Source organism: Embleya sp. NPDC059213, assembly GCF_042754445.1.
GTDB lineage: Bacteria > Actinomycetota > Actinomycetes > Streptomycetales > Streptomycetaceae > Embleya.
In genome coordinates this window covers 1-57,201 of sequence record NZ_JBHZAV010000021.1, presented here as the reverse complement: position 1 = coordinate 57,201, position 57,201 = coordinate 1, and the positions used below count along the sequence as shown (strand labels likewise).

Sequence of the window (57,201 nt, the reverse complement as noted above, 5' to 3'; positions counted from 1 at the left end):
GCCGGTACACCTGAACGGGCAACTGGCCCCGATGGCCGCGTTGCGGGCGCTGACGCAGGCGCGCGGGGTGTTCCTGGTCGAGGACGCCGCGCAGTGCCAGGGGGCGACCCAGGACGGCGTCTCGCCCGGCGGGTGGGGGCCGGACTCGATCGCGGCGACCAGCTTCTACCCGGGCAAGAACCTGGGCGCGTACGGTGACGGCGGCGCGGTGGTGACGAGCAACGAGACCTACGCGAGGGTGCTGCGCGAGATGCGCGACCACGGCTCGTCGCGCAAGTACGTGCACGCGCGCCTGGGCTTCAACTCGCGCCTGGACACCATCCAGGCCGTGGTGTTGCGCGCCAAGCTGCGTCGACTGGCCGACTGGAACGTGCGCCGGCGGGCGGCGGCGGCCCGCTACGACGCGCTGCTCGCGGGTGTCGAGGGCGTGCGGGTGCCGCGCACCGCGCCGGGCAACGAGCACGTCTGGCATCTGTACGCGGTTCGGGTGCCCGAGCGGGACAAGGTGCTCGCGCTGTTGAACGAGGCCGGTGTCGGAGCCGGTGTGCACTATCCGGTGCCGGTGCACCTGCAACCCGCGTTCGCCGAACTGGGCTATGCCCGCGGCGACTTCCCGGTGGCCGAGCGGGCCGCCGAGCAGATCCTGACGCTGCCGCTGTACCCGCAGCTCACCGCGTCGCAGCAGGAGCGCGTCGTGGAGGTGCTCGCGGGAGCGCTGAGCCGGCTGTGAGCACCGAGTCCGCCCTCGGGCCCGCCGTGAGCGTCGGGCCCGAACACGAACCGACGTGCCTGCCCGCGCCCGGCGCGATCCGTCATCTCGGCCACGCGGGCTTCGTGGTCGCGCACGCGGGGCTCTCGCTGCTGATCGACCCGTGGTTCCACCCGGCCTTCCTCGGCGCGTGGTTCCCGTTCCCGGACAACCGCGAGTTGTTGCCGGACGTGCTGGCCGGCGACCACGACCTGCTCTATCTCTCGCACTTGCACGAGGACCACTTCGACGAACGGGTGCTGGAGCGACTCGATCGCGGCATCACCGTGGTGTTGCCCAGGTATCGGTCCAGGTCGCTGGTCAAGCGGATGAGCGCGCTGGGCTTCCACGATCAGGTGGTGCTCGGCCACCGGGAGTCGTTCACACCGGCGCCGGGCCTGACCCTGACCATGTTCCTGGACACCAGCCACAAGGAGGACAGCGGCCTGCTCGTCGATCTGGCCGGCTACCGCTTTCTGGACCTCAACGACTGCAACACTCCGCTGAGCGAACTCCCGGGCGACATCGACCTGTTGTCCGCCCAGTTCTCCGGCGCGATGTGGTACCCCAACGCGTACGCGTATCCGCAGGAGACCCAGCGCAAGAAGACCGCCGAGGTGCGTTCGGACCTGTTCGACACGCTGGTGCGCAAGGTACGGCTGACCGGTGCGCGGGCCTATCTGCCGTCGGCCGGTCCGCCGGTGTTCCTGGATCCGGAACTCGCCCGGTTCAACGACCGGGACGAGACGATCTTCCCGCTGTGGGACGCCTTCGCCGACGATTTCGCGGCGGCCTGTCCGCGGGTGCGGGTGATCGAGACCGCGCCGGGCGACGACCTCGCCGCGCCCACCGGCCCGGTGGCGCAACTGCGCACCGAGGCGTACCTGAGCGCCTACCGCGACCGCCGCGAGGGCGAGTGGCGGGCCTGGGCGATGCGCGAGTCCGAGCCGGTCTCCCCGGCCGAACTGGACGCCTACCTGGCCCGGTTGCAGAGCTGGAACAAGCGCTTCCTGGGCGACTGGCGCAAGGACGTGCGGTTGACCTCGGACGGCTCGTCCTGGTCCGTGCGGCTGGGCCGGATCGCGGGCGACATCGTGTTCGAGGAGGAACCGGTCGACCCCGCCTACACGATCGAGGTCCCGCAGCGGGTGTTGCGCGCGATCGTGGACGGCGCGGTGGGCTGGGAGGAGGCGCTGCTGTCCATGCGCCTGGGCCTGGCCCGGGATCCGGACGTGTTCGACCTGACCCTGATGAGTCTGCTGCGCTACGGCGAGCATCCGGCGCAGACCATGCAGATGGTCCGCGAACGCGAATCGGCCGCGAACGGCGAGTCGATCGAGCGGTGCGGGGTGCGGATGCAGCGCTTTTGCCCGCACGCCGGCGAGGACTTGGCGCACGCGGACATCGCGGCCGGCGTGTTGGAGTGCCCGAGGCATCACTGGAAGTGGCGTCTGGACACCGGCGAGTGCGTATCGGGCGGCACGGTGCCGCTGCGGGTCGAGCCGGTGCCGGTGGAGCGAGCCGGTCCCGATGTATCGGATGGGTGACAGTCGCCGATCGCCCAGGACGCGCGTTCGGGCCCGGGGCGGTTGACATAACGTCCTGCTCCATCTCGGCAGCCGCCCTGCTCGCCTTGTGCCCCGTCACCCCTGCGAGCGAGCCCGAGCCACTCGTTTGCCCTATTCGTCGGAAAAGATAATTGATCGCGGTATTGCATCCTTTGTATGTCGGTAACGACGCGTTAGGCATTCAAAAGGAAAACGTTTTTCTCCGAAACGTCCGGGTTCCGTCACGAGCGTGTCATGACGTGCCGAGTGTCGGCCGTACGGCGGCCGCAAGTGCTGCGGTGTGGCCGTCCAAGTCATTCGTGTCCCACGGGGCGGGGGTGGCGCCTGCGATGTCTGGAGGTTGTCCATGAGCACCTGGGGATGGGTCTGCCAGGAGAACGGTTGTGCGTCGAAGTCCGACGGCGCCCGCCAGCGATACCGGTCGAAGGACGCGGCGCAGGTGGCGGCCAAGGCGCACACCAAGGCCACCGGGCACAAGACGAAGATCATCGAGTACAGGTAGCCGTCGGGTCCGGGCGGCGGACGGGCGGGACGAGCAGGGACGAGCGGGACCGACCGGACCCGGATCGAAGCCGCGCCCGGTGGTCGACACCCACGACCACCGGGCGCCCGGCCGGGCCGGAACGGCCCTACAAAACCTCGATGTTGGGACCCGCGCCGAGCACCCGCCGGCAGTCGAGCACGTAGTCGGCGCCGCGCAACAGATCCAGATCGACGTCGTCGTGATCGACGAGCAGCACCACGGCGTCCGCGGCGGCCACCGTCTCCGCGGTCAACTCCACCCGCCGCAACCGGGCGTCCACGACCTGGGCGAGATCCACGTGCGGGTCCGCGGCGGTGACCTCCGCGCCCAGGTTCAGCAACAACCGGGCCACGTGCGTGGACGGCGATTCGCGGGCGTCGCCGGTGTTCTTCTTGTAGGCGAGTCCCACCAGCAACACCCGGGAGCCGTTCACCGAGCGGCGCCGGGTGTTGAACGCGGCGGTGAGCCGGCGGATCACGTAGTCCGGCATGTGGTTGTTGACGTCGTTGGCCAACTCGACGAAACGAAAGCTTTGACCGAGCGCGCGCTGCACCCGCCAGGACAGGTACGACGGGTCGATCGGCAGGCAGTGCCCGCCGACCCCCGGCCCCGGCGTGAAGCGCAGGAAGCCGAACGGCTTGGTCGAGCAGGCGTCGATCGCCTCCCACACGTCGATGCCCAGGTCGTGGGCGAACATCGCGACCTCGTTGACGAGCGCGATGTTCACGTGCCGGAAGGTGTTCTCGATCAACTTGACCAACTCGGCCTCCTTCGGCGAGGAGACCGGCACGACACGATCGATCAGCGAGCCGTAGAAGTCCTCCACGACCGCCAGCGAGGCGGCGTCCACCCCGGAGACCACCTTCGGCGTGTTGACCAGGTTCCAGGTCGGGTTGCCCGGGTCGATCCGCTCCGGGCTGTAGCCCAGGTGGAAGTCCCGGCCCGCGGTCAGGCCGGAGCCCTCCTCCAGGATCGGGCCGACCAATTCCTCGGTGGTGCCCGGATAGGTGGTCGATTCGAGCACCACACACGCGCCGGGCCGCAGATAGCGGGCCAGCGTGCGGGCGCACTCCTCGATGTAGCTCAGGTCCGGTACACCCTCGCGCAGCGGCGTGGGCACGGTGATCACCGCGATGTCGTAGCCGCCCAGATCGCGCGGCTCGGTGGTGGCGCGGTAGCTGCCCGCGTCCAGGATCGCCCGCACGTGCGCGGACGGGATGTCCTCGACGTAGGACTCGCCCGCCGCCAGCCGCTTGACCCGCCCCTCGTCGACGTCGTAACCGACCACCTCGTGGCCCACCTGGGCGGCCCGCACGGCCAGCGGCAGCCCCACATAGCCCTGACCGGCGATGACAACACGCATCCGAGAAACCCCCTCCTCGCGCAACCGCCCACCCCCGAGCGGTTGGTGATGCAACGTCAGGCGTGGCCCGGCACGTGATCGGCACGTGGTTTGGCCACCACCCACGACGACACCAGCCCGGCCACCCGCTCGCCGCGCACCACCGCCCCCGGAAAGCGCGAGACCAACTCGCCGCGCCGGGCCGGGAACACCCGGGGCGCCGCTCCGGCGATCCGCGATCGCAGGTGATCGGGCATCAGATGCAGTGCGGGCAACGAGGTCTGCGGATCGATCGGGTGCTCCCGGGCGGCGGCGCGCAGCCAGTAGCGCTCCGCCGAGGCGTGCACGACATCGGCCAACCTTGCCCGCGCGGTCGGCAGCGCCAACCGGTCGAGCAGCCCGTCGCACACCACCAGGTCGCAACTCCCGGACCATTCCAGCGGATCCGCCGCCTCGTGGACCAACCACGAGGTCGAATCCGCGGATTCGGCCGCGGTCGCGACCACCCGTACGTGCGCGGGCCGCACCGGGGCGTGCCACCAGAACTCGGCCGAGCCGCCCAGGTCCACCACCCGCAGCCGCTCGATGTCCGGGAACGCCTCGCGAAACCACAACCATCGTCGCGCCCGCGCCCCGGCTTCCACCTGCGTGCGCGCGGCGCCCGCGCGCACCGACCAGGCCCGGACCAGGCGTTGCGGCTGTGCCATCGTGCGTGATCCCCCCTGACGAGCCCGCGGCCGAGCGCCGCGGACCGCCCCTCAGGCTAGGGGGACAATCGCACCGGCACGCGGAAAACCGGCGAACCCGAGGCGACCCGGGCCCGAACATGCGAACGGCCCCGGGGAAGGATCCCGGGGCCGTTCGCGGTCGTGGCGAGCAGGTCAGGCGCTGGGCCAGACGATGCTCTGGATCTCGCTGTAGGCGGCCAACCCGTACGAGCCGCCGTCCCGGCCGACGCCGGACTGCTTGAAGCCGCCGAACGGCGCCTCCATGTTGCGACCCACGGTGTTCACCCCGACACCGCCCGAGCGCAGCCGGCGCGCGATGGTGTAGGCACGCGTGGTGTCGCCCGCGAACACGTAGGAGATCAGCCCGTAGTCCGAGTCGTTGGCGATCCGGATCGCCTCCTCCTCGTCCCCGTCGAACGGGATCACGGTGACCACCGGGCCGAAGAACTCCTCGCGCGCGATGGTCATCTCGTTGGTCGCGTCCGCGAACAGCGTGGGCGCGACGAAGAAGCCCTTGGCCAGGTCCGGCCGCTCGCCGCCGGTCACCAGGCGTGCCCCCTCCTCGCGGCCCTTGGCGATCAGCGCCTCCACCCGGCCGCGCTGCACCGCCGAGATGACCGGGGTGACCTGGGTCGCCGGGTCCAGCGGGCTGCCCACCTTCAGGCCGTTCGCGTGCTCGGCCAGCCGCTCCACCAGCCGGTCGTAGATGCCGCGCTGGGCGATCACCCGGGTCGGCGCGGTGCAGATCTGGCCCGCGTAGAAGCTCCACACCGTGCCGATGCCGTGCACGGCCGCGTCCAGGTCCGCGTCATCGAGCACGATGCACGCGCCCTTGCCGCCGAGCTCCATCAACTGGCGCTTGAAGGTGCGGCCCGCCACCTCCGCGATGCGCGAGCCGATCAACGTCGAGCCGGTGAAGCTGATCATGTCCACGTACGGCGAGGCCACCGTCGCCTCGGAGACGTCCACCCCCGAGCCGGTGATGATGTTCAGCACGCCGCGCGGCAGCCCGGCCTCCTCCAGCGCCTGGGCCATCCGGTAGACCGCCAGCGGGTCCTGCGGCGCGGGCTTGACCACGACCGTGTTGCCCATCGCCAGCGCCGGCGCGACCTTGCCCGCGGTGTTGGCCAGCGGGTTGTTGTACGAGGTGATGCAGGTGACCACGCCGACCGGCTGGCGCACCTCCAGCGCACCGAAGATGCCCGCCTTGCTCAGCGCGGTCTCCGGGACGGCCTGCGGGGGAAGCGGGGTCTCGGTCGGCTCCAGGGCGCCCTTGGCGTAGCGCTTGAAGCGCGAGTACGTGGTGCCCAACTGCATCATGCCCGCGACCCCGAGGGTCGCCCCGGTCTCCGCGGCGGCCAGCGGGACCACCTCGGCGCCCATCTTCAGGAACAGATCCGCGGCCCGGTCCAGGATGCCCGCGCGCTCCTCGGGCGTGGTCCGCGACCAGGTGCCGAACGCCTCGGCCGCCGCCGCGGCGGCCGCGTTCGCCTGTTCCACGGACGCCTCGGGCGCCAGGCCCACGACCTCCTCGGTCGCCGGATTGATCACCTCGTAGTGACCGCGGTCCGGCTCGACCCACTCGCCGCCGATGTAGAGCTTTTGCTGCGCGCTGCTCATAGTGTCCGTCGTCTCCCCTGCTCCAGCCGCCGCCCCGGACTCCCGACGGCCCGTCGAAAATCCGACGACCCGTCAGATTCCTGTTCGCAGGCCATTGGACCCCCTAACAGTCGCATTGCCAAGGGGGAGAGGTAGGCGGTACTGGTCACAGTCACACGTTGTCATCGCGGGCGGCACCGACCCCTTCGGGCGTAGGGTTGACGGGGAACCCCGGTCCTTTTCCAAGGTCGGGGCCGTTCGCGTTGCGGAGGATCCAACCGGCCCATGAGTCTGACCGGTCTGCTAGACATCGTCGTCCAGGACCCCGCCGTCGCCGAGGCGGTGCGGGCCGCGTCCGAGGGCCGCGGTACCGCCCTCGACCTCGTCGGACCACCGGCACTGCGCCCGTTCGTGGTGGCCGCCATCGCGGCCCGCGCGGACCGCCCGGTGCTCGCGGTCACCGCCACCACCCGTGAGTGCGAGGACCTGGTGGCCGCGCTCGGGTCGCTGCTGCCCGAGGACTCCGTCGTGGAATACCCCTCGTGGGAGACGCTGCCGCACGAGCGGCTCTCCCCGCGCTCGGACACCGTCGGGCGCCGACTCGCGGTGCTGCGCAGACTCGCGCACCCGACCTCCGGCGGCCTTGCCGACGCCGGCACCGGCACCCTCAAGGTCGTCGTCGCCCCGATTCGCAGTGTGCTGCAACCCCAGGTCAAGGGGCTCGGCGACCTGGAGCCGGTGGCGCTGACCGCCGGGCAGGACATCGCCCTGGAGACCGTCGTCGAGCAACTCGCGGCCGCCGCCTACTCCCGGGTCGACCTGGTGGAGAAGCGCGGCGAATTCGCGGTGCGGGGCGGCATCCTGGACGTCTTCCCGCCGACCGAGGAGCACCCGCTCCGGGTCGAGTTCTGGGGCGACCAGGTCGAGGAGATCCGCTGGTTCAAGGTCGCCGACCAGCGCTCCCTGGAGACCGCCGAGCACGGCCTGTGGGCACCGCCCTGCCGCGAGCTGCTGCTCACCGACCCGGTCCGCGAACGGGCCCGCGAGCTGCTCGTGGAGCACCCCGGGCTGGTCGAGATGCTCGGCCGGATCGCCGAGGGCATCGCGGTCGAGGGCATGGAGTCGCTCGCGCCCGCCCTGGTGGACGACATGGAGCTGCTCCTGGACGTGCTGCCGGCCGGGAGCCACGTGCTGGTCTGCGACCCGGAACGGGTACGTACCCGCTCGGCGGACCTGGTGGCCACCAGCCGCGAGTTCCTGGACGCCTCCTGGGCCGCGGCGGCGGGCGGCGGGGAGAGCCCGATCGACCTGGGCGCCGCGTCGTTGTGGAGCCTGGCCGACGTGCGCGAGCACGCCGCCGAGATCGGCGTGCCCTGGTGGTCGCTCAGCCCGTTCAGCGCGGACGCCGACGACACCGGCACCGCGATCGGCGCGGTCGAGGTCGAGGCGTACCGCGGCGACGCCCAGCGGGTGCTGGCCGAGATCAAGGGCCGGCTCGCCGAGGACTGGCGCGTGGTGCTGGTCACCGAGGGCCACGGCCCGGCCGCCCGATTCGTCGAGACGTTGTCCGGCGAGGGCGTGGCCGCCCGCCTGGACGCCGACCTGGACCGGGTGCCGGACACCGGCGTCGTACACGTGACCACCGGCTGTATCGGCCACGGCTTCGGCTCCGAATCGCTGCGCACCCTCGTGCTCACCGAGGAGGACGTCTCCGGCCAGCGCACCTCCACCAAGGACATGCGCCGGCTGCCGAGTCGACGGCGCAACATGGTCGACCCGCTCCAGCTCAAGCCCGGCGACTTCGTCGTGCACGAGTCGCACGGCGTCGGCCGCTACGTCGAGATGCTCCAGCGCACCGTGCAGGGCGCGCAGCGCGAGTACCTGGTCCTGGAGTACGCGCCCGCCAAGCGCGGCCAACCGGGCGACCGCCTGTTCGTACCCACCGACCAACTCGAACAGGTGACCAAGTACGTCGGTGGCGAGAGCCCGTCGCTGCACCGGCTCGGCGGCGCCGACTGGGCCAAGACCAAGGCCAAGGCGAAGAAGGCGATCAAGGAGATCGCCGGCGACCTGATCAAGCTCTACTCCGCCCGGATGGCCGCGCCCGGACACGCGTTCGGCCCGGACACCCCGTGGCAGCGCGAGCTGGAGGACGCCTTCCCCTACATCGAGACGCCCGACCAGCTCTCCTCGATCGAGGAGGTCAAGGGCGACATGGAGAAGGCGATCCCGATGGATCGGCTGATCTGTGGCGACGTGGGCTACGGCAAGACCGAGATCGCCGTGCGCGCGGCGTTCAAGGCGGTCCAGGACGGCAAGCAGGTGGCCGTCCTGGTGCCCACCACGCTGCTGGTCCAGCAACACTTCTCCACCTTCTCCGAGCGCTACGCGCAGTTCCCGGTCGTGGTGAAGTCGTTGTCCCGGTTCCAGACCGAGACCGAGGCCAAGGCGGTCCTGGAGGGCCTGCGCGAGGGCTCGATCGACATCGTGATCGGCACCCACCGACTGTTCTCGGCCGAGACGAAGTTCAAGGACCTGGGCCTGGTCATCGTCGACGAGGAACAGCGCTTCGGCGTCGAGCACAAGGAGCAGCTCAAGAAGCTGCGCGCGAACGTGGACGTGCTGACCATGTCCGCGACCCCGATCCCGCGCACCCTGGAGATGGCGGTCACCGGCATCCGCGAGATGTCCACGATCACCACCCCGCCGGAAGAGCGGCACCCGGTGCTGACCTTCGTCGGCCCGTACGAGGAGAAGCAGATCGGCGCCGCGATCCGGCGCGAACTGCTGCGCGAGGGCCAGGTCTTCTACATCCACAACCGGGTCGAGTCGATCGATCGCACGGCCGCCAAGATCCGCGAACTGGTGCCCGAGGCCCGGGTGGCGATCGCCCACGGCCAGATGCACGAGAACGCGCTCGAACAGGTGGTCGTGGACTTCTGGGAGAAGGAGTTCGACGTCCTGGTCTGCACCACGATCGTCGAATCCGGCATCGACATCTCCAACGCGAACACGCTGATCGTCGAGCGGGCCGACAACTTCGGCCTGTCCCAGCTCCACCAGCTCCGCGGTCGGGTCGGCCGCGGCCGCGAACGCGCGTACGCGTACTTCCTGTACCCGCCGGAGAAGCCGCTGACCGAGACCGCGCACGAGCGGCTCGCCACCATCGCCCAGCACACCGAGATGGGCGCGGGCATGTTCGTGGCGATGAAGGACCTGGAGATCCGCGGCGCGGGCAACCTGCTCGGCGGCGAGCAGTCCGGGCACATCGCGGGCGTCGGGTTCGACCTCTACGTGCGCATGGTGGGCGAGGCGGTCAACCAGTACAAGGAACTCGCGGCGGGCGGCGAGGCCGGTGAGGAGATCTCGGAGATCCGGGTCGAACTGCCCATCGACGCGCACGTCCCGCACGACTACGTGCCCGGCGAACGGCTGCGCCTGGAGGCGTATCGGCGGATCGCGGCGATCACCTGCGAGTCGGACATCGACGCGGTGCGGGCCGAACTGGTGGACCGCTACGGACCCTTGCCGCAGCCGGTGGAGAACCTGCTGGAGGTGGCCCGGTTCCGGGCGCACGTGCGCGGGGCTGGCCTGGCCGACGTCACCCTCCAGGGCAACTTCGTCCGGTTCGGACCGGTCGACCTGCGCGAGTCGCAACAACTGCGGCTCCAGCGGCTCTACCCGAAGACCCTGGTCAAGGCGCCCACTCGGCAGATCCTGGTGCCCAAGCCGATGACCGCCCGGATCGGCGGCCGGCCGCTGCGCGACGTCGCGTTGTTGGCCTGGGCGCGCGACCTGGTGGACGCGATCCTGCTGGAGCCGATCGCCGCGGCGACGAAGTAGCGGCAGCTCCCGGGCGGTGCGGTCGGCCGCCCGGGACCTGCCGCGAGTCGCCGGCCGGCCCGGATGATCTTGGCGAATGTGCGGACTTCGGGCGTGCCCACCCGTATCTTTGATCGTTGGTCATGGGTCGCACGCCTGCCGTGGCCGACAGTCGTACCGCCGTACAGCGCCATCGAGCCCCGGGAGTTCGTGTGAGTCGCACGTCGCGTTCAGTCCCTGTCGATTCCGCGCGCCGCCGGCGGCGATCCGCGTCCCGGGCCCGGGTGGCCGCGGTGGGCCTGGTGCTGGTCACCGGATTCGCGCTCGCCGGCTGCTCGGAGTCCAAGGCCGGTGCCGCCGCCGTGGTCGGCAAGGACCGGATCGAGATCTCCACCCTGAACGCCAAGGTCGACAAGCTGGAGCAGGCGTTCTCCCGGCAGAACCTGCCGCTGGCCGGTGCGAACGCCCAACTGGAGGCCAACCAGGCCGAGTTGGTGCAGCTCATCCAGCGCCGCGTGGTCGACGAGGCGGCCCGGCGCAACCACAGCACGGTGAACGCGACCCAGGTGCTCCAGGCCCGTCGCAGCCTGGAGAAGCGGCTCGGCAGCCCGGAGGCACTCCAGGTCCGGCTGCTCCAGACCGGCGTGCTGCCCGGCGAGGTCGACGACTTCATCCGGACCGAGGCGCTCAAGTCCGAGATCGCCAAGGCCCGCGGCATCACCCTCGGCACGGCAGAGGGCCAGGAGCAACTGAACGCCTACCTGAGCGACGTCGCGAGCTCGATGAAGATCACCGTGAACCCCAGGTACGGCTCCTGGAACTCGGCGAAGCTGACCACCACGCCCGCCGCCTACTCGTGGCTCGCCCCGGGCACCCAGCCCGCGGGCGCGGGCCTGGTGGAGGTCCCGCCCGGCGCGGAGAGCGGCACCTGAGTCAAACCGTAGGCTGGCCGGGTGAGTGACTCGTCTGCTTCCGCGCCGCCCGCCCGTCTCGTCCTGCTCGCCGGGACCCATCGGGTCGCCCCCGGTCTGCTGAGCTGGCCCGCGTGGCACACGCTGCGCGAGGCGGCCGGCACCCCGACCGGGTGTGTGCTGACCGCGGACGCCGACCACCCGCAACTGCCGTATCTGCGCGAGGCCGGTGTCGAGGTCGAGATCGTCGACCTCGACACCGGCCCGGGCGCGCTCGCCCGCCGGTTGCTGGAGCGGGCCCGGACCGGCTTGGTGGTGTGGCTCGCGGCCACCGACGACGACCCGGGCCTGGGCCCGGCACTGGCCCGGGTCGCGGCGGGCGATCAGGACACCGAGCCGATCCCGGAGATCGAACTGCTGCCCGGCGCGTGGGACCTGCCGGGCGCGCGGCTGCTCGACCTGGTCGCGGTGATGGACCGGCTGCGCTCGCCCGGCGGTTGCCCGTGGGACGCCGAGCAGACCCACGAGTCGCTCGCCCGGTACCTGGTCGAGGAGACCTACGAACTGGTCGACGCGATCGACTCGGGGGATCGCGAGCACCTGCGCGAGGAACTCGGCGACGTGCTGATGCAGGTGTTCTTCCACGCCCGGGTGGCCGAGGAGGACGAGGCCGACCCGTTCTCGATCGACGACGTGGCCGGCGGCATCGTGGACAAGCTGATCAGCCGCCACCCGCACGTGTTCGCCGATGTCGAGGCGGATACGCCGGAGGCGGTCGAGGCCAACTGGGACGCGCTCAAGGCGGCGGAGAAGAGCGACCGGGACTCGGCGCTGGACGGCGTGGCGGCGAGCCAACCCGCGCTCGCGCTCGCGGCGAAGTACCTGTCCCGGACCCGCAAAGCGGGCCTGACCGTGCCCACGCCCGAACTGCCGACGGCCTTCGCGGACGACGCCTACACCGGCCCCGAGGCGATCGGCGACCTGCTGCTCGCCGTCACCGAACTGGCCGCCCGCCGGGGCGTCGACGCCGAGATCGCGCTGCGTGCCGCGACCCTGCGCCACGGCGACCGGGTACGCGCGGCCGAAGCGCGCTAGCCGAAACGCGCCGGCCGGAAACGCAGGAGGGCCCGGGACCACACGGTCCCGGGCCCTCCTCGCGTCAATCGATCACACGCGGCGGAAGATCAGCGCGCGCTTGACCTCCTGGATCGCCTTGGTGACCTCGATGCCACGCGGGCACGCCTCGGTGCAGTTGAAGGTCGTCCGGCAACGCCACACGCCCTCCTTCTCGTTCAGGATCTCCAGGCGCTCCTCGGCGCCCTCGTCCCGCGAGTCGAAGATGAACCGGTGCGCGTTGACGATCGCGGCCGGGCCGAAGTACTGCCCGTCGCTCCAGAACACCGGGCACGACGTGGTGCACGCCGCGCACAGGATGCACTTGGTGGTGTCGTCGAACCTCTCCCGGTCCTCGGGCGACTGCAGACGCTCGCGCGTCGGCTCGTTGCCCGACGTGATCAGGAACGGCATCACGTCCTTGTACGCCTGCATGAACGGATCCATGTCGACGACGAGGTCCTTCTCCAGCTTCAGACCCTTGATCGCCTCGACCGTGATCGGCTTGGCCATGTCCAGGTCCTTGACCAGGGTCTTGCAGGCCAGCCGGTTGCGGCCGTTGATCCGCATCGCGTCCGAGCCGCAGATCCCGTGCGCGCAGGAGCGCCGGAAGGTCAGCGAGCCGTCCTGCTCCGCCTTGATCTTCATCATCGCGGTCAGGATGCGCTCGGTCGGGTCCGCCTCGACCTTGAAGTCCTGCCAGTACGGCTCCGCGTCGGTCTCCGGGTTGAACCGGCGAATCCGCAGCGTGATCGTGATCAGGGTGTGGTCACGCTCGGCGGCCGTGGCTCCGTGCCCCTTGCCGGGCGCGGTCTCTTCCACTACGGCAGTCATCAGTACTTACGCTCCATCGGCTGGTAGCGGGTGACCACGACCGGCTTGTAGCCCAGGCGGATCGAGTGCTCGCCCTTCGCGTCGACCTCGCGGTACGCCATCGTGTGCTTCATGTAGTTCTCGTCGTCGCGCGCCTGGTAGTCCTCGCGGGCGTGCCCGCCGCGGGACTCCTTGCGGTTCTGCGCGCCCACGACCAGGACCTCGGCGAGGTCGAGCAGGAAGCCCAGCTCGATCGCCTCGAGCAGGTCGGTGTTGTACCGCTTGCCCTTGTCCTGGATGGAGACGTCCAGGTAGCGCTTCTGCAGGCCCTTGATGTCGGAGAGCGCCTGCTTGAGCGTCTCCTCGGTGCGGTAGACGCCGGCGTTGGCGTCCATCGTCTCCTGCATCTCGGCACGGATCGCGCCGACCCGCTCGGTGCCCGCGCTGTCGCGCAGCCGCTCGATCAGCTCGACCACCGTGGCCTCGGGGGCCTCGGGCAGCTCGACGAAGTCGTGCGACGTGGCGTACTCGGCGGCGGCGATACCGGCCCGCCGGCCGAACACGTTGATGTCGAGCAGCGAGTTGGTGCCCAGCCGGTTGGAGCCGTGCACGGACACGCAGGCGACCTCGCCGGCCGCGTACAGGCCGGGCACCACCGTGGTGTTGTCGGAGAGCACCTCGGCCTCGACGTTGGTCGGGATGCCGCCCATCGCGTAGTGCGCGGTGGGGTACACCGGGACCAGCTCGGTGGTCGGCTCGACGCCCAGGTAGGTGCGCGCGAACTCGGTGATGTCGGGCAGCTTCTCCTCGATCTGCTCCGCCGGCAGGTGCGTCAGGTCGAGGTAGACGTAGTCCTTGTTGGGACCCGCGCCGCGGCCTTCGAGCACCTCCAGGACCATCGAACGCGCGACGATGTCACGCGGCGCGAGGTCCTTGATGGTCGGCGCGTAGCGCTCCATGAAGCGCTCGCCGTCCGCGTTGCGCAGGATGCCACCCTCGCCGCGGGCACCCTCGGTGAGCAGGATGCCCAGGCCCGCGAGACCGGTCGGGTGGAACTGATAGAACTCCATGTCCTCCAGCGGCAGTCCCCGGCGCCACGCGATGCCCATGCCGTCGCCGGTGAGGGTGTGCGCGTTGGAGGTGGTCTTGAAGACCTTGCCGAAGCCACCGGTCGCGAAGATCACCGACTTGGCCTGGAAGACGTGGATCTCGCCGGTGGCCAGCTCGTAGGCGACGACGCCCGAGGTGGTCTTGTTGCCCGCCTCGTCCTCGGCCAGGAGCAGGTCGAGCACGTAGAACTCGTTGTAGAACTCGACGTTCTGCTTGACGCAGTTCTGGAACAGCGTCTGCAGGATCATGTGGCCGGTGCGGTCCGCCGCGTAGCAGGAGCGGCGCACCGCCGCCTTGCCGTGGTCGCGGGTGTGTCCACCGAAGCGGCGCTGGTCGATCCGGCCCTCGGGGGTCCGGGAGAAGGGGAGGCCCATCTTCTCCAGGTCCAGGACGGCGTCGATCGCCTCCTTGCACATGATCTCCGCGGCGTCCTGGTCGGTGAGGTAGTCACCACCCTTGACCGTGTCGAACGTGTGCCACTCCCAGTTGTCCTCCTCGACGTTCGCCAGGGCGGCACACATGCCGCCCTGGGCGGCACCGGTGTGCGAACGCGTGGGATACAGCTTGGTCAGTACGGCGGTACGGCTGCGCTTGCTCGACTCCAGGGCCGCGCGCATGCCGGCGCCGCCCGCGCCGACGATGACGGTGTCGTACTTGTGGGTCTGCATGATGCTCGTTCAGTCCTCGGGTACTGGTCAGCTACCGATGTTCGGGTCGAAGGTGAAGATCACCAAGGTCCCCAGGAAAAGCACGATCAGCGCGGACGTGTAGAGCAGCGCCTTGAGCCAGAACCGGGTCTGGTCCCGCTCCGCGTAGTCGTTGATGATCGTGCGCAGACCGTTGACACCGTGCAGCTCGGCGAGCCACAGCATGATGAGGTCCCACGACTGCCAGAACGGCGACGCCCAGCGGCCCGCGACGAACGCGAATCCGATCTTGGTCACACCGCCGTCCAGGACGAGCTGAATGATCAGGTGGCCGATCACCAGGACGACCAGGAGCACACCGGACAGCCGCATGAACAGCCAGCCGTAGAGCTCGAAGTTGGTCTTGGTCGAACGCGGTGAACGCTTGCTGCGCGGAGACTCGATCGCCGGGCCGCCGCCGTGGATCTTGGGCGCGTTTTCGATGGTGGCGGACACTTCAGCTCCCGAAGATGGTCTTGATCGAGTGCTGCAGGATCGGGTAGGCACTCCCGGCCATCAGCACGACCCAGACGCCGACGACAGTCCAGAGCATCTGCTTCTGGTAGCGCGGGCCCTTCTCCCAGAAGTCCACCGCGATGATCCGCAGACCATTGAGCGCGTGGAACAGGATGGCCGCGACGAGCCCGTACTCGAGCAGGTTGACGAACGGGTTCTTATAGATCTCGATCGTCTCGTCGTACGCCTCGGGCGATACACGAACGAGTGCGGTGTCGAGGACGTGCGCGAACAGGAAGAAGAAGATGAGGACGCCGGTGACTCGATGAGCCACCCAGGACCACATGCCTTCCCGGCCGCGGTAGAGCGTTCCAGCCGGCACGGAAACTACCCTCCGGGTGCGGTACATGGGGGGACGCGGCCGGCTGGGAGGGTGTCCGCAATCCGTGTCGGACCCTCTGGTTGTCGGTCGGCCCGGCCGGGTATCGGTCGCCCGGCCCCGGCCATGGTAGCCACCGATCAGGGGCCCCCTTGTGGCAGGGCGCGCGATGTGATCCATTCCGCATCGTGGAGTGGAACCATCCGGGTGACCCGGACGTCACGGGTCACGAAATGCTGACGCCCCGTCAGCGCCCGTACGGGTGAAAGCGCCACGCTTGCGGACGAAAGATCAGGGCAAGCGTGAAGGCCCAGGTCACAGAGGTGACCGGCGGGTAGGGCCGGCATCACATCGGCAGTGCGTATTCAACGGCCCCGTCGGTCCCTACGATGCGACCCATGACGGAGGCTACTGTCGATGGCGGCACGTCTACCGGGTCCACCTTCGCGAGCCAGTTCCCGCAGCCCACGCGGGACCAATGGCAGCGCCTCGTGGCCGGCGTGCTCCGCAAATCGAAGGTGCTGGGCGAGAGTGACGCGCCCGAGCGCCCCGAAGACCTGCTCGCGACCACTACCTATGACGGCATCACGCTGTCCCCGCTGTACACGGAGGCCGCCGCCCGGCCGGGCCTGCCCGGGCTGAGCCCGTTCGTCCGGGGCGCGCGCGCCGCCGGACACGCCGCGGAGGGTTGGGACGTGCGCCAGTTGCACGCCGACACCGACCCGGCCCGGGCCAACGAGAGCGTGCTGGCCGATTTGGAGAACGGGGTCACCTCCGTCTTCCTTCAGGTGGGCGAGGGCGCACTGGCGCCCGCCGACCTGGCCCGCGCGCTCGACGGCGTGCTGCTCGACTTGGCGCCGGTGGCCCTGACCACCGGCGCCGATTTCGTTGCGGCCGCCGACGCGCTGCTCGCGGTGTTCCGCGCGAGCGGCGTCGCCCCCGGGGAGGTACGCGGCAACCTGGGCGCCGACCCGATCTCGCAGCACGCGCGCACCGGGGCGGGCGCCGACCCGGCCGCCGCCGCCGCGCTCGCGGCCCGGGCGCACGCGGAGTTCCCGGGCCTGCAGGCCATCGTCGTGGACGGGCAGCCCTACCACGAGGCGGGTGGCTCGGAGGGCCAGGAACTGGGCGCGGCCACCGCCGCCGGCGTCGCCTACCTGCGCGCGCTGACCGAGGCCGGACTCGACGTGGACACCGCGCTGAGCCTGGTCGAGTTCCGTTTCGCGGCCACCGCGGAGCAGTTCCCGACCATCGCCAAGCTGCGTGCCGCCCGCCGGTTGTGGGCCCGCGTCGCCCAGGCGTCCGGTGCCGCCCCGACGGCCGGCGCCCAGCGCCAACACGCGCTCACCTCGTGGGCGATGACCACCCGGCGTGATCCGTGGGTCAACATGCTGCGCACCACGGTCGCCTCCTTCGCGGCCGGCGTCGGCGGCGCCGACGCGGTCACCGTGCGCGCCTTCGACGCCGCGATCGGCCGGTCCGACCCGTTCTCCCGGCGGATAGCCCGCAACACGCAGGCGCTGCTCCTGGAGGAGTCGCACCTCGCGCAGGTGATCGACCCGGCCGGCGGCTCGTGGTTCGTCGAACAGCTCACCGACGACCTCGCGCGCACCGGTTGGGCGTTCTTCCAGGAGATCGAGCGTCGCGGCGGGATCGTCGCGGTACTGGACTCGGGCTGGCTCGCCGAGCAACTGGCCGAGGTCCGCGCCAAGCGGGACAGGGACATCGCCGATCGCACCGACCCGATCACCGGCGTCAGCGAGTTCCCCAACCTGACCGAGGCGCCGGTCGTCCGCGAACCGGCGCCCGAGGTGCCGGTCTCCGCCGCCGGTCTGCCCCGGGTGCGCTACGCCCAGGCGTACGAGTCGTTGCGCGATCGTTCGGACGCGCTGCTCGCCGCGACCGGTGCCCGCCCGAGCGTGTTCCTGGCCACCCTGGGCCCGCTCGCGCAGTACACCGCACGGGCCGGCTTCACCGCCAACCTGTTCGCCGCCGGCGGCATCGCCGCCGTCGAAGCGGGCGGTACCGAGGTGGACGAGGGCGCGATCGAGCAGATCCTGGAGCGCTGGACGGCGGCCGGCCGGCCGGCGACCGTGGTGCTCACCTCCTCGGAGAAGATCTACGCCGCCCTGGCGGCACCGACCGCCGCGGCGCTGCGTGCGGCCGGCGCCCGCCGGATCCTGCTCGCGGGCCAAAAGGCGCACGGAGCGGACCTGGACGGGTACGTGTACACCGGGTGCGACGCGCTCGCCGTCCTGCACGCCACCTACGAGACCGCGGCGGAATCCCCGGAGGGGGCGAAATGAGCATTCCCGACTTCACCCAGGTCGAGCTCGACGCGCCCGCGTCCGGCGACCTCGACGCGTGGCGGGACGCCGTGCGCGAGGAGACCGGCAAGGACGCGGACGCGCTGACGCACGACACCCCCGAGGGCATCCCGCTCAAGGCGCTGTACACCGAGGAGGACCTGGAAGGGCTCGACTTCCTGGGCACCTACCCGGGCATCACGCCGTTCCTGCGCGGTCCGTACCCGACGATGTACGTCAACCAGCCGTGGACGATCCGCCAGTACGCGGGCTTCTCCACCGCCGAGGAGTCGAACGCCTTCTACCGGCGCAACCTGGCGGCCGGTCAGAAGGGCCTGTCGATCGCGTTCGACCTGGCCACCCACCGCGGCTACGACTCGGACCACCCGCGGGTGACCGGCGACGTGGGCATGGCGGGCGTCGCGATCGACTCGATCTACGACATGCGCCAGCTCTTCGACGGCATCCCGCTGGACCGGATGTCGGTCTCGATGACGATGAACGGCGCGGTACTGCCGGTGCTCGCGCTCTACATCGTCGCGGCGGAGGAGCAGGGGGTGGCACCGGAACACCTGACGGGGACGATCCAAAACGACGTCCTCAAGGAGTTCATGGTCCGCAACACCTACATCTATCCGCCCAAGCCCTCGATGTCGATCATCTCCGACATCTTCGCGTACACCTCGCAGAAGATGCCGAAGTTCAACTCGATCTCGATCTCCGGCTACCACATCCAGGAGGCCGGGGCCACGGCCGACCTGGAGTTGGCGTACACGCTCGCGGACGGCATCGAGTACCTGCGCGCCGGGGTCGAGGCGGGCCTGGACATCGACGCGTTCGCGCCGCGCCTGTCGTTCTTCTGGGCGATCGGGATGAACTTCTTCATGGAGGTCGCCAAGCTGCGCGCCGCGCGCCTGCTGTGGGCCGACATCGTCAAGTCGTTCGGCGCGAAGAACCCCAAGTCCTTCTCGCTGCGCACGCACTCGCAGACCTCGGGCTGGTCGTTGACCGCGCAGGACGTGTTCAACAACGTGGTGCGTACCTGCCTGGAGGCGATGGCCTCGACCCAGGGGCACACCCAGTCGCTGCACACCAACGCGCTGGACGAGGCGCTCGCGCTGCCGACCGACTTCTCCGCCCGGATCGCGCGCAACACCCAGTTGTTGCTCCAGCAGGAGTCGGGCACGTGCGACGTGATCGACCCGTGGGGTGGTTCGGCCTACATAGAGCGGCTCACCCACGACCTCGCGGTGCGGGCCCGGGAGCACATCGCCGAGGCCGAGCGGGCCGGCGGCATGGCGTCGGCGATCGCCGAGGGTCTGCCCAAGCTGCGGATCGAGGAGGCGGCGGCGCGTACCCAGGCCCGGATCGACTCGGGCCGGCAGTCGGTGATCGGCGTGAACAAGTACCTGGTCGCCAGCGACGAGGCGATCGACGTGCTCAAGATCGACAACAAGGCGGTCCGCGAGGGGCAGTTGGACAAGCTGCGCCGGTTGCGCGAGGAGCGCGACGACGACGCGGTGCGTCGTGCGCTGGCCGCGCTGTCCGGCGCGGCGCAGGCCGACGTCGAGGGCACCCGGCCGCGCGACCTGGAGCACAACCTGCTCGCGCTCGCGGTGGACGCCGCCCGGGCCAAGGCCACGGTCGGCGAGATCTCCGACGCGCTGGAGTCGGCGTACGGCCGCCACCAGGCGCAGATCCGTACGCTGACCGGGGTCTACCGGGAAGAGGTGGGCATGTCGCCGAACGTGGAGACGGCCCGCTCGCTGGTCGCCCGGTTCGAGGAACTGGAGGGCCGCCGGCCGCGCGTCCTGGTGGCCAAGATGGGCCAGGACGGGCACGACCGGGGGCAGAAGGTGATCGCCACCGCGTTCGCCGACCTCGGCTTCGACGTGGACGTGGGCGCGCTGTTCCAGACGCCGGGCGAGGTGGCCCGGCAGGCGGTCGAGGCGGACGTGCACGTGGTCGGGGTGTCCTCGCTCGCGGCCGGCCACCTCACCCTGGTGCCCGCGTTGCGGCAGGAACTGGCCGCGCTGGACGCCGAGGAGATCATGGTCGTGGTCGGCGGGGTGATTCCGCCCGCCGACGTGCAGCCACTGCTGGAGATGGGCGCCGCGGCGGTCTTCCCGCCCGGCACGGTGATCGCCGATGCCGCGGTGGACCTGCTCAGGGGCCTGTACAGGCAGTTGGACCACGAGCTGCCGGTCGACTGATGGCACGGGTGATCGACGTCGGCGCGTACGCCGAAGGCGTGCTCGCGGGCAACCGGACGATCCTGGCCCGGGCGGTCACGCTGGTCGAGTCCACTCGGGCCGACCACCGCGACCTCGCGCAGGAGTTGCTGGTCAAGCTGTTGCCGCACGCCGGCGGTGCCCACCGGGTGGGCATCACCGGCGTGCCCGGTGTGGGCAAGTCCACGTTCATCGAGACGCTGGGCACCCGGCTGACCGGCGCGGGACACCGGGTGGCGGTGCTCGCGGTGGACCCGTCCTCGTCCCGGCACGGCGGCAGCATCCTGGGCGACAAGACCCGGATGGGCCGGCTCGCCGTGGACGACAACGCCTTCGTGCGCCCCTCGCCGACCGCCGGCACGCTGGGCGGCGTCGCGCGCGCCACCCGCGAGTCGATCGTGTTGATGGAGGCGGCCGGCTACGACGTGGTGCTGGTGGAGACGGTCGGCGTGGGCCAGTCCGAGACCACGGTGGCGAACATGGTCGACTGCTTCCTGTTTCTGACCCTCGCGCGCACCGGCGACCAGCTCCAGGGCATCAAGAAGGGCGTCCTGGAGCTGGCCGACGTGGTCGCGGTGAACAAGGCGGACGGCGATTTCGCCCTCGCGGCCCGCCGGGCGGCCCGCGAACTGGCGGGCGCGCTGCGGCTGATGCGCCGGGCGGGGGAGTCGTGGACGACACCCGTGCTGACCTGTTCCGGGCTGTCCGGCGAGGGCCTGGACGAGGTCTGGGAGACCATCCTCAAACACCGGCAGACCCTGGAGGCGACCGGCGAGTCGGCCGAACTTCGACGCCGACAGCAGGTCGACTGGACGTGGGCGACGGTCTACGACTCGCTGTTGGCGGAGTTGCGTGGACACCCTGCGGTACGGGCTATCGTGCCCGACCTCGAACGCGACGTCCGGGACGGCAATCTCACCGCGACGCTTGCCGCGTCTCGCATCCTGGACGCGTTCCATGGGCGGCAAGGGCAGTCCTGATCAATGGGGCGCTTGGTTGATACGTGGTCGAGCGCCCGAAAGTCGGCCATTGCGGGAACGAGCACACAGTCATACCCCTACCGGCCGTAGCGCATGCGCCGGGGGGAGGCTTTTTTCTCACCCGAACGGGGGTAATTCGCTCCCTACCACGTCGCGAAGACCGATGCAACGTAGTCTTTCGTGGGTGAGCGAATCCCTCCCCGCCCAGGCCGCCGCCAAAGCCGCTGCTTTCGCCGACGAGCTGGTCGCCTTTCGACGCGACCTGCACATGCACCCAGAGCTGGGTCGGGAGGAGTTCCGTACCACCGGACTCATCCGGGAACGGCTGGTCCGCGCGGGCCTGCACCCGCGACTACTGCCCGGGACGGGCCTGGTCTGCGACATCAGACCCGAGCGGGCGTCGCCCGCCGGCCGAGGCGCCGGGGACGACCTGATCGCCTTCCGCGGCGACATCGACGCGCTGCCGGTGGACGACGTCAAAGACGTGCCCTATCGCTCGACCGTGCCCGGTCGCGCGCACGCGTGCGGGCACGACGTGCACACCTCGATCGTGCTGGGCACGGCCCTGGTATTGGCCGAATTCGCTCGCGAGGGCCTGCTGACCCGGCCGGTCCGGCTGATCTTCCAGCCCGCCGAGGAGAAGTTGCCCGGCGGCGCGCTGGACGTGATCAAGGCGGGCGGCCTGGCGGGCGTCGGGGAGATCCACGCGATCCACTGCGACCCCAAGGTCGAGGTCGGCCGGGTCGGGCTGCGCTCCGGCGCGATCACCTCGGCCTGCGACCGCGTGGTGATCATGCTCACCGGCGCGGGCGGCCACACCGCCCGCCCGCATCGCACCACCGACCTGGTCACCGCGTTGGCCAAGGTCGCCGCCGAGCTGCCCTCGGCGTTCTCCCGCCGGATCGACCCGCGCTCGGGCGCCAGCCTGGTGTGGGGGCGGATCCAGTCCGGCTCCGCGCCGAACGTGATCCCGCAGTACGGCGAGCTGGAGGGCACGCTGCGCTGCCTGGATCTGGAGGCGTGGCGGCAGGCCCCGGACCTGATGCACGAGCTGGTGGACTCGATCGCCTCGACCTACGGCGCCAAGTGGGAGCTCGAACACCACCGGGGCGTGCCGCCGGTGGTCAACGACCCGGATGCGGTCGACGCGATGCGCACGGTCGCCACCGGCGTGCTGGGCGCGAGTGCGGTCGAGGGCACCGAGCAGAGCCTGGGCGGCGAGGACTTCTCGTGGTTCCTGGACCAGGTCCCCGGCGAGCTCACCCGGCTCGGTGTGCGACCCGTCGGACACCCCGTATACGACTTGCACCAGGGGCAGTTCGACGTCGACGAGCGGGCGATCGGGATCGGCGTCGAACTGTTCGCCGGGCTGGCGCTGCGGCCCGTTCGCTGACCCCGGTCGGGCTCGGTGCGCGCGGTGCGGGCGGGAGTGCCGAGATGGGACGTATGCGGAACTGTTAACCACCGCGACCCCGGTCCCCGTTCCTCCCACGTTCGTAAGTCTGTAATGTTCCGACCCGGTGCCGTTCGATCTCGTGCGGCACCGGGTCTTTTCCGTCTTGTCATGTCGCGGACTGCCCGGTTCCGCGCCGACCCGTCTCGGCTCCGGCTACTCGGCCGGGCTAACGGGGCGTGTTGCGGTGGCGATTCACGGTTTTTGTCGCTCATATTCTTTTACTAGGTATGCTCTCCGACGGCTAGCAGGTCTACGCGCGTTTACCAGGGAACCAAGCGCGTCAGAGTCTGCATCTGGGAGCAGCGCCCGAAGGGGCGCTCATCGGAAGGAGACACCCGTGCGCCGGGTATCCAAGGTGACCGCGGCTGCGGTCGGCGTCACTCTCGCCCTTACTGCCACCGCCGCGTGCGGTAGCAAGCCCAAGGACGACAAGAAGTCCGATTCGGGCACCAGTGCGACCCCCGGCGGTTCGCAGGCCGCCAAGGTGGACTTCAAGGCCTGCATGGTGACGGACACCGGCGGCATCGACGACCGTTCCTTCAACGCCTCCTCGTGGGCGGGCCTGCAGCAGGCCAAGTCGGAGCTGGGTGTCGATGTGAAGTACATCACCTCGAAGACCGAGAACGACTACGTTCCGAACCTCAACAGCCTCGTGAACGACAAGTGCGGTCTGATCATCGCGGTCGGCGGCCTGATGGCCGACGCGACCAAGGCCGCCGCGTCGACGCACAAGGACCAGAAGTTCGCGATCGTCGACTCCGCCAGCATCGAGCCGAACGTGCAGGGGCTGCAGTTCAACACGGCCGAAGCGGGCTTCCTCGGCGGCTACCTCGCCGCGGGCTTCTCCAAGACCGGCAAGGTCGCCACGTTCGGCGCGCTGCCGATCCCGCCGGTCACCGTGTTCATGGACGGCTACGTCCAGGGCGTCAAGTACTTCAACCAGGCCAAGGGCAAGAACGTCCAGGTCATCGGTTGGGACGACGTCAAGGGCGACGGCTCGCTCGCGGGCAAGTTCGACTCGCCGGCCGACGGTGAGCGGATCGCCAACGACTTCATCGCCCAGGGCGCCGACGTGATCATGCCGGTCGCCGGTCAGACCGGTCTCGGCGCGGCCTCGGCCGTGCAGAAGAGCGGCGGCAAGGCCAGCGTCATCTGGGTCGACCAGGACGGCTACGAGAGCGCCTCGCAGTACAAGTCGGTGTTCCTGTCCACGGTGACCAAGGACATCAAGGGCCAGGTGTTCAACGCGGTCAAGGCCGCGGCGAACAACCAGTTCACCACCAAGTCCACCATCGGCACCCTCGCCAACAACGGCGTCGGCCTGGCGCCGTTCCACGACTTCGACTCGAAGGTCTCCCCCGAGCTGAAGTCCGAGCTGACCGCGGTCAAGGCCGACATCGTCAGCGGCAAGATCAAGATCACCTCGAAGAACCAGCCGAAGAGCTGACCCAGACGATCGGGCGCCGTGGAAGCAGCTTCCGCGGCGCCCGTGTCCGTACCGCCCGGGCCCCGAGGGGACCCGGGTCGAACCCGTAGCGGCCCCTCGCGGGGGGCGTAGCCGAGGAGGTCTCCGCGTTGAAGCTCGAACTGCGCGGAATCACGAAACGGTTCGGGTCGCTGGTCGCCAACGACCACATCGACCTGACCGTCGAGCCGGGGGAGATCCACTGCCTTCTCGGTGAGAACGGTGCCGGCAAGTCGACGCTGATGAACGTGCTCTACGGGCTCTACGAGCCCACCGAGGGCGAGATCGTCGTCGACGGCACCCCCCGCAAGTTCCGGACCGCCGGTGACGCGATCGACGCGGGCATCGGCATGGTCCACCAACACTTCATGCTGGTCCCGGTCTTCACCGTCGCCGAGAACGTCATGCTCGGCCACGAGGAGACCAGGCCGCTGGGCTGGCTGGACCGCCGTCGGGCCCGCAAGAAGGTGCTCGACCTCGTCGACGAGTACGGCCTCAAGGTCGACCCGGACATGTTGGTCGAGGACCTCCCCGTCGGTCTGCAACAGCGGGTGGAGATCCTCAAGGCCCTGGTGCGCAACGCCAAGGTGCTGATCCTGGACGAGCCCACCGCGGTGCTCACGCCGCAGGAGACCGAGGAACTGTTCCGGGTGATGCGCGCGCTGCGCGCCTCCGGCCACTCCATCGTGTTCATCACGCACAAGCTCAAAGAGGTCAAGGCCGTCGCCGACCGGATCACCGTGATCCGGCGCGGCAAGGTGGTCGGCACCGCCGATCCGGCCTCCTCGGAGAAGGAACTCGCTTCGCTGATGGTCGGCCGGCCGGTCAAGCTGGTGGTCGACAAGAACGAGGCGCAGCCGGGCGAGGTCCGGTTGGCGATCGAGGACCTGACCGTGCTCGACGGCAACGGCCAGGCCGTGGTGGACCGGGTCGACCTGCGCCTGCGCGAGGGCGAGATCCTGGGCATCGCGGGCGTGGACGGCAACGGCCAGAGCGAGCTGACCCAGGCCATCCTGGGCCTGCGCGCGCCCGCGGCCGGGCGGATCAGCCTGGACGGGCAGGACCTCGCGGGTCGGACGCCGCGGCAGATCCTCAACTCCGGCGTCGGCTTCGTGCCCGAGGACCGTCAGCACGACGGCATCGTGGGCGATTTCACGGTGGCCGAGAACCTGGTCCTGGACCTGGTCACCCAGGCGCCGTTCGGTCGGCGCGGATCGATCGATCCCGGCGCGGTGCGCGACAACGCGCGGCAGCGGGTCGAGGAATTCGACATCCGCACGCAGACCATCGAGTCGCCGGCCGGCACGCTGTCCGGCGGCAATCAGCAAAAGGTCGTCGTGGCGCGCGAACTCTCGCGCCCGCTGCGGCTGTTCATCGCCTCGCAGCCCACCCGAGGGGTGGACGTGGGCGCGATGGAGTTCATCCACAAGCGGATCGTGGCCGAGCGCGACGTCGGCACCCCGGTGATCATCGTCTCCACCGAGTTGGACGAGGTGGTGGCGCTGGCCGACCGGATCGCGGTGATGTACCGGGGTCGGATCGTGGACATCGTGCCGCCCACCACGTCCCGAGGCGACCTGGGTCTGCTGATGGCCGGTGTGATCCCGAGCAAGGACCCGACCGAGGCGGCACCGGCCGCCGAAGCGGACGCGGCCGAGACCGCGACCATCGAGAGCGACGAAACCCCGGGGGAGGAGGACCCAGCGTGACCGAGGACGACAAGAGCACGCCCGGTGAGCCGAGCGAGGCGAAGCCGGCCCTGACCAAGGCGGCCGAACCGGCCGGGGCGAGCGCCTCGGCGCCGGCCAAGCCCTCGCTCGGTCGAGCCATGCTCGACGCGATCATCACCGGCAACTCGGCCGTGGTGACCTTCCTGGCGATCGTGCTCGCGCTGGTGGTCGGCGGCATCCTGATGATCCTCGCGGACCAGGACGTGCTCGACGAGTACAAGTACTTCTTCGCCGCTCCGGGCGAGGCGCTCTCCAGCTCGTGGACGCTGGTCTCGGACGCCTACACGGCGATGTTCAAGGGTTCGATCGTGAACCCGGACACCTTCTCCGAGGGTTCGATCGAGGACATCTTCCGACCGATCTCGGAGACCATCACGCAGGCCACGCCGCTGATCTTCGGCGGTCTCGCGGTCTCGATCGCGTTCCGCACCGGGCTGTTCAACATCGGTGCGCAGGGCCAGATCATCGCCGGCGCGGTCTTCGCGTCGTGGATAGGGTTCGTCGTCGATCTGCCGCCGGTGATCCACCTGGTGTTCGTGATCCTGGCCGGCCTGATCGGCGGCGGTCTCTACGCGGGCATCGCCGGTTTCCTCAAGGCTCGCTACGGCGCGCACGAGGTGATCGTGACGATCATGCTCAACCACATCGCGGTGCTGATGCTCGGCTGGCTGTTGACCACCGACACCTTCCGTCGCGGCGGCCAGGCGCAGCCGATCGGCAAGGACGCGCACGAGAACGCGGTGTTGCCCAACCTGTTCGGCGACGACCTGCGGATCCACTTCGGCATCATCCTGGCGCTGGTCGCGGCCGGGATCTACTGGTGGCTGCTCAACCGCTCCACGCTCGGCTTCGAACTGCGCGCGGTGGGTTCCAACCCGGCCGCGGCCCGCACCGCGGGCATGAGCGTGGCCCGGGCGCAGATCCTGGCCATGGTGATCGCCGGTGCGATGGCCGGTCTGGCCGGTGTCTCGCAGGTGATGAGCTCGACCAACCCGGCGCACACGCTGACCCCCAGCATCGACGCCGGCATCGGCTTCGACGCGATCACCGTGGCACTGCTCGGCCGGACCAAGCCGCTGGGCACCGTGCTGGCCGCACTGCTGTTCGGCGCGCTGCGCGCGGGCGGTTCGGTGATGCAGGCGTCCGCGAACGTGTCCGTCGACATCGTCATCGTCATCCAGGCCGTGATCGTGCTGTTCGTCGCGGCGCCGCCGCTGGTGCGCTCGATCTTCCGGCTGCGCGGCGCCCGCAAGGGTGCCGAGGGCGGGCCGTTGGCCGCCAAGGAGACCGTGGGGGTCCAGGCATGAGCGAGCGGAACCCTGAAGGAGGCACGCAGGTGGCGGACACCGTGATCGCCCCCGATGTGGAGGCTCCGGTGGACCCCACCGGCAAGGCCGCCGACGTGGTGCGGGCCGCGGCCCGCAAGAAGGCCCTGATCACGGGCATCGGCTTCGTCCTGGTCGGGCTGTACGCGCTGTGGGCGTTCGGGTTCGGTACCGACAGCGGCGTCGACGCGGTCTTCGGGATGAACGTGCCCAACCGGGACACCACCGAGGTCGGCGACCTGTCGCTGCCCGCGCGGGCCGTCGCGATCGCGATGTCCGTGGTGTGCATGCTCGCGGGTGGGCTGCGGATCGCGCTGGACCGGTCGCGCCTGGCGATCCGGCTGAGCATCGCGCTGTTCCTGATCGCGTTCGTGATCGCGTTCCTGGTGTGGGCGGTCGCGGGCAAGCAGATGTCCTTCGCGGGCGCGTTGCAGAACACCGTGCTGGCCGCCGTGCCGCTCGTGCTCGGTGCGCTCGCGGGCGTGATCGGCGAGCGCTCGGGCGTGGTCAACATCGCCATCGACGGTCAGTTCCTGTTCGGCGCGTTCGCCGCCGCGCTCACCGGCTCGATCACCGGGTCGTTGTGGGCCGGGCTGGCCGCGGGTGCGGTCGCGGGTGCGCTGATCGGTGCGCTGCTCGCCGTGTTCGCGGTGCGCTACCTGGTCGAACAGGTCGTCCTGGGTGTGGTGATCAACCTGCTGGTCACCGGCATCACCGGCTTCCTGTACACACAGCTCCTGCAGAAGGACCCCGAGGGCTACAACAACCCGGGCGTGTTCGAGAACATCCGGATCCCCGGCTTCGCGGACATCCCGGTGATCGGCCCGGTGTTGTTCGACGTGAACATCATCGTCTACCTGATGTACGCGCTGATCGTGATCGTGCACCTGGGCCTGTTCCACACCCGCTGGGGCCTGCGGGCCCGTGCCGTGGGCGAGCACCCGACGGCGGCGGACACGGTCGGCATCAAGGTCAACGCGACCCGGTACCGCAACGTGGTGATGGCGGGCGCGATCGCGGGCATCGGCGGCGCGTTCCTGACCATCGGCACAGTGGGCACCTTCTCCAAGGACATGACCTCGGGCGCGGGCTACATCGCGCTCGCGGCGGTCATCTTCGGCCGCTGGCGTCCGCTGGGCGCGGTGGCCGCGGCGCTGCTGTTCGGCTTCACCAGTGCGCTGGCCACGTCGCTGCAGCCGCTGAACACCTCGATCCCGAGCCAGTTCCTGCAGATGATGCCGTACGTCGTGACGATCTTCGCGGTGGCCGGTCTGGTCGGCAAGGTGCGCGCCCCGGCCGCGGCCAACAAGCCCTATACGAAGGGCTGACGGGCGTGCCGGAAATCGATTGGCTCGCGCTGCGGGACGCGGCGACCACGGCGATGCGCGGTGCGTACGCGCCCTACTCGAAGTATCCGGTCGGCGCCTCGGCGCTGGTGGACGACGGCCGGATCGTGTCCGGGTGCAATGTGGAGAACGCGTCGTACGGGCTCACGTTGTGCGCGGAGTGCGGTCTGGTGTCCGCGCTGCACGCGAGCGGAGGCGGCCGGCTCGTGGCGTTTTGCTGCGTGAACGGCGAGGGCGCGGTCCTGATGCCGTGTGGGCGCTGCCGGCAACTCCTGTGGGAGCACGGCGGCGCCGAGATGTTGCTGGAAACCAAGCACGGGGTACGGCCGTTGCGGGAGATCCTGCCGGATGCCTTCGGGCCCGACGACCTTCGCTGAGCAATTGCTCGTGACCTGAACGGGTCGCTTCGGCGGCCGAGAGAGAACGGACAGCATGGACGCGATTTCGGTCATCCGTACGAAGCGGGACCGCGGTGAACTGACGGCGGCTCAGATCGATTGGGTGGTCGACGCGTACACGCGCGGCGATGTCGCGGACGAGCAGATGTCCGCGCTCGCGATGGCCATCCTGCTCAACGGGATGAACGCGACCGAGATCAACCGTTGGACCGACGCGATGATCGCGTCGGGCGAGCGGATGGACTTCTCGGCGCTGTCCCGGCCGACCGCGGACAAGCACTCCACCGGTGGCGTCGGCGACAAGATCACCCTGCCGCTCGCGCCGCTGGTCGCCGCGTGCGGCGTGGCCGTCCCGCAGTTGTCCGGCCGCGGCCTGGGGCACACCGGCGGCACGCTGGACAAGCTGGAGGCCATACCCGGGTGGCGGGCGGCGTTGTCCAACGACGCGATGATGCGCGTGCTGGAGGACGTCGGCGCGGTGATCTGCGCGGCCGGCGACGGCCTCGCGCCGGCGGACAAGAAGTTGTACGCGTTGCGCGATGTGACCGGCACGGTCGAGGCGATCCCGTTGATCGCCAGCTCGATCATGAGCAAGAAGATCGCCGAGGGCACCGGCGCCCTGGTGCTCGACGTCAAGGTCGGCTCCGGCGCCTTCATGAAGGACCTGGCCGACGCGCGCGAACTGGCCCGCACCATGGTCCGGTTGGGCGTGGACCACGGGGTCGGGACGGTCGCGCTGCTGACCGACATGTCCACGCCGCTGGGGCTGACCGCGGGCAACGCGCTGGAGGTCCGCGAGTCGGTCGAGGTGCTCGCGGGCGGCGGCCCGGCGGACGTGATCGAGCTGACCGTCGCCCTCGCGCGCGAGATGCTCGCGGCGGCCGGCCGGACCCGGATCGACCCGGCGGACGCGCTGCGCGACGGCTCCGCGATGGACGTGTGGCGTCGGATGATCCGGGCCCAGGGCGGCGACCCGGACGCCAAGTTGCCGGTGGCGCGCGAGACCGAGGTGGTCACCGCGACCTCCACCGGCGTGCTGACCCGGTTGGACGCGTACGAGGTCGGCGTCTCGGCCTGGCGCCTGGGCGCGGGCCGGGCCCGCAAGGAGGAGCAGGTCCAGGCCGGCGCGGGCGTCGAACTACACGCCAAGCCGGGCGACACGGTCGTCGCCGGTCAGCCGCTGATGACCCTGCACACCGACACCCCGGAGCGGTTCGACTACGCGCGCGAGATCCTGGCCGACTCGGTCACCATCGCCCCGGCCGGCACCCTCTTCGAGCCCACCCCGATCCTGATCGACCGCATCGGCCCGACCGCCTGACGACCCGAACCACCCGGCCGGGCCCTCGACTCCCACCGGAGCCGAGGGCCCGGCCGCGTGATCGGGCCGCTCGACGCAGGGCCTATGCCGCGGGGTACGGGCTGAACATGGTGCCGGTGTGGGCGTCCAGGCTACGAGGAACAGGGCCTGCTCGCCTCCGAGCGCACGCCCGGCGGCCATCGTGTCCACGCGGCCGACGCGTCCGCGATGGTCGAGCGGATCCGGGTGCTGCTCGCGGCCGGCCTCACCAGCCGGGTGATCCGCGAGCTGCTGCCCTGCATCGAGGGCCCCGGAGTGGACTTCGACCCCTGCGTGCTCGGCTACCTGCGCGACGAACCGGACGGAATCGACGCCCGGATCACCGGACTCCAGGACGCCCGCTCGGCGCCGGCCGGCATCCTCGCGGCAACCGAGCGAAGCAGCCCGATCGCCGCGGCGTAGCCGCCCGGATCACGGCCGGCCGTAGCGGCCGCGGAAGACGTTGCGATCGAGCGGCCGGCGGCCCGGGTGCCGGCGCTCCTCGGCGCCGTAGCCGACCGAGACGATCAGCGCGATCGCCAGGTCGTCCCGGTCGCCGATCCCGATCGTGTCCTTGACCGACTGCTCGTGCCAGCCGTTCATCGGCGATGTGGCCAGGCCCAGTTCGGTCGCGGCGAGCAGGACGTGGCCGGCCGCGATCATCGCGTCCTTGACCGCGTACTCGCGCAACATCCCGCGCTCGGCCAGGTCCTGCTGGAACTGCGCGGAGGCGGCCGAGAACATCCGGATGAACGCCTCGTTCCACGCGCCGTTGTGCCGAGCCTGTTCGTGGACGTCGGCGTGCTCCTCGCGCCACGCCTGCGGCTCGGCGACGAACACGAGCAGGACCGGGGCCTGCACGGCCTGCGGCTGGCCGCCGGTGGCCGCGATCAGTCCCGCCTTGCCGACCTCGTCGGTGACCACCACGATCGAGCGGTCCTGGAGGTTCCAACTCGTGGGTGCCTCCATGGCCAGTTCGAGCAGCGCGCGCAGCAGGTGGTCCGGGACCGGGTCGGGGCGGTAGTGCCGGACGGTGCGTCGGGTGCGGATGGCCTCGGCGACCGAGAGGGTGCGGTGCGGGGTGTGGTTGCTCATGACCGCAATTCTCGGAGAGTCGCTCTCCATCGGGAAGTAGGCACCATTTGGTGCGCTACTCTCCTGACATGGTGACCATCGTCGAATCGGTCGGCCTTCCCGCCGACGTCTACAGCGCCAAGTGCGCGACGCGTCAGGTCCTGGACCACATCGCCGGCAAGTGGACGGTGCTGATCGTGGACGCGCTGCGGGACGGCGCGATGCGGTACACCGATCTGAGCCGTCGGATCGAGGGGGTGTCGCAGAAGATGCTCACCCAGACCCTGCGCAGTCTGGAGACCGACGGCTTCGTGTCGCGCACGGTGACCCCGACCATCCCGCCTCGGGTGGACTACGAACTCACCGGACTCGGGCGCAGTCTGGGCGAGCCGATCCGTGCGCTGCGCGAGTGGACCGAGACGCACATCAACGAGATCGAACGGGCCAGGGTCGCGGACGCCGAGCGCAAGGCGGCCCGAGGCTACTGAGGTGCCCGGTCCGGCGGCGGCGATCCGCGCGGCAGGTGGCCCGTCGGATCAGTACAGCGCCCGCCAGATCAGCGCACTGATCAGCACGGCCGTGGCGAAGACCACGAACAGGCACCCGAGCGTCGCGCAACCCGCGCGCACGGTGTGCGGGCGGAACACCCGGCCGAAGTCGTCGCGGTCGCCCGGGTGTGGGCCGGGAGCCGGATCGTGGTGTTCGTCCATGGGCTCAGCATGCCAAGGGCCGGGCCCGGAGCCCGCCCGGGACCCGGGCCCGGCCGGAGCTCAGGCGGTCGACCGCACATGGGTGCGGGCGCGCCGCCGGGCGGGTGCGGGCGCCGGCGTGCCGGTCACCCGACCGGTGAGCCCGAACGCCACCCAACCCGCCGCCGCCATCAGCACCAGCACCAGGACCACCGCACCGGCCCAACCCTGCCCGTGGAAGGCGACGCCGCCGACCGGCCCGCCGACGCTCGCCCCGACGTAGTAGGCGGCCAGATACAGCGCGGACGCCTGCGCCCGCCCCTCGGTGACCCGCAGGCCGACCGCCGAACTGGCCGCCGAGTGGCCCGCGAAGAAGCCCGCCGTGAGCACGATCAGGCCGACCACGACCGACGCCAGGTGGTCCGGCAGGGTCAGCAGCGCACCCGCGGCGGTGATCGCCGCGGCGGCCCACAACGTCGCGCGATGCCCGATCCGGCCGACCAGCCGCCCCGAGGCGGCCGAACTGAACGTGCCCGCCAGGTAGACCACGAAGATCGCCCCGACCACCGTCCGCGGCAGCGCGAACGGCTCGGCCAGCAGCCGGTATCCGAGGTAGTTGTACACGGTGCCGAACGCCGCCATGAAGACCGTGCCGAGCAGGTACAGCCGACGCAGCACCGGATCCGCGAGGTGCGCGCGCAGCATGCCGGTGAGTTGCCGGGCGCTCATGGTCGACGGGGTGAAGTTGCGCGACGGCGGCAGCAACACCCGGAAGGCGACCGCCGATCCGAACGCGAGCAGCCCCACCACCACGAGCGCGACCCGCCAGCCGCCCAGATCCGAGGCCAGTCCGGTGACCACCCGGCCGCCCATGCCGCCGATGCTGTTGCCCGCCACGTACAGCCCCATCGCCGAGCCCAACGAGGGCGCGTCGACCTCCTCGGCCAGGTAGGCCATCGCGGTCGCGGGCAACCCGGCCAGCGCGACGCCCTGCGCCGTACGCAGCGCCACGAGGGTGCCGAAGTCCGGGGCGAACGCGGCCAGTACGCCCAGCAGGGCGGCGCCGAACACGGAGATCGTCATCACCCGCGAGCGACCCCACCGCTCGGACAACATGCTCACCGGGATCACCGCCAGGGCCAGCGCACCGGTGGTCATCGAGACCGAGAGGCTGGCCGTGGCCGGGTCCAGACGAAAGCCGTCGGACAACTCCGGCAGCAGGGTCTGGGTCGCGTAGAGCATCGCGAAGGTCGAACAGCCCGCCGCGAACAGCGCCAGGTTCACCCGTCGATACGCGCGCGAACCCCGAGGGTGTCGCATCGGGTCGGTACCCGGGGCGGGATCCGAAGAGCTGTTCGAGGCTGACATGCGCACCAAGCTAAACCGCGCTCTTTCATGCGTCCAATGCATGTTTCGGACAGAATTCATACCATGGTGCATGACAGCAGATCAGCCGAGGTTTCCGCGGCCATCGCCCCCCTCCTGACCCAATTCGCGGCGGTCGCCCGCGAGGAGCACATCACCCGGGCCGCGGCCCGGCTGGGCATTCCGCAGCCCACGCTCAGCCGCACGATGGCCCGACTGGAGGCGGACGTGGGCGTGCCGCTGCTGGCCCGCACCGGGCGCGGCGTCACGCTCACCCGGCAGGGCCACACCCTGCTCGCGCACGTGGAGCAGGCGCTCGCGCTGCTGGAGCGCGGCCTGGACGAGGTGATCGAGGACGTGGGCGCGGCGCGTGGCAAGGTCGCGTTCGGGTTCCTGCACACGATGGGCCCCGAAGCGGTGCCCGGCCTGCTGCGCGCCTTTCGGGTGCATCACCCGGGCATCCGCTTCCAGCTCGTGCAGGCGTCCGCCTCGGCGATGCTGGAGCGCATGCGGGCCGGCGAACTCGACCTGTGCCTGACCGCGCCGCTGCCGGACGCGCCGGACCTGGCCGTGCGCGCGCTCGACGATCAGCGGCTCTACCTGGTGGTGCCGGCCGACCATCGGCTCGCGCGCCGCCGCCGGGTGCGGTTGGCCGAGGCGGCCGAAGACGTGTTCGTGTGCATGGAGCCGGGCTACGGTCTGCGCCGCATCACCGACGCGCTCTTCGCCGAGGCGGGGTACGTACCCAAGATCGCGTTCGAGGGCGAGGAGGCCGAAACGCTGCGCGGCCTGGTCGCGGCGGGCCTGGGCGTCGCACTCCTACCCGCCCCCGACACCCCCCGCCCGGGCACCGTGCACCTCACCGTCACCGCCCCCCGAGCCTTCCGCACCATCGGCCTGGCCTGGATGCCCAGCCGCCCGGAAACCGCCCCCGTGCGCCTCTTCCGCGAATTCGCCCTCAGCCGCCAGGGCCGGCTCCTGCACCCCACCCCGGCGGGCCTCCCCGACCCGCCCCGGTAATCGACCCGCGAAGCCACCTCCGGTAAAGCAACATGATCTACGCGCGTAGGCAGTAAAGTCCTTTCATGTACAGCAGCCACCCGAACACGCCCGCCGTCTCGCCCACCGTCGAGCAGATCCGGCGTGCCCCCAAAGTCCTGCTCCACGACCACCTCGACGGTGGGCTGCGTCCCACCACGATCATCGAACTCGCCGCGGCGGTCGGCTACGACCGGCTGCCCACCACCGACCCCGAAGCGCTCGGTACCTGGTTCCGCGAGGCCGCCGACTCCGGCTCGCTGGAGCGCTACCTGGAGACCTTCGACCACACCGTGGCGGTGATGCAGACCCGCGAGGGCCTGTTCCGGGTCGCCGCCGAATGCGCCGAGGACCTCGCCGCCGACGGCGTGGTCTACGCCGAGATCCGCTACGCGCCCGAGCAGCACCTGGCCGCCGGCCTGACCCTGGACCAGGTGGTCGAGGCGGTCGAGGAGGGCTTCCGGGAAGGGGAGCGCCGTGCGGCCGAAGCCGGCAACCGGATCAAGGTCGGCGCGCTGCTCACCGCGATGCGGCACGCGGCCCGCTCGCTGGAGATCGCCGAACTCGCCAACCGGCACCGCGACCTGGGCGTGGTCGGCTTCGACATCGCCGGCGCCGAGGCGGGCTTCCCGCCCACGCGGCACCTCGACGCGTTCGAGTACCTCAAGCGGGAGAACAACCACTTCACCATCCACGCCGGCGAGGCGTTCGGTCTGCCGTCGATCTGGCAGGCGCTCCAGTGGTGCGGCGCGGACCGCCTCGGCCACGGCGTGCGGATCATCGACGACATCACCGTCAAGGACGACGGCAGTGTCGAGCTGGGCCGGCTCGCGGCGTACGTGCGCGACAAGCGCATCCCGCTGGAGATGTGCCCGACCTCGAACCTGCAGACCGGCGCCGCCACGTCGTACGCCGATCACCCGATCGGCCTACTGCGCCGACTCTATTTTCGGGTGACCGTGAACACTGACAACCGTTTGATGAGCGGCACGTCGATGACGCGGGAGTTCGAGCACCTCGTCGAGGCGTTCGGCTACGGCCTGGACGACCTCCAGTGGTTCACCGTGAACGCGATGAAGAGCACCTTCCTGCCCTTCGACGAGCGCCTCGCGATGATCAACGAGGTGATCAAGCCCGGCTACGCCGCGCTCAAGTCGGAATGGCTTTTCGGTCGGAACTGACCTTCCGCGGGCGCGCCCACCCGATCCGGATCGAGGTGGATCGATCCGGATCGCGGGCGCACCCCACACCCCCTCTCGGCACGGGCGAAGAGTCGAGCCCGACCGAAGGGGGCGTTTTGCGCATTCCGCGTCCGATTCGCTACGTTGCGGTCTCACTTCGTTACGGGGTGTATCTCGCCCCGCCCGAATCGAGAACCCGAGGATGCACATGCGATCGGTAACGCGTAAGGCGGCCATCACGGCCGGGCTCGGTGCGGCTCTGGCAGCGGGAGCCGCGGGCTCCGCGAGTGCGATGCCGGCGACCGACCTCGTCGACGGGTTGGCCCCGGCCGCCTCGACGGCCCAGTCGGCTCTGCCGGACGCCGCCGCGCCGTTCCAGCTCGGCCAGGTCACCGACACGCTTCCCGTCGACAAGCTGCTCACCCCGGGCCACTCGCCGCTCGACGAAGTGGCCGCGGACGCGGCCCGCACCATGGGCCACAGCATGGAGCAGAGCGCGGCCGGGATGGCCGAGCAGGGCGGCCAGGCCAAGGGCGGGCTGGGCTCGCCGGTCAACACCCTGCCCGTCGACAAGCTGACGACGGGCGGCCAGTCCTCCCCGCTGGACGCGTCGCCGCTCGGGAGCCTGCAGTTGGGCCAACTGCCCCTCTGACATCCGCATCGGGTTCCGCTCCCGCCGCCGAGCCGGGTCGGCGGCGCGGAACCGGTCGGCTCCGCCGCGTACGAGCCGTGTCCTCGCGTGTCGATCCCGCGCGAGGGCACGGCTTCGTCGGGTTCGGACGGGGAGTGCCGACACGTCCTACAGCGAGTCGTACATCTCCTTGGCCACGTCGCCCAGATACGGCCCGGTCATGGTGCGCGACGCCGCCGAGGTCACCCCGAGCGAGACGTTGCTGACCAGGAAACTTCGCCCGTCCACCTCGGCGAACCAGCCCCCGCCGGAGGAGCCGCCGGTCATCGTGCAGCCCATCCACAACATGTCCGGCTGCGGCCAGCCGTCCTCCCGGAAGTCCGTGGTCGGCGACGAGCACGTGTACAGCGTGGTGCCGTCGTAGGGCGTGTCTCCGGGATAGCCGTACGACTGCACCCGCAGGTGCCGAGGCGCGTTCCAGTACACGTCCGCGCCCGCACCCACCGTGTCCTCCAGCGTGCGACCGGCACGCGAGTCGACGATGAAGGCGCCGTAGTCGTACGGTGACGCGCTGGCGTCCTTGCCGCCCGGATCGGCGTTCTGCGCCCACTGGTTGCTCACCGTGATCCGCCGCGCCGGCCAGCGCCCGTACGGCTCGCGCTCCGCCGGCGTACGGCCCGCGCCGTTGTATCCCGGCACGAAGGTGACCCGGTCGTAGAAGTTTCCGTTGCGGCCCCCGTGCAGGCAGTGTCCCGCCGTCCACACCATGTTCCCGCCGGGGTGGTGCACGACCGTGCCGCTGCACTCGGCGACCCCGTCCGGCATCCGGAAGAAGATCTTGCCCCGAATCGCCAGGTCGGGCTCGGTGTACGGCGCGGTCACCCGGCGGGCCTGGATCGTCGGCGGTTGGCGGAAGTCCGCGTCGGGCCGCTGCGGCTCCTGCTCGGGCAGTTGCGGCTGCTCCTGGCCGGGGGAGAACTCGTTGCCGCGGGGTTTGGCCTGGTCCTGCCGGTCCTGATCCCAGAAGCCGCGGGTGTCCTCGATGTCGCGGTCGCTGTACTGCTTCGAGTTCATCGCCTGGGTGCGTCCGGCCTCGACCGCCAGGTTGCCGCTCAGCACCAGCCCGACCAGGGTCACCAGCACGCCGGCGAACACCGACATGGTGACGATGAGGTTCTTGTTGTGCGTGCTTCCCGGTTGCATGTCCCCGCCCCCCGACCGAGCGCTCGGCCCGGAACCCTCCGGTCCCGCGAGACCACTCGATCGACCCGCCTACCCATCCGTTGATCGGATGATAGGCGCCGGCGGGGTCGGGCCGTGCCGCATCCCACCCGGCTCAGTCCTGGGGCAGCAGAATCCACAGCGCGATGTACAGCAGGAACTGCGGGCCCGGGAGCAGGCAGGACAATACGAACACCAGCCGGACGGTGGTGACGGACCAGCCGTAACGGCGGGCGATCCCGGCGCAGACGCCGGCGATCCGGCGGCCGTGTCGCGGGCGGCTGAGAATCGCGGTGCTCATGGTCATGGCGGTGCCTCCTCGATGCGACGGCACCGGATACGGCGACGTCGCACTTCGAAGGTAGGCGGATCCGCACCCGGGCACATCCGTCGCAGGGTCCGGCCGGTCATCCGCCCTGGGGACTAAGGGACTTCCCGGAGGGGCGAGCCTGCGGCCAGTCCTTCTCGAACGCCGACGGCGAGCCGGGGGTCCGGCTCGCCGGGGTGGGCGTGGTCGCGTTCTTGCGGCTGATGTCGAGGTAGCTCTCGCACCGGTAGCTCTCCGGCGCGGTCCGCCGACCGGCGAGCAGCACCGTTTCACCGCCGGACGCGCTCTGCAGTGTGCAGACCACCTGACCGAGCGCGATCGTGGCCAGCGCCGACAGCGGCGCGTCCAGCCGGAACAGGGCGGGCGGGTCGCCCTCGCGTCGATCCGCCGCGGTCAGCCCGCCTGCGGGCAGCGCGGTGGTGTACCCCTCCAGCGCCTCGGCGTCGTCGGGGCCCAGGTGCAGCTCCTCCAGGAGCTGGTTGACCTGGTCGGTGCGCGCCTTGTCCGGGACCACCTCGCTCGGCCGCAGCAACAACCGGCCGCCTCGGGGCAGCGCCTGCAGCCGGTTGTCCTTCACCAGATACACGATGTGCCGCTCCGAGCCGGGCAACTGGTTCTGCGCGGACGGCGCCGTCCGGTTGGCCGGCTTGCCGGCGCCCACCGGTCCCTCGGTCGGTCGAATCCCGCACGACGTGAGCGCGGCGAGCACGCCCGTCGTCGCGAACACCGCGATCGGGAGCCGCCGACGAGATCTCAACGCCCGCCTCCTCGCTCGTCGTGCCTGCCGGAGTGGATGCCGCCGAAGCCGCCGAGATCCGGCCCGACCTGCTCGGCAGGCCCGACGTTGTCGGCGTACTCGGCGTTCTCCGCGTCGAGGTCGGCGTGCACGCCGTCGTCCTCGACCCCCTCGTCCGGGTCGATTATCTCTTCGAGCTCGGGCGGCACCAACGGCAGGCGCAGGGTGAACTTGGCGCCGCCGCCGGGCATGTTCGAGGCGAACGCGGTACCGCCGTGGATACGCGCGTTCTCCATCACGATGGACAGCCCCAGCCCGCTGCCCTCGGAGCGGGCCCGCGAGCTGTCCGCCTTGTAGAAGCGGTCGAACACGTGCGGCAGCACGTCCTCGGGGATGCCGGGACCGGTGTCGGAGACCTCGATCACCAGGTCCTCCTCGCCCGGCCCGGCGAGTATTCCGGGCACCGTCGCCCGCGGCTCGTGGTGGATCTCGACCGTCACCGGCGAGCCGCCGTGCCGGAGCGCGTTGCCGACCAGATTGGAGACCATGACGTCCAGTCTGCGCGGGTCCACCCTGGCCAGGATGCCCCGGGGTGCCCGCAGGTCCACCGCGTCCATCCAGGCGCGCGCGTCCAGGCACGCGGTGACCAGGTCGGTGATGTCCACCTCGTCGGCCACCAGCGCCGCGGTGCCCGCGTCGAAACGGGACACCTCCATCAGATCCTCGACCAGCGTGGCCAGCCGCTCGATCTCGGCGACCACCAGCCGCGCGGCGGGCGCGCCCTGCTCGCCGAGACTGTCCGCCTCCTCTTCCAGCAGCTCGCTGACCGCGGTCATCGCCGCCAGCGGGGTGCGCAACTCGTGCGAGACGTCCGCGACGAACCGGCGCGAGGAGGATTCCAGCGCCCGCAGCTCGGCGACGCTGCGCTCCAGCTTCTCCGCCGCGTCGTTGAAGGTGCGGGACAGGTCGGCCAGCTCGTCCGAGCCGCGCACGTCCAACCGGGTGTCCAGCCGGCCCGCGCCCAACTCGCGTGCGGCGTGGCCCAGTCGGCGCACCGGGCGCAGGATGTGGCGCGCGGCGAACAGCGCGACCACCGCCGCCGCGCCGAGCGCCAACAGGGTGCCCACGATCAGGTAGCGGGCCAGCGAGTTGAGGTCGGCCTGCTCGTCCTTGAGCGACTTGAACATGTAGCCGGTGGGCCCGTTGGGCACCACCCGGGTACCGCCGACGAGGTAGGGCTGCCCCTCGATGTCGATGCGCTGGAAGTACATGTGGAAGCCGCCGTTGTTGTCGGCGGTCTGCACCATGCGCTGCAACTTCGTGGGCACCCGCTCCAACGGGAACCGGGTGGAGTTGGAGGCGACCGGGCGGCCGTCGGCGCCGACCAGGACCACCGCGTAACCGAAGCTGCTCTCCCGCATCTGATCGACGGCGGGTCCCAGGTCGGCCTGATCCGGCTTCTCCGGCAGATTCGCGGAGACCCGACCGAGGTTGTCCCGGAACTCGGTGAGCACCGAGTCCTGCGCCCGCTCCAGAACGGCGGTACGCGTCAGCCAGTAGGCGATCCCGGACGCGGCGACCGCGGAGATCAACGCGACCAGCGCGAAGGCGACGAGCACTCGAAAGCGCAACGAGCGCAGCTTCAGGGTCGGGGCGATCCGGCGGACGATCCGGCGTACCAGCGGCGGCCGGGCCGTCACTGGGGCGGGTCGAGGCGGTAACCGACGCCTCGAACAGTGCGGATCAGCGTCGGTGCGGACGGAGTCTGCTCCACCTTGGCCCGCAACCGCTGGACGCACGCGTCCACCAACCGCGAGTCGCCGAGGTAGTCGTGCTCCCACACCAGGCGCAACAACTGCTGCCGGGACAACGCCTGCCCGGGGCGCCGACTCAGCTCGACCAGGAGCCGCAACTCGGTCGGGGTGAGCTGGAGTTCCTCGCCGGCCTTGGTCACCGTCATCGCGTTGCGGTCGACCACCAGGTCGCCGAACACCGACGCGTCGGACACCTCGCGCTCGCCGCGGCGCAACACCGCGCGGATCCGGGCGTCCAGTACGCGCGGCTGGACCGGCTTGACCACGTAGTCGTCGGCGCCGGACTCCAGGCCGACCACCACGTCGATGTCGTCGTTGCGCGCGGTGAGCAGGATGATCGGCAGCGAGTCGGTGCGGCGGATCCGCCGGCACACCTCGAAGCCGTCGATGCCCGGCAACATCACGTCGAGCACGATCAGGTCGGGACGCTGCTCGCGCCACCGCTCCAGGCCGGCTTCACCGGTGGCCGCGGTGACCACGCGATGGCCCTGGCGCCCCAGGGCGAGTTCGAGTCCGGTTCGCACGGACTCGTCATCCTCGATAAGCAGCAGGTAGGGCACGCAGGCCATTGTGTCTGACGTCACGGCTGGGAAGAACACGGGGAGGCCCCTTCCGGTTCGCCGACCGAGGTCGCTGTTGCATACCTGTGACAGCTCGCCGACGTGACGATGAAGCCCGCCCACGAGGCTGTACATCGTGAACGAGCGCCGAACCGGGGGAGAAGTCATGCAGTCCCAGACGAAGTCGCAGGGCATCCGCAAGGACAACCGCCGTACCGTCGTCGCCCTCGCCCCGCTGAACGGCAACGCGCGTAGCGTTCCGTGCACGGACAGTGTCGACGACGAATTCACCGCGTACGTCCGGGAACGCCGGTCGGCCCTGTTCGCCACCGCGTACCACCTCACCGGTGACCGCAACGAGGCCGAGGACCTGTTGCAGAGCGCGCTGATGAGCACGTACCAGGCGTGGGGTCGGATCCAGGACAAGGCCGCGCTGGGCGGTTACCTGCGCCGCACGATGACCAACCTGCACATATCGGCCTGGCGTCGACGTCGGATCAACGAGTACCCCTCGGAGGAGCTGCCCGAGCGTCCGGACGGATCGGACTCGATGGGCGACACCGAGCTGCGTGCGGTGTTGTGGCGCGCGCTGGCCAAGCTGCCCGAGCCGCAGCGCACCATGCTGGTGCTGCGCTACTACGAGGGTCGTACCGACCCCGAGGTGGCCGAGGTGCTCGGCTGCAGTGTCGGCACGGTCAAGTCGAGCATCTGGCGTGCGCTGCGCCGGCTGCGCGAGGACGACGCGCTGAGCTTCGGTGCCGACGAGGCGTTCGCCGAACTCGTCGCCTGATCCGCGCCGGTCGTACCCGCTCGTCCCGTCCACCTGCTCCCGGCGCTCCGGGCCGGCTTTCCGCCGCCGGTTTCCGCTGTGCAGTTGTGTCGATCCCTGGTGATGTGTCCCGCCGGTGTCTCTCATCGGCAGGGACGGCGGATGGGGCTGTGACGGTTCCGTCGAATTCGGAGCGGATTCGGGACATCGGCGCGCGGGGCGCCGAATTGCGCTCGGCGTAGCCGAGTGGCTACGTTGCGTGGTCAATCCTCTGGTCGACAGGGAAGGGCCATCGTCATGTCCTCCGTTCTTCGCACCGCAATCGCCGCCACGTCGCTCGGCGCCGCCGCCGCCTTCGGCCTCGCGGGCAGCGCCGCGGCCGCGCCCGTCACGACCGACGGGATCTCCCGCCCCGATGTACCCGCCGCCGGCCAGGGTGCCGCCGCCGCCACCGGAGCCGTGCTCGGCGCGGTGGAGCGCGCGCAGCTCAACCCGATGAACGGCGGCGGTTTGAATCCGCTGTCCAACAGCGTCGGCACCGAGGTCGGCGACGCGCCGGTCGGCACCAACCTGGTCACCGGCGACCTCGCCGACGGGATGACCGTGCAGGACGCCCTCGATCGGCTCTGAGCCGACCGGCCGGCGGGCCCGGCCGGGACACTGCCCCTGCCGCGGCGCCCGTGCCCGTCTACCCTGAGCCGCGAACGTGGCCACGGGGAGGCAGTCGGATGGGGCAGGAAACGGATCGTTTGCGAGAGCCGGCGGCATGGGCGCTGGTCGGCTTTCTGGCATTGCAATTGGCGGTCGACGCGCTGCGCGTCCTGTTCGGAGTGGGGTCCGGGGTACACGGCTTCCGAGCCCGGGCCTATGGCGGCCAGTCCGCACTGCTCGACGTGCTCACGCCGGTGCTGCTCGCCGGCGCGGTGTTGTTGGTGACCCATGCGGGGCGGCCCACACCCAGGGCCCGGACGATCACCCGGGCCGCGCTGGGGGTGCTCGCCGTACAGGGGATCGCGGGGGTCACCGTGGCGCTGGGCGGCCTCGCCTACGACGGCGGCGGATTCGCCGACATCCCGGCCGGGGCCCGGGTCGAACAGAGCGCGGTCAACGTCGGCGTGCTGGTGCTGTTCGCGCTGTGCGCGTACTTCCTGATCGTGGTCCTGGGCGCGCCGAGCCCGCCGACGGTCACGCGCGGCAAGTCGCTGCCGCACCAGGAGTGGCCCGGCCACGGGCGCGACACCGCGGCCGCGAGTCGACCGGCCGCGCCGACCGGGAGCCACCCCGCCCACGAGCACCCCGGGACCGGGCCGCGGGTCGCGGCGCCGTACGCGTCGGGGACCGCCGACTACGCCGCGCCGACCGGTGCGGGGCGCCCGCAGGCGGAGGTGCCGGCGGCCGGCCCGACACCCGGTGCCGCCATGCCGCCTCGGCCGACCGCGCCACCGTCGGCGCAGACCTACGGGGGGACCCGGCCGTGACCGCCGAGGTCGAGGCGGAGCCGGCGGAGGAACTTCCGCCGCCGCCTCGGCTGTGGCGGTTGCGGCGTCGGGTGCGCACGGTCGGCCGCAGCGTGGTCGGCGTGATCTTCGCGGGCGCGGTGCTGGTGACCGGTGCCCGGCTGCTCGTGTTCGACGCGATGTGGCCGGTCGCGATCATGACCGTCTTCGCGCCCTACGCGGCGGCCGCCTCGGTGCTCGTGCTGCTCGGTGCGGCGCTGTTGCGCATGCGGCTGACCCTGCTCGTCGCGCTGGGCCTGGTGGTCGTGCACACCGTGTGGATACTGCCTCGGATCAGTCCCGCCGACGGTCCCGTGCCCGGCGGGGTGCGGCTGCGGGTGATGACGTCCAACGCCTACTTCGGCACGGCGGATCCGGGTCGGATCACCGAGTTGGTGCGGCGCGAGCGGGTGGACGTGTTGGCCGTGCAGGAGTTGACGCCGGAACTGGCGACGGGCCTGGAACGGGCCGGTCTCACCCGGGAACTCCCGTACACGGCCGGGCACGGCGAATCCGGTGCCGCCGGGCTGGCGATCTACGCCCGCCGGCCGTTGGGCGAGGAGCGGTTGTTGCCCGAACGCACCACGATGCCGATGCCCGGGGCCACCGTGGAGGTGGACGGGCGCCGGGTCCGGCTCCAGGGTGTGCACACCATCCCGCCGATGCGCGGGCAGGCCGGGCAGTGGGCGCACGACATGGACGCGCTGCGCCGCGAGGCGGAGCGGCGCACGTTGCCGATGATCCTTCTCGGCGACTTCAACGCGACCTCGGACAACGCCTCGTTTCGCGCGCTCACCGGTGCCGGGCTGCGGGACGCGCACGAGGAGCGCGGCCGGGTCCTGGTGCGCACCTGGCCGATGGCGTACTTCCACGGCCTGCCGGCGCTGTTCGGGATCGACCACGTCCTGGTGGGCGGCGGGATCGACGTGGTCTCGGTCTCCGAACACCGTGTGCCGCGCACCGATCACGCCGCGGTGATCGCCGAACTGTCGCTGCGCTGAGCGTTCGTCAAGATCCCGTCAGGAACGCTCCCACCTGCGTCGATGCCGCGTCAAGAGACCGGAAACGGCCGTTGTGCGGGGCTAGCGTCGAGTCTCGCCGGGCGAGTTCGCCGCGGTGACCGCACGCTCGCAACTTCGAGGATCCGATCGTATGTCCGCTCTGTTCGCCCTCTTCGCCGTCGTCGTGATCGCCCGGGTCCTGGCCACCTGGAAGCTCTCCACCCGACGGCCCGCCGAAGCGACCGGCCGGGCGAGCGAGACCCGCGCCGACCGCGCGCTCGCCGCCTGAGCCGACGCCCGCGGGCCGGCCGAGGCGGAGCGCAGGTTGCACACGGCACAACCCGAACTCGACGCCGCCGGCGGCCGGTCGGTCATCGCGGACGCGGATCTGGAGCGGATCCTGCCGGACGTGCGGACCCTCGCGCTCCCGGTCACCCCGTACGTGCTGCTGTGGGCAGTGCGTCGACGGCGGCCGGTCGGGCGGCAACGCGCCGACGCGGTGCGGACGTTGCTCGGCGCGAGTGGGGACGTGGTGCGGCTGTGGTCGGTCGACCATCCCGAGGTGACCCCGGCCCGGCCGCGCGAGATGGCGATCGGACACGGCGCTGTTCGGCTCGCCCCGTCGGCCCGGGTACGACCCGGAACGGTGGCGGGGCCGTCACCCGTGTGGGTGACGGCCCCGGTTGTCGCGTCGGAGCGATCCGGCGATCAGTATCCGGTCGGGTGCCAGACCGTACGAACCTCGGTGAACGCCAGCATGCGACCGGTGCCCGGGTCCGCGGACCAGTCCGGCTCCCTGGCCTCGGGGCGCAACACCCGCTTGAGGTTGTCCGCCGCGGCGATCTCCAGGTCGCGCGCCGACGCGACGCCCGCGTCCGGCGCCACGCCGGTCAGGTCGATCGCGTTGACGTCCTGGTGGGACGCGAGCGTGGGGGCGATCTCGGCCGGGTGCCCGGTCAGGATGTTGATCACCCCGCCCGGCAGGTCGGACACCGCGAGCACCTCGGCGAAGGACAACGCGGGCAGCGCCGAGGCGCCGGCCGCGAGCACGACGGCGGTGTTGCCGGTGGCGATCACCGGCGCGACCGCACTCGTCAGGCCCAGCAGCGACGAGCGCTGCGAGGCGATCACCGCGACCACGCCGGTGGGCTCGGGCGTCGACCAGTTCGCGAACGGGCCCGCGACCGGGTTGGCGCCACCCGCGACCTGGGCGAGCTTGTCGGTCCACCCGGCGTACCAGACCCAGCGGTCCACCGCCGCGTCCACGGCCGCGAGCGCCTTGGTGCGGTTGACGCCCTCGGCCGCGGCGACCTCGGTCGCGAACTGCTCGCGCCGACCCTCCAGCATCTCGGCGATCCGGTAGAGGATCTGACCCCGGTTGTAGGCGGTGGCGCCCGACCAACCCGGGAACGCCTTGCGCGCCGCGACGACCGCGTCCCGGGCGTCCTTGCGACTCCCGCGCGGCGCGTTCGCCAGGGTCCGGCCCTTGCTGTCGGTCACCGCGTACACCCGCCCGCTCTCGGACCGGGGGAACTTGCCCCCGACGTACAGCTTGTAGGTCTTCGACACCTCAAGGCGCTCAGACATCGAGGTAGGCCTCCAGCCCGTGGCGGCCACCCTCGCGGCCGAAGCCCGACTCCTTGAACCCGCCGAACGGCGAGGAGGGGTCGAACTTGTTGAACGTGTTGGTCCACACGACGCCCGCCCGCAGCCGCTGCGCGGTCCACAGGGCCTTGGCGCCCTTCTCCGTCCACACGCCGGCGGACAGGCCGTACGCGGTGTTGTTCGCCTTCTCCACCGCCTCGGCGGGGGTGCGGAAGGTCTGTACGGTCAGCACCGGGCCGAAGATCTCGTCCCGGGCGATCCGGTGTGCCTGGGTGACGCCGGTGAACACCGTCGGCGGGAACCAGAAGCCCTTGCCGGGCAGCTCGCCGGCCAACGACCAGCGCTCGGCGCCCTCGGCCTCGCCCGCCGTGACCAGTTCCCGGATCCGGGAGAGTTGCGCGGCCGAGTTGATCGCGCCGACGTCGGTGTTCTTGTCCAGCGGGTCGCCCACGCGCAGCGTCTTGATCCGCCGGGTCAGGCTCGCCAGCAGTTCGTCGGCCACCGACTCCTGCACGAGCAGGCGCGAACCGGCACAGCAGACCTGGCCGCCGTTGAAGAAGATGCCCTCGACGATGCCGTCCACGGCGGAGTCGATCGCGGCGTCGTCGTAGACGATGTTCGCGGCCTTGCCGCCGAGTTCGAGGGTGACCCGCTTGCGGGTGCCCGCGATCGTGCGGGCGATCTCCTTGCCCACCGCGGTCGAGCCGGTGAACGCGACCTTGTCCACGTCCGGGTGGGCGATCAGCGCACGACCGGTCTCGCCGGCGCCGGTGACGATGTTCAGCACACCGTCCGGCAGCCCGGCCTCGACGCAGATCTCGGCGAACCGCAGCGCGGTCAGCGGGGTGGTCTCGGCCGGCTTGAGCACCACGGTGTTGCCGCCCGCGAGGGCCGGCGCCACCTTCCAGGCCAGCATCAGCAGCGGGAAGTTCCACGGGATGACCTGACCGGCCACCCCGATCGGCTTCGGATCGGGCCCGAAGCCCGCGTGGCCGAGCTTGTCGGCCCAACCCGCGTAGTGGAAGAAGTGTGCCGCGACCAGCGGGATGTCCACGTCGCGCGACTCGCGGATCGGCTTGCCGTTGTCGATCGACTCCAACACCGCGAGCTCGCGCCCGTGCTCCTGGATCAGCCGGGCGATCCGGAACAGGTACTTGGCCCGCTCCGCGCCGGGCAGCGCGGACCACGACTTGAACGCCTTGCGCGCGGCCTTGACCGCGCGATCCACGTCCGCCTCGCCGCCGATCGCGATCTCGGCGAGCACCTCCTCGGTGGCCGGGTTCACCGTCTTGAGTCGACTGCCGTCCGCCGCGTCGGCGAACTTTCCGTCGATGAACAGCCCGTACGCCGGGGCGATGTCGACGATCGCGCGCGACTCGGGCGCGGGCGCGTACTCGAATGGGTTGCCCATGGCTGTCAGTCCACCGTCACGTAGTCGGGGCCGGAGTAGCGGCCCGTGGCCAGCTTCTGGCGCTGCATCAAAAGATCGTTGAGCAGGCTGGAGGCGCCGAGCCGGAACCAGTCCGGGTCCAGCCAGTCCGTGCCGACCGTCTCGTTGACCAGCACGAGGTACTTCATCGCGTCCTTGGTGGTGCGGATCCCGCCGGCCGGCTTGACGCCGACCTGTCGGCCGGTGGCCTCGCGGAAGTCGCGGACCGCCTGGAGCATCACCAGCGTCACCGGCAGCGTCGCGTTGACCGAGACCTTGCCCGTGGACGTCTTGATGAAGTCGGCACCCGCGAGCATCGCGAGCCACGACGCGCGGCGTACGTTGTCGTACGTCGACAGTTCACCGGTCTCCAGAATCACCTTGAGGTGGGCGCTGCCCCCACCGGCGGCGGCGCTGCGCGCGCAGGCGGCCTTGACCGCGACGATCTCGTCGAAGACGGCCCGATAACGGCCGGCGAGGAACGCCCCCCGGTCGATGACCATGTCGATCTCGTCCGCGCCGGCGGCGACCGCGTAGGCCACGTCGGCGAGCTTGACGTCGAGCGAGGCGCGCCCGGACGGGAACGCGGTCGCGACGGCGGCGACGTGCACGCCGAAGTCGCCGAGCGCGGCCTTGGCCTCGGCGACCAGGTCGCCGTAGACGCAGATCGCGGCGGGCCGGGGCGCGTCCGGCGCGCCCGGGTCCGGGTGCAGCGCCTTCGCGCACAGGGCCCGGACCTTGCCCGGGGTGTCGGCACCTTCCAAGGTGGTCAGGTCGATCATTCGGATGGCCAGGTCGATTGCCGCGACCTTGGCATCGGTCTTGATCGAGCGCGTCGCGAGCATTGCTGCCCGCGCTTCGGTACCGACCCTGTCGACGCCGGGAAGACCGTGCAGAAAGCGTCGAAGGGCCGCTTCGGACGAGGTGACCTCGGCCGGGTCGGCGAGAATTGCAGACGGCATGCTCACAAGATGAGCATATCTACTCGCGTAGCGTCGGGCCCAGTGGTCCGGTCGAGCGGAACCCGACCGGCGTCGTGCGGCACAATCACCGGTCATGAGCAGCGACGAGGACATCACCACGTATCGCTCCCGGCCGGCGCTGGCCGTAGGGGTGCTTCTGATCGCCGTCGGGGTGTGGATGGTGGTCGACACGCTGATCCGCGGGGAAGGCCGAACCAAATGGCTGGTTCTCGCCATCGTGATCTTCTTCGGATTCCTGGTGGTCGCGCTCACGCTTCGGTCGGCCGTGCTGGTCGGGCCGGATCGGCTGGTGATCCGCAACCCGTTCCGCACCATCGTGGTGCCGTGGGGCGCGGTGGAGCGAGTCCGGGCGGAGTACTCGATCGAGGTGCGCGCCGACGAGAAGTCGTTCCATATCTGGGCCATCCCGGTCTCGCTGCGCGAACGCAAGCGGGCACTGCGCCAACAGGGCCGCGCGGCGGCCGAGGACCCGTACGGCCACGGTGCCCACGACCTGCCCCAACTCTCCCGCGCCGACCAGGTCGTGGACGACCTGCGGGGAATGAGCGAGCAGTTCGCCAAGAAGTCCACCGGCCCGGTCCAGGTCCACTGGTCCCCGGAAATCCTCGGCGGCATGGCCGTCTCCGGCCTCGCATCGGTCCTGCTGGGCCTGCTGTAGGACACGACCGGGCCTGCCACACGGCCCGGCCGACCCGATCCGGTCGGATCGAATCCGCCCGGCCGAGCAAAAGCCGGCCCGGCCGAGTCCCTCCTGTCCGGCCGACGCAATTCGGCCCGCCCGATGCAATCCGGCCTGCCCGAGCGAAAAACAGCCCGGCCGGTGTCCGGGGCCACCTCGGCCGAAGGCCGGGTCCGGGGCCAGCCCGCGTTCGAGCACAGGCCGGGCCGCAGGCCGGCCCATTCAGCGCGCGCCCCGCCGCAACACCCGTACGACGCTGTACAGCACGATCAACGCGCCGCTCACCGCAAGCGCGGCGACCGTGACCTCGCCGGCCAACGGCCCGCCGATGTCGAGTCCGCCCCACGCGGCGATGTCCTGCGCGGAGGACCGGAAGAGCGTGTCGGCGCTGCCGGAGAGCAGCGGGTAGGCGACGCCGAACGCGAGCACCGGCAGGACCAGTACCGCGCCGAGGAAGGTGGCGAGCGCCGGGATCGAGCGTCCGGCCTTCGCCCACTGCCACACGTATCGCAGGCGAGCGCGCATCGGGGCGTGCAGGGGGGTGTTTCGGGCGGGGAACCGGGTCAGGGTGGTCATGGTGTCCTCTTGGAACCGGAATCGGTTGACTTTTCCACGATCCGCCGGCCGACCCGCCGCGCACATCAACCCGAAGGGCCAACCCGGCTCGGTACCCCGGTACCACCCGACCCGGATCCCGTACCTCGAAGGGTTCACCGGGCGCCGACACGCCGATGGGGCGGGCGCCCGTCCGGCCGCTCCGCCCCACCCGCGCGCATCGGCCCGATGCGACCGAATAGCGGGCTACATGCCCAGCGTCGTGGCCAGATCCCGCTTCAGCCGCTCCAGCGCCGCGTGGGCCGCCGTGCGAGCCGCGTCGATGCCGATCTCGGCGATCCGCTTCGGGTCGACCACGACCTCCAGGTAGGCCTTGAGCTTGGGCTCGGTCCCGGACGGTCGCACCACGACCCGGCCCGCCGTCAGGTCCGCGCCGTCGCCGGCCAGCGTGTAGCGCAGGCCGTCGGTGGGCGGCAGGCCGTCGGCCGCCGGGTGCAGCAGGTCCTCGGCGGCGGCCACGGCCAGGTCGCCGAGCGCCCGGGGGGTCTGCTCGCGCAGTGCCCGCATGGCGTCCGCGATGGATTCGAGGCGGTCCACCCGCACCGAATACTGGTCGGTCGCGTACAGGCCGTACCGCCCGGCGATGTCGTCCAGCAGACCGGGCAGCGTCCGGCCGTCCCGCTTGGCACCGGCCGCGAGTTCTGCCAGCATCAGCGCGGCCGTGACGCCGTCCTTGTCGCACACCCCGGCCGGGTCCACGCAGTAGCCCAGCGCCTCCTCGTACGCGAAGGCCAGGTTCGGCACCCGCGCGAGCCACTTGAAGCCGGTCAACGTCTCCGTGTAGGCGAGACCGTCGGCCTGCGCGATCGCGCCCAACAGCGAGGAGGACACGATCGTGGTGGCCAGCACGCCGTCGGTGCCCCGGCGGGCCACCTCGGCGCCGAGCAGTGCGCCGACCTCGTCGCCGCGCAACATCCGCCAGCCGCCCGCGACACTCGCGTCCGGTACCGCGACCGCACACCGGTCGGCGTCCGGATCGTTGGCGATCACCACGTCCGCGTCCTCGGCGAGCGCGGTGCGAAAGGCGAGGTCCATCGCCCCGGGCTCCTCCGGATTGGGGAACGCCACGGTCGGGAAGTCGGGGTCGGGATCGGCCTGTTCGGGCACCGGTCGCACGTCCGCGAAGCCCGCGCGATCGAACGCGCCGAGCATCACGGTGGTGCCCACACCGTGCATCGCGGTGTGCACGATCCGCACGTCGCGCGGGCCGGCCGGGTCGACCACGGTCAGCGCGCGGTCGAGGTAGGAGTCGATCAGCGCCTCGCCGAGTGTCTCCCAGCCGTCCTCGGCCCTCGGCACGTCGGCCAGCGGGCCGATCGCCGCGATCCGCCCGGCGATCTCCGCGTCGGCGGGCGGCACGATCTGCGACCCGTCGCCGAGGTAGACCTTGTAGCCGTTGTCGCGCGGCGGGTTGTGGCTCGCGGTGACCATCACCCCCGCGACGCAGCCCAGGTGCCGGATCGCATAGGCCAGCACCGGTGTGGGCAGCGGCCGGGGCAGCAGCAGCGCGTGCAGCCCGGCCGCCTCCAGCACGGCGGCGGTGTCCCGGGCGAACACGTCGGACTTGTACCGCGCGTCGAACCCGATCACCACCGCGTTGCGCGTCGCGGCGGGCGCGACCGTGTCGGTGAGGTAGACGGTCTTGAGGTATGCGGCCAGACCCGCCGCAGCGCGGATCACCACCGCGCGGTTCATCCGGTTCGGTCCCGCGCCCAACTCGCCGCGCAGCCCCGCGGTACCGAACTGGAGCAGCCCGGCGAAGCGATCCGCGAGGCCCTCCCGGTCGTCCGCTTCGAGCAACGCCTCGAGTTCGGCCCGGGTGTCCGGGTCCGGGTCCTCGGCCAGCCAGGCGCGCGCGATCTCGATGACGTCGCTCAACACGGACTCCTCGGTGCGGAAGGGATCGGGAGAGGGCGGGGACGGGGACGGGACTGCGGACGTTCAGATGCGGGGCAGGACCCGGGTCAGCAGGCGGCCCATGCGCTCGGCGGACGCGCGCCCGGCGGCCAGGACCTCTTCGTGGTTGAGCGGTTCGCCGGTCATGCCCGCGGCGAGGTTGGTGACCAGCGAGATGCCCAGGATCTCCGCGCCGGCCTCGCGCGCGGCGATGGCTTCGATGGTCGTGGACATGCCGACGAGGTGCCCGCCGATCGCGCGGACCATGCCGATCTCGGCCGGGGTCTCGTAGTGCGGGCCGGGGAATTGTACGTAGACGCCCTCTTCGAGGTCGGGCTCGACCTCGCGACACAACGCGCGTAGCCGCGGCGAATAAAGGTCGGTCAGGTCGACGAAGTTGGCCCCGACGATGGGGGACGCGGCGGTGAGGTTGATGTGGTCGCTGATCAGTACCGGCTGACCGGGTACGAAGGACGGCCGCAGGCCGCCGCAACCGTTGGTCAGCACGACGGCCTTGCAGCCGGCCGCGACCGCGGTGCGCACGCCGTGCGCGACGGACGCGACGCCGTGCCCCTCGTAGAGGTGGGTGCGGCCGAGGAAGACCAGCGCGCGACGGTCGCCGATGACCAGCGAGCGGACCGTGCCCGCGTGGCCCTCGACGGCGGGCGGCGGGAAGCCGGGCAGCTCGGTGACCGGGAACTCGTGCTCCGGGTCGCCCAGCATGTCGGCGGCGGGCACCCAGCCAGAGCCCATGACGAGCGCGATGTCGTGCGTGGCGGCACCGGTGAGCCGCTGAAGGCTTTCGGCGGCCTCGGCGGCGGCCGTGTACGGGTCGTGGCTATCCAATACGTTCACATCGATGAGCGTAAATGCTGTACCTGAGAACGGCGCGGGCGGGGTCTATGCGCGTAGAAGACTGTGATACGACCGCAATGACAGCGGGGGAGGACTGGTCCTGGAAAGTGGTGATATGTCCGTTCAGGCGGGCGGAGTCTGCCACTGCTCGGGGGCGTCGGGGCCGGGGATGTACGCACCGCGACCGGTCGCGCCGGTCCAGGCGTTCCACAGGGTGGCGAGCTTGGTGTCGAACTCCCGATCGCGCTGGAGCATCGCGTCCAGCGGGACGGCGAGGTTGTACACCTTGCCGTCGGCGAGTACGAGTTGTAGGGAGCGGCTGCCCAGCAGACGTCGCTCCCGCACGTTCGTGATCTCGGACCAGTCCAGCCGCAGGGTGCGGTATCGGCGACAGGTGATGCCCTGCGGAGTCAGTCGGGTCTCGAAGCGGGAGAAGAGGAAGAAGTTCAGGAGGAAGAGCGGGGCCACGAAGAGCGGGAAGTCTTCGGCGATTCCGTGGGTGGAGGCGCGCAGCGCGGACAACACGCCGAAGAGCGCGGCGAGCAGGAGGTGGAGCCAACGCTGCCGAAAACTCAGGGTGTAACGGATCTCGGGCACAGCGCGCTCCCCCACTCGGCACGACCGACGAGCCGAGTGTGGCAGGACGCCGGGCGAGTTTCGCCGGGGGGCCGGGTTACGAGCAGGGGCGGTTGCGGAGTTCCTTGACGTAGTCGTCGGGGGCGCCGGCGGATTCGGCCGATTCGGCGACCATGCCGAGGTAGCGCGCCGACGGCAGGCCGCCCTCGTAGTCGTTGAGGACGTACAGCCACGCCAACTGCTCGCCGAACAGCGACTCCACCCGAACCCGGACCTTGCGGTACAGGCCGAGTGGCATGCCCTCCCAGCGGTCGAGGTCGGGCTCGTCCATCTCGGCCAGGTCGTACAGCGCGACGAATACCTGGGACAACTCGTCCTCGACGACCGTGGCCAGCGATCCGTCCCAACCCAACTGCTCGCCGCCGAAGGTCAGCCGCCAGCCGGGCAGCCAACCGGTGTGGCGCAGAGGGGAGTGTGGGGCACGCCGAGCCATCTGCCGCGCGTCGAGGTTGCTTGCGTACGCGGCGTAGAGGGGCATGGCCGCAGCCTACGCGACGAGCGGGCATGGGAGAGAATGACACCCGTGACTCGGATTGTGATCGTAGGCGGAGGACCCGGCGGGTACGAGGCGGCTTTGGTCGCGGCACAGCTCGGAGCCGAGGTGACGGTGGTAGAGCGCGAAGGTGTGGGTGGTGCGGCTGTACTGACGGACTGTGTCCCGTCCAAGACCCTGATCGCCACGGCCGAGGTCATGACGAACTTCGCCGACTCGCACCACGAGCTCGGCATCTACGTCGACGACGGCACCCCCGGCACGCTGGATCGCCCGATCGTGGGGGTGGACCTGGGCGTGGTCAACCGGCGCGTGTTGCAACTGGCCAAGGCCCAGTCCAACGACATCGCGCAGGGCGTCACGCGCGCCGGTGTGCGGGTGCTGCGCGGCACCGCCCGCCTGGACGGGCCGCGCCGCGTGGTGGCCGACCTGGCCGACGGCACCGAGCGCACGCTGGACGCGGACGCGATCCTGATCTCCACCGGCGCCCACCCGCGCGAGATTCCGGGTGCGGAGCCGGACGGCGAGCGCATCTTGAACTGGAAGCAGATGTACGGCCTGTCCGAGCTGCCGCGCGAGCTGATCGTGGTCGGCTCCGGCGTCACCGGTGCCGAGTTCGCCGGTGCGTACCAGGCGCTCGGCTCGAAGGTGACCCTGGTCTCCAGCCGGGACCGGGTGCTGCCGGGCGAGGACCCGGACGCGGCCGAGGTGCTCGAAGGCGTCTTCCGGCGGCGCGGCATGCGGGTGATGTCGCGCTCGCGGGCGGAGAGCGTCAAGCGGGACGGGGACAGCGTCATCGTCACCCTGACCGACGGCCAGATCGTCGAGGGCAGCCACTGCCTGGTCGCCGTCGGCGCGATCCCGAACACCTCGGGCATCGGTTTGGAGGAGGCCGGAGTCTTCCTCAAGGACACCGGACACGTGCGGGTGGACCGGGTCTCGCGCACCACCGCGAACGGGGTGTACTCGGCGGGCGACTGCACCGGCGTCTTCGCGCTCGCGTCGGTCGCGGCGATGCAGGGCCGGATCGCGATGTACCACATGCTCGGCGACGCGGTGGCCCCGCTGAACCTCAAGGCCGTGTCCTCGAACGTGTTCACCGACCCGGAGATCGCCACGGTCGGCTATACCCAGGCCGCGATCGACGCGGGCGAGATCGACGCGCGCGGGGTGAAGCTGCCGCTGTCGCGCAACCCGCGCGCGAAGATGCAGGGCATTCACGACGGTTTCGTGAAGCTGTTCTGTCGCCCGGGGACCGGGATCGTGGTCGGCGGTGTGATCGTGGCGCCGCGCGCGAGCGAGTTGATCCACACCGTCGCGCTCGCCGTGGACCTGCACTTGACGGTCGACCAGATCGCCAGCGGATTCACCGTCTACCCGTCCCTTTCGGGATCGATCGCGGAAGCCGCCCGGCAATTGCACCGGCGCGAGCGTTCCTGACCGGGGCCGGGGCCGGGGCGAATCGGCCCGGACGACCTCGGGCGGCCCCGAGTTCAAGATCGATAAGGCGCGCAGGATCGGTGCGGTCGAGTACGGGTGGCCTCCGGCGTGCGAGGGGCGCGCGGAATTCGGATTCCGCGCTCCCGGGGACTCCACTTACGGGTGGCTTTTCTCGAACATCCGCTGTGCTCCGAGGCCGCCGCGCATACTCGAATCGGACCGGGTGTGATCGCCGCCTCGCGGTGTGTTCCGCATCCGTCGAGCCCGGCTGACGCGGAATCAAAATCGGTGTACAGCAGCGGTATCCGGCTCCGGGCGAGCAGCGTTATGGTTGGCCCTCCCGAACGCTGCGGCTTCGCTGCGCCCGGAAACCGAAGCGGTCTTATCACTTTGATGAACAAGTTCGGGTAAGAGTCGCAAGCGGCTGATAAGAGCCGGTCGTTCGCGTTACCTTCGTCACGTGTTCGCAGCAGAGCGTCGTCAACTGATTCTTGAAATGGTGCGGGCCAACGGAGCGGTGTCCCTACGGGAACTCGCCCGGGTGGTCCAGACGTCCGAGGTGACGGTTCGGCGGGACGTGCGGGCCCTGGAAGCCGAAGGGCTGCTCGACCGTCGGCACGGTGGAGCGGTACTGCCCGGTGGGCTGTCCCGTGAGCCGAGCTATTCGCAGAAGACCCACCTCGCGGCGGCTGAGAAGGCGGCCATGGCCGACCTCGCGGTCTCCCTCGTCGACGAGGGGGACGCGATCGTCGTGGGCGCCGGCACCACCACGCAGGAGTTGGCCCGCAGGCTGGCCCGGATCCCGGGCCTGACCGTGGTCACCAACTCCCTCCTCGTCGCGCAGGTCCTCGCCCACGCCAATCGGGTCGAGGTCGTGATGACCGGCGGCACGCTGCGCGGGTCGTCCTACGCGTTGGTCGGCAGCGGAGCCGAGCAGGCCCTGGCGGGTCTGCGCGTGCGTCGCGCGTTCGTGTCCGGCAACGGGCTGACCGCCGAGCGTGGCCTGTCCACCCCCAACATGCTGTCCGCGAGCGTGGACCGCGCCCTGATCCAGGCCGCCCACGAGGTCGTCGTCATGGTCGATCACACCAAGATCGGTGTGGACACCATGTTCCAGACGGTGGCCCCCGAGCGCATCACCCACCTCGTCACCGACGAGGATGCTCCCGGCCCGGAGAGCGAGGCCCTGGCCGAACTGGGCGCACAGGTGCACATCGCCCCCCTTCCGCAACGGGCCGTTCCCGGCGCTCGTGCGGAGTTCAACGGGGAGCGGATGCGGGACATGCGCGTCCCGGGGGTGATGCCCGACCAGTGATCACGACCCCGTGCTCAGGTGTCACTCGCCGACTGCCCGGCGCCCCCCGGGCAACGCGCTCCGCACCTGTTCGACCAGGTCACCGCCGAAGGCGCCGTACCCCGTCGCCGACCACACGCTTTGCTCCGCCGGGATCTCGTAGTAGGGCAGGTACGCCCCGTCGGCGACCCGCGCGGTGAGGATGTCCGGCATCGTGCGCTCGCTCCCGGCGATCAGACACGCCCAGCAGGCCGGTACCGGCGCGGCCAGACCTCGCATCGCCCACCGCATCGTGGCGTGCGCGGCGCCGTGCAACGGGTTGAACAGACACACCGACACCTCGAACCGACGATCCGGGCCCACCTCGTCCGTCGCATCGTGCTGCTCCGCGGCCACCTCCAGCGCGCGGACACCGTGCCACACCAACAACCACGCACCCGCGAGATCGGGAAGATCGTCCGCGTCCCGCAGCACCCACGACGCCGCCTCGCCCGCGTCCAGTGCCCGCAGTTGTGCCGCCAACGCGGCCGGCCGCCCGGCCGGTACCAGCGCCTGCGTGCGCCGGGTCAATTCGGCAAGTCGTTCGCTCACGTCCGCGCGCAGCCACGCGAGCAACTCGGCCCGCGCCCGCTCCAGCAACTCGGGCGGTACCGAGAAGACGGCCGGCTCACCCGACGCGGTGATGCGCGAGGGTGGGCGCGGCGACCGGGCGCCACGTCGACGATTCGACCAGCGCATGCCCAGGGCGGCCCCGGTGCCGCCGGCCGCGACGGCGGTGGCGAGCAGAAACCAGAGGTCCAAGCCGAGCCCCCTGCGACTTCGGTCGGCGCGGACGAGCGCCCCCGCGCCGACGTGTCGGGCGGGGGCGCTCGGGTCGCCCCCCCCCCCCCAACTGGGGCGGACACCGGGGGGGGGCCCCCCACAACGAGATGTAAATCACAAAACCCCCCCCCCCGGGGGCCCCCCCCCCCACCCCCGCGACCCACCCCCAGAACAGGC

Annotated in this window: 52 protein-coding genes and 1 pseudogene (1 of these 53 only partly in view); 29 read left to right on the top strand and 24 right to left on the bottom strand. The window is 70.8% G+C overall.

Annotated features, from left to right (window positions below; all coding sequences use genetic code 11):
* The 3 genes from ACFXMF_RS11360 to ACFXMF_RS11350 form a co-directional block, all read left to right on the top strand.
* A protein-coding gene (locus tag ACFXMF_RS11360) for a DegT/DnrJ/EryC1/StrS family aminotransferase (protein ID WP_360307961.1) crosses the window boundary here: on the top strand, positions 1-730 show its 3' portion. Its footprint begins 407 nt before the window's first position; the window shows 730 of its 1,137 coding nt (coding positions 408-1,137); its start codon lies beyond the left edge, outside the window; it ends in the stop codon at positions 728-730.
* Positions 727-2,295: an MBL fold metallo-hydrolase gene (locus ACFXMF_RS11355; protein ID WP_379989736.1), complete on the top strand. Its 1,569-nt coding sequence runs from the start codon at positions 727-729 to the stop codon at positions 2,293-2,295. Before ACFXMF_RS11360 ends, ACFXMF_RS11355 begins: the two co-directional genes overlap by 4 nt.
* A 367-nt stretch (positions 2,296-2,662) precedes the next feature.
* Positions 2,663-2,818 (top strand): hypothetical protein, encoded by a 156-nt coding sequence (locus tag ACFXMF_RS11350; RefSeq protein ID WP_360307967.1) that lies wholly within the window; start codon positions 2,663-2,665, stop codon positions 2,816-2,818.
* A 127-nt stretch (positions 2,819-2,945) separates the two neighbouring features.
* On the opposite strand, the gene ACFXMF_RS11345 is transcribed toward ACFXMF_RS11350, so the two are convergent.
* The 3 genes from ACFXMF_RS11345 to ACFXMF_RS11335 all read right to left on the bottom strand — a co-directional run bounded on the left by ACFXMF_RS11345 (position 2,946) and on the right by ACFXMF_RS11335 (position 6,529).
* Positions 2,946-4,202 carry a nucleotide sugar dehydrogenase gene (locus ACFXMF_RS11345; RefSeq protein ID WP_360307970.1) on the bottom strand — a complete coding sequence of 419 codons (1,257 nt, stop codon included), beginning with the start codon at positions 4,200-4,202 and terminating at the stop codon, positions 2,946-2,948.
* Between the two features lie 56 nt (positions 4,203-4,258).
* Positions 4,259-4,888 (bottom strand): hypothetical protein, encoded by a 630-nt coding sequence (locus ACFXMF_RS11340; RefSeq protein WP_360307973.1) that lies wholly within the window; start codon positions 4,886-4,888, stop codon positions 4,259-4,261.
* Positions 4,889-5,062: 174 nt separating this feature from the next.
* On the bottom strand, positions 5,063-6,529 hold the full coding sequence (locus ACFXMF_RS11335; RefSeq protein ID WP_360307976.1) for an aldehyde dehydrogenase family protein: 1,467 nt from the start codon (positions 6,527-6,529) through the stop codon (positions 5,063-5,065).
* 264 nt (positions 6,530-6,793) lie between these two features.
* Here ACFXMF_RS11335 and mfd point away from each other — a divergent pair, with 264 nt between their 5' ends.
* The 3 genes from mfd (at position 6,794) to ACFXMF_RS11320 (ending at position 12,336) form a co-directional block, all read left to right on the top strand.
* Entirely contained in the window at positions 6,794-10,351 is a 3,558-nt protein-coding gene (gene mfd, locus ACFXMF_RS11330) for a transcription-repair coupling factor (RefSeq protein WP_379992173.1), read from the top strand.
* Between the two features lie 263 nt (positions 10,352-10,614).
* Entirely contained in the window at positions 10,615-11,262 is a 648-nt protein-coding gene (locus tag ACFXMF_RS11325) for a SurA N-terminal domain-containing protein (protein ID WP_360307982.1), read from the top strand.
* A gap of 21 nt (positions 11,263-11,283) precedes the next feature.
* Positions 11,284-12,336, top strand: coding sequence for a MazG family protein (locus tag ACFXMF_RS11320; protein ID WP_360307985.1), 1,053 nt, complete (start codon positions 11,284-11,286; stop codon positions 12,334-12,336).
* Positions 12,337-12,408: 72 nt separating this feature from the next.
* Here the strand turns inward: ACFXMF_RS11320 and ACFXMF_RS11315 are convergent, their stop codons facing one another.
* From ACFXMF_RS11315 to sdhC, 4 genes are read right to left on the bottom strand one after another with little or no spacing between them, the layout of a single operon-like run.
* Positions 12,409-13,191 carry a succinate dehydrogenase iron-sulfur subunit gene (locus ACFXMF_RS11315; protein WP_026219069.1) on the bottom strand — a complete coding sequence of 261 codons (783 nt, stop codon included), beginning with the start codon at positions 13,189-13,191 and terminating at the stop codon, positions 12,409-12,411.
* Positions 13,188-14,945 (bottom strand): succinate dehydrogenase flavoprotein subunit, encoded by a 1,758-nt coding sequence (gene sdhA / locus ACFXMF_RS11310; RefSeq protein WP_360307988.1) that lies wholly within the window; start codon positions 14,943-14,945, stop codon positions 13,188-13,190. The genes ACFXMF_RS11315 and sdhA overlap by 4 nt, the downstream gene beginning before the upstream one ends.
* Before the next feature lie 27 nt (positions 14,946-14,972).
* Positions 14,973-15,419, bottom strand: coding sequence for a succinate dehydrogenase hydrophobic membrane anchor subunit (locus tag ACFXMF_RS11305; RefSeq protein WP_379990804.1), 447 nt, complete (start codon positions 15,417-15,419; stop codon positions 14,973-14,975).
* A 1-nt stretch (position 15,420) separates the two neighbouring features.
* Positions 15,421-15,801 (bottom strand): succinate dehydrogenase, cytochrome b556 subunit, encoded by a 381-nt coding sequence (gene sdhC, locus ACFXMF_RS11300; protein ID WP_360307991.1) that lies wholly within the window; start codon positions 15,799-15,801, stop codon positions 15,421-15,423.
* Positions 15,802-16,196: 395 nt separating this feature from the next.
* Between sdhC and ACFXMF_RS11295 the strand changes: the two genes are divergently transcribed.
* From ACFXMF_RS11295 to ACFXMF_RS11245, 11 genes and pseudogenes are all read left to right on the top strand, one after another.
* The gene (locus ACFXMF_RS11295) at positions 16,197-18,104 is read left to right on the top strand and encodes a methylmalonyl-CoA mutase subunit beta (protein ID WP_360307994.1); all 1,908 of its coding nucleotides are present in this window, start codon (positions 16,197-16,199) and stop codon (positions 18,102-18,104) included.
* A complete protein-coding gene (scpA, locus tag ACFXMF_RS11290; RefSeq protein WP_360307997.1) occupies positions 18,101-20,317 on the top strand; it encodes a methylmalonyl-CoA mutase in 2,217 nt (738 codons plus the stop codon). The genes ACFXMF_RS11295 and scpA overlap by 4 nt, the downstream gene beginning before the upstream one ends.
* Positions 20,317-21,315, top strand: coding sequence for a methylmalonyl Co-A mutase-associated GTPase MeaB (gene meaB, locus ACFXMF_RS11285; protein ID WP_360308000.1), 999 nt, complete (start codon positions 20,317-20,319; stop codon positions 21,313-21,315). The genes scpA and meaB overlap by 1 nt, the downstream gene beginning before the upstream one ends.
* Positions 21,316-21,478: 163 nt before the next feature.
* Positions 21,479-22,708: an amidohydrolase gene (locus ACFXMF_RS11280; protein WP_360308003.1), complete on the top strand. Its 1,230-nt coding sequence runs from the start codon at positions 21,479-21,481 to the stop codon at positions 22,706-22,708.
* Positions 22,709-23,108: 400 nt separating this feature from the next.
* Positions 23,109-24,218: a BMP family ABC transporter substrate-binding protein gene (locus ACFXMF_RS11275; RefSeq protein WP_360308006.1), complete on the top strand. Its 1,110-nt coding sequence runs from the start codon at positions 23,109-23,111 to the stop codon at positions 24,216-24,218.
* A gap of 128 nt (positions 24,219-24,346) precedes the next feature.
* The gene (locus ACFXMF_RS11270) at positions 24,347-25,945 is read left to right on the top strand and encodes an ABC transporter ATP-binding protein (RefSeq protein WP_360308009.1); all 1,599 of its coding nucleotides are present in this window, start codon (positions 24,347-24,349) and stop codon (positions 25,943-25,945) included.
* On the top strand, positions 25,942-27,273 hold the full coding sequence (locus tag ACFXMF_RS11265) for an ABC transporter permease (RefSeq protein WP_360308012.1): 1,332 nt from the start codon (positions 25,942-25,944) through the stop codon (positions 27,271-27,273). The genes ACFXMF_RS11270 and ACFXMF_RS11265 overlap by 4 nt, the downstream gene beginning before the upstream one ends.
* 29 nt (positions 27,274-27,302) lie before the next feature.
* Positions 27,303-28,619 carry an ABC transporter permease gene (locus tag ACFXMF_RS11260; RefSeq protein ID WP_360308015.1) on the top strand — a complete coding sequence of 439 codons (1,317 nt, stop codon included), beginning with the start codon at positions 27,303-27,305 and terminating at the stop codon, positions 28,617-28,619.
* Between the two features lie 5 nt (positions 28,620-28,624).
* The gene (locus ACFXMF_RS11255) at positions 28,625-29,014 is read left to right on the top strand and encodes a cytidine deaminase (protein WP_360308018.1); all 390 of its coding nucleotides are present in this window, start codon (positions 28,625-28,627) and stop codon (positions 29,012-29,014) included.
* A gap of 55 nt (positions 29,015-29,069) precedes the next feature.
* Positions 29,070-30,356 carry a thymidine phosphorylase gene (locus ACFXMF_RS11250; protein ID WP_360308021.1) on the top strand — a complete coding sequence of 429 codons (1,287 nt, stop codon included), beginning with the start codon at positions 29,070-29,072 and terminating at the stop codon, positions 30,354-30,356.
* Positions 30,357-30,500: 144 nt separating this feature from the next.
* Positions 30,501-30,797 (top strand): annotated as a pseudogene (locus tag ACFXMF_RS11245) (MerR family transcriptional regulator); the annotation flags it as partial.
* Positions 30,798-30,806: 9 nt separating this feature from the next.
* On the opposite strand, the gene ACFXMF_RS11240 reads toward ACFXMF_RS11245, so the two are convergent.
* A complete protein-coding gene (locus ACFXMF_RS11240) occupies positions 30,807-31,469 on the bottom strand; it encodes a nitroreductase family protein (protein WP_379991439.1) in 663 nt (220 codons plus the stop codon).
* Positions 31,470-31,537: 68 nt separating this feature from the next.
* Here ACFXMF_RS11240 and ACFXMF_RS11235 point away from each other — a divergent pair, with 68 nt between their 5' ends.
* On the top strand, positions 31,538-31,936 hold the full coding sequence (locus ACFXMF_RS11235; RefSeq protein WP_360308027.1) for a helix-turn-helix domain-containing protein: 399 nt from the start codon (positions 31,538-31,540) through the stop codon (positions 31,934-31,936).
* Positions 31,937-31,984: 48 nt separating this feature from the next.
* Here the strand turns inward: ACFXMF_RS11235 and ACFXMF_RS11230 are convergent, their stop codons facing one another.
* Positions 31,985-32,158, bottom strand: a complete 174-nt coding sequence (locus ACFXMF_RS11230) for a hypothetical protein (protein ID WP_360308030.1) — start codon at positions 32,156-32,158, stop codon at positions 31,985-31,987.
* Between the two features lie 60 nt (positions 32,159-32,218).
* Positions 32,219-33,505 (bottom strand): MFS transporter, encoded by a 1,287-nt coding sequence (locus tag ACFXMF_RS11225; RefSeq protein ID WP_379991438.1) that lies wholly within the window; start codon positions 33,503-33,505, stop codon positions 32,219-32,221.
* Between the two features lie 63 nt (positions 33,506-33,568).
* Between ACFXMF_RS11225 and ACFXMF_RS11220 the strand changes: the two genes are divergently transcribed.
* The 3 genes from ACFXMF_RS11220 to ACFXMF_RS11210 all read left to right on the top strand — a co-directional run bounded on the left by ACFXMF_RS11220 (position 33,569) and on the right by ACFXMF_RS11210 (position 36,373).
* On the top strand, positions 33,569-34,522 hold the full coding sequence (locus tag ACFXMF_RS11220; RefSeq protein WP_379991437.1) for a LysR substrate-binding domain-containing protein: 954 nt from the start codon (positions 33,569-33,571) through the stop codon (positions 34,520-34,522).
* A gap of 65 nt (positions 34,523-34,587) precedes the next feature.
* Positions 34,588-35,721, top strand: coding sequence for an adenosine deaminase (locus ACFXMF_RS11215; RefSeq protein ID WP_379991436.1), 1,134 nt, complete (start codon positions 34,588-34,590; stop codon positions 35,719-35,721).
* Between the two features lie 208 nt (positions 35,722-35,929).
* A complete protein-coding gene (locus ACFXMF_RS11210) occupies positions 35,930-36,373 on the top strand; it encodes a hypothetical protein (RefSeq protein ID WP_379991435.1) in 444 nt (147 codons plus the stop codon).
* 147 nt (positions 36,374-36,520) lie between these two features.
* On the opposite strand, the gene ACFXMF_RS11205 is transcribed toward ACFXMF_RS11210, so the two are convergent.
* From ACFXMF_RS11205 to ACFXMF_RS11185, 5 genes are all read right to left on the bottom strand, one after another.
* Entirely contained in the window at positions 36,521-37,555 is a 1,035-nt protein-coding gene (locus tag ACFXMF_RS11205; RefSeq protein WP_379991434.1) for a trypsin-like serine peptidase, read from the bottom strand.
* A 133-nt stretch (positions 37,556-37,688) separates the two neighbouring features.
* Positions 37,689-37,880, bottom strand: a complete 192-nt coding sequence (locus ACFXMF_RS11200) for a PspC domain-containing protein (RefSeq protein WP_360308048.1) — start codon at positions 37,878-37,880, stop codon at positions 37,689-37,691.
* Between the two features lie 100 nt (positions 37,881-37,980).
* On the bottom strand, positions 37,981-38,658 hold the full coding sequence (locus tag ACFXMF_RS11195; protein ID WP_360308051.1) for a hypothetical protein: 678 nt from the start codon (positions 38,656-38,658) through the stop codon (positions 37,981-37,983).
* Positions 38,655-40,337, bottom strand: coding sequence for a HAMP domain-containing sensor histidine kinase (locus ACFXMF_RS11190; protein ID WP_360308054.1), 1,683 nt, complete (start codon positions 40,335-40,337; stop codon positions 38,655-38,657). The genes ACFXMF_RS11195 and ACFXMF_RS11190 overlap by 4 nt, the downstream gene beginning before the upstream one ends.
* Positions 40,334-41,011 carry a response regulator transcription factor gene (locus ACFXMF_RS11185; RefSeq protein ID WP_174861367.1) on the bottom strand — a complete coding sequence of 226 codons (678 nt, stop codon included), beginning with the start codon at positions 41,009-41,011 and terminating at the stop codon, positions 40,334-40,336. The genes ACFXMF_RS11190 and ACFXMF_RS11185 overlap by 4 nt, the downstream gene beginning before the upstream one ends.
* 166 nt (positions 41,012-41,177) lie before the next feature.
* Between ACFXMF_RS11185 and ACFXMF_RS11180 the strand changes: the two genes are divergently transcribed.
* The 5 genes from ACFXMF_RS11180 (at position 41,178) to ACFXMF_RS11160 (ending at position 44,566) form a co-directional block, all read left to right on the top strand.
* Positions 41,178-41,801, top strand: a complete 624-nt coding sequence (locus ACFXMF_RS11180; RefSeq protein WP_360308057.1) for a SigE family RNA polymerase sigma factor — start codon at positions 41,178-41,180, stop codon at positions 41,799-41,801.
* A 276-nt stretch (positions 41,802-42,077) separates the two neighbouring features.
* Positions 42,078-42,410 (top strand): hypothetical protein, encoded by a 333-nt coding sequence (locus tag ACFXMF_RS11175; RefSeq protein WP_360308060.1) that lies wholly within the window; start codon positions 42,078-42,080, stop codon positions 42,408-42,410.
* Positions 42,411-42,508: 98 nt separating this feature from the next.
* Positions 42,509-43,258: a hypothetical protein gene (locus ACFXMF_RS11170; protein WP_379991433.1), complete on the top strand. Its 750-nt coding sequence runs from the start codon at positions 42,509-42,511 to the stop codon at positions 43,256-43,258.
* The gene (locus ACFXMF_RS11165) at positions 43,255-44,277 is read left to right on the top strand and encodes an endonuclease/exonuclease/phosphatase family protein (protein WP_360308066.1); all 1,023 of its coding nucleotides are present in this window, start codon (positions 43,255-43,257) and stop codon (positions 44,275-44,277) included. The genes ACFXMF_RS11170 and ACFXMF_RS11165 overlap by 4 nt, the downstream gene beginning before the upstream one ends.
* A 151-nt stretch (positions 44,278-44,428) precedes the next feature.
* Positions 44,429-44,566, top strand: a complete 138-nt coding sequence (locus ACFXMF_RS11160; protein ID WP_360308069.1) for a hypothetical protein — start codon at positions 44,429-44,431, stop codon at positions 44,564-44,566.
* Between the two features lie 419 nt (positions 44,567-44,985).
* Here ACFXMF_RS11160 and ACFXMF_RS11155 read toward each other — a convergent pair whose 3' ends face one another.
* The 3 genes from ACFXMF_RS11155 to deoC are packed head-to-tail and all read right to left on the bottom strand — an operon-like array spanning position 44,986 to position 48,273.
* Positions 44,986-45,864 (bottom strand): aldehyde dehydrogenase family protein, encoded by an 879-nt coding sequence (locus ACFXMF_RS11155; protein WP_379991711.1) that lies wholly within the window; start codon positions 45,862-45,864, stop codon positions 44,986-44,988.
* Entirely contained in the window at positions 45,857-47,293 is a 1,437-nt protein-coding gene (locus ACFXMF_RS11150; protein WP_379991710.1) for an aldehyde dehydrogenase family protein, read from the bottom strand. The genes ACFXMF_RS11155 and ACFXMF_RS11150 overlap by 8 nt, the downstream gene beginning before the upstream one ends.
* Positions 47,294-47,298: 5 nt before the next feature.
* Positions 47,299-48,273 carry a deoxyribose-phosphate aldolase gene (gene deoC, locus ACFXMF_RS11145; RefSeq protein WP_360308078.1) on the bottom strand — a complete coding sequence of 325 codons (975 nt, stop codon included), beginning with the start codon at positions 48,271-48,273 and terminating at the stop codon, positions 47,299-47,301.
* Positions 48,274-48,367: 94 nt separating this feature from the next.
* On the opposite strand from deoC, the gene ACFXMF_RS11140 reads away from it, so the two are divergent.
* Positions 48,368-48,952, top strand: coding sequence for a PH domain-containing protein (locus ACFXMF_RS11140; RefSeq protein ID WP_379991709.1), 585 nt, complete (start codon positions 48,368-48,370; stop codon positions 48,950-48,952).
* Between the two features lie 243 nt (positions 48,953-49,195).
* Here the strand turns inward: ACFXMF_RS11140 and ACFXMF_RS11135 are convergent, their stop codons facing one another.
* From ACFXMF_RS11135 to ACFXMF_RS11115, 5 genes are all read right to left on the bottom strand, one after another.
* On the bottom strand, positions 49,196-49,549 hold the full coding sequence (locus ACFXMF_RS11135) for a hypothetical protein (RefSeq protein WP_379991708.1): 354 nt from the start codon (positions 49,547-49,549) through the stop codon (positions 49,196-49,198).
* Positions 49,550-49,774: 225 nt separating this feature from the next.
* Entirely contained in the window at positions 49,775-51,469 is a 1,695-nt protein-coding gene (locus tag ACFXMF_RS11130; RefSeq protein WP_379991707.1) for a phospho-sugar mutase, read from the bottom strand.
* Between the two features lie 60 nt (positions 51,470-51,529).
* Complete coding sequence (locus ACFXMF_RS11125; RefSeq protein WP_360308089.1) at positions 51,530-52,339, bottom strand: purine-nucleoside phosphorylase; 810 nt, start codon at positions 52,337-52,339, stop codon at positions 51,530-51,532.
* Positions 52,340-52,462: 123 nt separating this feature from the next.
* Positions 52,463-52,936: a hypothetical protein gene (locus tag ACFXMF_RS11120; RefSeq protein WP_379991706.1), complete on the bottom strand. Its 474-nt coding sequence runs from the start codon at positions 52,934-52,936 to the stop codon at positions 52,463-52,465.
* A 76-nt stretch (positions 52,937-53,012) separates the two neighbouring features.
* Complete coding sequence (locus ACFXMF_RS11115) at positions 53,013-53,453, bottom strand: gamma-glutamylcyclotransferase (protein WP_020552649.1); 441 nt, start codon at positions 53,451-53,453, stop codon at positions 53,013-53,015.
* Between the two features lie 36 nt (positions 53,454-53,489).
* Here ACFXMF_RS11115 and ACFXMF_RS11110 point away from each other — a divergent pair, with 36 nt between their 5' ends.
* Together ACFXMF_RS11110 and ACFXMF_RS11105 are read left to right on the top strand one after the other, a co-directional pair.
* Positions 53,490-54,908, top strand: a complete 1,419-nt coding sequence (locus ACFXMF_RS11110) for an NAD(P)H-quinone dehydrogenase (protein ID WP_360308096.1) — start codon at positions 53,490-53,492, stop codon at positions 54,906-54,908.
* 460 nt (positions 54,909-55,368) lie between these two features.
* A complete protein-coding gene (locus tag ACFXMF_RS11105; RefSeq protein WP_078975593.1) occupies positions 55,369-56,223 on the top strand; it encodes a DeoR/GlpR family DNA-binding transcription regulator in 855 nt (284 codons plus the stop codon).
* A 21-nt stretch (positions 56,224-56,244) separates the two neighbouring features.
* Here ACFXMF_RS11105 and ACFXMF_RS11100 read toward each other — a convergent pair whose 3' ends face one another.
* A complete protein-coding gene (locus ACFXMF_RS11100; protein ID WP_360308099.1) occupies positions 56,245-57,003 on the bottom strand; it encodes a hypothetical protein in 759 nt (252 codons plus the stop codon).
* Positions 57,004-57,201: the final 198 nt, after the last annotated feature.

Excerpts from the sequence above, each read along its gene's own strand:
- ACFXMF_RS11205 (WP_379991434.1), bottom strand. The coding sequence starts at position 37,555 with ATGCAACCGGGAAGCACGCACAACAAGAACCTCATCGTCACCATGTCG.
- ACFXMF_RS11170 (WP_379991433.1), top strand. The coding sequence starts at position 42,509 with ATGGGGCAGGAAACGGATCGTTTGCGAGAGCCGGCGGCATGGGCGCTG.
- ACFXMF_RS11140 (WP_379991709.1), top strand. The coding sequence starts at position 48,368 with ATGAGCAGCGACGAGGACATCACCACGTATCGCTCCCGGCCGGCGCTG.
- scpA (WP_360307997.1), top strand. The coding sequence starts at position 18,101 with ATGAGCATTCCCGACTTCACCCAGGTCGAGCTCGACGCGCCCGCGTCC.
- ACFXMF_RS11175 (WP_360308060.1), top strand. The coding sequence starts at position 42,078 with ATGTCCTCCGTTCTTCGCACCGCAATCGCCGCCACGTCGCTCGGCGCC.
- ACFXMF_RS11115 (WP_020552649.1), bottom strand. The coding sequence starts at position 53,453 with ATGCCCCTCTACGCCGCGTACGCAAGCAACCTCGACGCGCGGCAGATG.
- ACFXMF_RS11215 (WP_379991436.1), top strand. The coding sequence starts at position 34,588 with ATGTACAGCAGCCACCCGAACACGCCCGCCGTCTCGCCCACCGTCGAG.
- ACFXMF_RS11200 (WP_360308048.1), bottom strand. The coding sequence starts at position 37,880 with ATGACCATGAGCACCGCGATTCTCAGCCGCCCGCGACACGGCCGCCGG.
- ACFXMF_RS11155 (WP_379991711.1), bottom strand. The coding sequence starts at position 45,864 with ATGTCTGAGCGCCTTGAGGTGTCGAAGACCTACAAGCTGTACGTCGGG.
- ACFXMF_RS11135 (WP_379991708.1), bottom strand. The coding sequence starts at position 49,549 with ATGACCACCCTGACCCGGTTCCCCGCCCGAAACACCCCCCTGCACGCC.
- ACFXMF_RS11240 (WP_379991439.1), bottom strand. The coding sequence starts at position 31,469 with ATGAGCAACCACACCCCGCACCGCACCCTCTCGGTCGCCGAGGCCATC.
- ACFXMF_RS11350 (WP_360307967.1), top strand. The coding sequence starts at position 2,663 with ATGAGCACCTGGGGATGGGTCTGCCAGGAGAACGGTTGTGCGTCGAAG.
- ACFXMF_RS11230 (WP_360308030.1), bottom strand. The coding sequence starts at position 32,158 with ATGGACGAACACCACGATCCGGCTCCCGGCCCACACCCGGGCGACCGC.
- ACFXMF_RS11110 (WP_360308096.1), top strand. The coding sequence starts at position 53,490 with ATGACACCCGTGACTCGGATTGTGATCGTAGGCGGAGGACCCGGCGGG.
- deoC (WP_360308078.1), bottom strand. The coding sequence starts at position 48,273 with ATGCCGTCTGCAATTCTCGCCGACCCGGCCGAGGTCACCTCGTCCGAA.
- ACFXMF_RS11150 (WP_379991710.1), bottom strand. The coding sequence starts at position 47,293 with ATGGGCAACCCATTCGAGTACGCGCCCGCGCCCGAGTCGCGCGCGATC.
- ACFXMF_RS11180 (WP_360308057.1), top strand. The coding sequence starts at position 41,178 with ATGCAGTCCCAGACGAAGTCGCAGGGCATCCGCAAGGACAACCGCCGT.
- ACFXMF_RS11250 (WP_360308021.1), top strand. The coding sequence starts at position 29,070 with ATGGACGCGATTTCGGTCATCCGTACGAAGCGGGACCGCGGTGAACTG.
- sdhA (WP_360307988.1), bottom strand. The coding sequence starts at position 14,945 with ATGCAGACCCACAAGTACGACACCGTCATCGTCGGCGCGGGCGGCGCC.
- ACFXMF_RS11340 (WP_360307973.1), bottom strand. The coding sequence starts at position 4,888 with ATGGCACAGCCGCAACGCCTGGTCCGGGCCTGGTCGGTGCGCGCGGGC.
- ACFXMF_RS11335 (WP_360307976.1), bottom strand. The coding sequence starts at position 6,529 with ATGAGCAGCGCGCAGCAAAAGCTCTACATCGGCGGCGAGTGGGTCGAG.
- ACFXMF_RS11280 (WP_360308003.1), top strand. The coding sequence starts at position 21,479 with ATGCAACGTAGTCTTTCGTGGGTGAGCGAATCCCTCCCCGCCCAGGCC.
- ACFXMF_RS11210 (WP_379991435.1), top strand. The coding sequence starts at position 35,930 with ATGCGATCGGTAACGCGTAAGGCGGCCATCACGGCCGGGCTCGGTGCG.
- ACFXMF_RS11225 (WP_379991438.1), bottom strand. The coding sequence starts at position 33,505 with ATGTCAGCCTCGAACAGCTCTTCGGATCCCGCCCCGGGTACCGACCCG.
- ACFXMF_RS11345 (WP_360307970.1), bottom strand. The coding sequence starts at position 4,202 with ATGCGTGTTGTCATCGCCGGTCAGGGCTATGTGGGGCTGCCGCTGGCC.
- ACFXMF_RS11220 (WP_379991437.1), top strand. The coding sequence starts at position 33,569 with ATGGTGCATGACAGCAGATCAGCCGAGGTTTCCGCGGCCATCGCCCCC.
- ACFXMF_RS11235 (WP_360308027.1), top strand. The coding sequence starts at position 31,538 with ATGGTGACCATCGTCGAATCGGTCGGCCTTCCCGCCGACGTCTACAGC.
- mfd (WP_379992173.1), top strand. The coding sequence starts at position 6,794 with ATGAGTCTGACCGGTCTGCTAGACATCGTCGTCCAGGACCCCGCCGTC.
- ACFXMF_RS11295 (WP_360307994.1), top strand. The coding sequence starts at position 16,197 with ATGACGGAGGCTACTGTCGATGGCGGCACGTCTACCGGGTCCACCTTC.
- meaB (WP_360308000.1), top strand. The coding sequence starts at position 20,317 with ATGGCACGGGTGATCGACGTCGGCGCGTACGCCGAAGGCGTGCTCGCG.
- ACFXMF_RS11160 (WP_360308069.1), top strand. The coding sequence starts at position 44,429 with ATGTCCGCTCTGTTCGCCCTCTTCGCCGTCGTCGTGATCGCCCGGGTC.